The sequence below is a fragment of the Brucella sp. TWI432 genome (genome assembly GCF_039674445.1).
Classification (GTDB): domain Bacteria; phylum Pseudomonadota; class Alphaproteobacteria; order Rhizobiales; family Rhizobiaceae; genus Brucella; species Brucella chromiisoli.
On sequence record NZ_JBDJNL010000002.1, the window covers coordinates 57672 to 115342 of the forward strand.

Consider the following 57671-nt stretch of genomic DNA (forward strand, 5'->3'; position numbering starts at 1 on the left):
GACAACCACTGTTGCGTTGGCGCTTGCAGGGTTGGTGGCGAATTCTCTCGCGGCTTCGGCTAAAACAAGCCATATTGGCGAATTCAGGGACTGGGGCGTTTATCAAAACACGCAGTTGCCCGGAAATAAATGCTACGCTTTAACCGTGCCGTCGAGTTTCCTTCCCGCAGGTGTCCGGCATGGCGATAATTTCATCATCATTTCCAAGACTGGCGCGAGTTATAGCCCGCAACTTGTGATGGGATATGACCTGAAGCCTAATAGCAAAGTGAAAGTGATGATCGATGGTGCACAGTTTCCATTCTTTAGCGAAGGAAACCGCGCCTGGGCACAGAATGAGGGCGATGAGGCACGTATTGTCAGCGCCATGCGGTCAGGGCGCACGGTAAATGTGCAAGCCACATCCGCGCGCGGCACTCAGACCCGCTATAGTTTTTCGTTGATGGGGCTGTCTGCATCCCTTCAACGCGTTGATCGCTGCTAGAGTGTTTCCTGTTTGGATTGAATTATTGGAAATGCTCTAATTAACAAGAGTTTTAAAGAATAAAGCCCCGCCAAAGGGCAGGGCTTTATTCTATGTTCAATACGCTGTTATCACGAGAGCCAGCTCTGGTGTTTATACCAGTCATCAATATCCGATTTTACCCGGTCCTTCTCGATGCCATAGCGCTCCTGAATTTTGCCTTCCAACTGTTCGCGGCGACCGTTGATCTGGTCGAGATCATCATCAGTGAGCTTGCCCCACTGCTCCTTGATCTTACCTTTTGCTTGCTTCCAATTGCCTTCTACGCGGTTCCAGTCCATTGGATTTCCTCCGTTCTGGTTGTTGTGATGAGTTAACGCGTGAAAAGGCAATTGGTTCAGATTTTTTGGATGGGCTTTAGAATGCGTTTCGATTTGATTGAATCATAGCGCGCTTTAAATTCCCAGGAACTTGAAAGGTTCTGCGTCCTTGAATTCCTTGTTTGCAACACCTGAAAAAATGTTGCGCTGATCAGGACCAAGATCAAGTTTCTGCACTTTTCCCTTGTCGGCAGAAAAATCAATTGTGTTCAGATCAACCCAGAAAATATTCGGCGTGAGGGCTGATTCAAAGAAATACAGTTTGCGTTTCTGGTCAGACACCGTGCGCCAGCGCGTCGAAGAGATATTGGGCTGGTCCGGTGTCGTTAAGCCGTAAGGGACGGAAGCGTTGCGGATGACGCTGAACACACTTGCGATGGATTCAACCGCATCGTTGGTTTTTGGAACGGCATTGATATAAAATGACGCGCGCGTGAAGCGGTCCGAAGCCCGGTTTGTGCCCGGCAGCATCACGGTGCCGCCAATCTGCGTCCAGTAAGAATGAAGGGCGAGTTGCTCGTCAAAGGTCGGCGAATTGGTCAGAACCTGATATTTTGGGCTGTGGTGAATGACCTGCTTGCCGTCGATATATTCTACAATTGCACTGTCGCCGGATGCATCCGATATTGCAAGATGCAGTGTTGCAAGCCTGTTTTCGCCTGGAACATAATCGGTGACGATTGTGAAGGGATTGGCGCTCAGCGCTGTGACAGCTTCATCGACAGTGGCGAAATTATCGAGAACATATTGCGCCCAGGCTGCGATTGAAAGTCCTGGACCTGTGCCGTCATATTTAGGATATTGGGATTCAACCAGCCATAGCACGTTGGCGACGAGACCGGCCTCGTTCATTCCGTCGGTGGTGGAAATATCGTAGCCTGATGAGATGACGCTGCCATATTTTGAGGTCCACTGGATGGAGTTTGGACCAGCTTCGCCGCTGCGTTTCATGCCGCGCGGGAAAATCCAGAGGTTGGTGCCAACATCGACACTCCAGTCCATCGAGCGTGCTGTGATGATTTGATCATCGGCGCCAAGATAGACCACGCGTGTGCACGCTTCCACGACCGGTGCCGCCAGCATGCTGGCAGCGACGAGCACGCTGGTGCATGCGGCTGTAAATGATTTTTTCAGAATAGACATTGATAACCCCCTGCTTTTCAAATGGTACTTCGTTCACATGTTCATGAGTTTTCATCGTTCGCCGCCATAGCCACGGCGTTTCCATTCGCTCAAAGGCATGATGTCTGGCAGGCCGCCGCCTGCTTCAAACCAAGAGTCTACCACCCACTTCACACCGCTGTTGTCCTCAATGACGGCTGTCCAATGTGGATAGCGGCCATCAAAGAAACTGCCACGCGTCGTTTTGCGTGCGGGCTGATGATATTTCAGCCAACCGCGAGAATGAAGATAGCGGATAAAGTTGTCTGTATTCGTTGATTCGTCAACACAATCCATTTGCCCCTTGATGCGTGCCCGACCAAACTGCATGCGTGGCTTGTCGCGCACTCCGATTGTGAGTGTGCTGCGCTCCTCAAAAAGTGCCACGGCTTGCCGCAGCGCCTTGCGCTCGTCGGCAGGGGATTGAGCGCCTTGCCGCAACAGGCGCTCAATGCGGCTCAAGTCCTTCGCAGTGAGGATGACTTTGGTTTTATAGGAGCAGTCATAGCCGTGGCAAACCCGAAAGGTTGCAGCATTGGCCTGCGGAATGGCTGCGAACAAAACTGTTGCGCCGATCGCTAGCATCAATGGCCTTAAATGGCGGCTATTTGGGAAGCATGTAATGATGGCGGATTATCCCAGCTTATGGTTTGTGAACAAAAGTGAGGGTTGTATGCGTTCAATTCCCTGATAGGGGTTGGCATGGATTGCCAAGATCCACAGACAAAATGCAGCGGTGGTTGAATAGATAATCAAGGATTTGATGCCAGCTACCACTCTATCTGCATGGGTGGCTGCGATGGTGATGGCCGTGAGGATCGTCAGAAACAGCAGCATATACCATTTATACATATCGACAGAGGTCGACCCTACGGACAAGCGCGTATTGCGCGCGTCCTGCAATTCATCGAAATCATGGACGAGCTGCGAAATGATGGGTGTCGGAATATCCGTTCGTGCGAGGTCGACAATCTCGCGGCGGATGTTCTGCAATGCGATTTCGACCGCTACTGCCGGCTCGATATTGCTGTGTTTCAGCCATTCGTCTTTCACGACTGCATCGCGATAATCGACAAGCGCGCTGCGCAAGGCAGGTACATTGAGAATATCGGGGCTTGCGGCGCCAACAAGTCGTGAAATCGATGATCTTTCTTCACTGGTGGCTTGGTCCGCTTTGGAGTTTGCGGTCCAGATATCGGCGGCAACAAACCCCAGCGATAATGCCCATGCCGTTGCGATTGTGCTTATGAATGCACCGATTGGTACGGACAACACATCATGGTTTGCATGCTGGGAAAGCAGGTGGAGCGCAATATGGCCCATAGCGTAGAAACACACCCCCAGCAGTAAAAAGATGATGAAAGAAGCATAGACTGAAAGTTCAAAAATCAGAGACATCCGTTTCTCATTGCTTGAGATATGTCAGGACGGGCAGCCTTTGTGAACAATCAGAAAGCCAAGTCCCAGCCCTATAAGGTCTTAGTTGAAGCCAGAAAGGAATATGTTGCAAGGACGAAATAGGGATGTGCTTATTTCTTTCTAAACAAAAAGCCGCCCGTTATTACAGGCGGCTTCCTATTGGTCCGGTTTTTTTCAGCTCAGAACACAACTGAAAAACCAACCACTGGTCCATGCTGCGTCACATCATATTTGAACTTTTCACGCGTATCGTTGTCGCGGTAATTTTGATGAAGCGCACGATAGCCGACGCGCCATATTGTAGGTAAGTCAAACAGCTTGGTGCGGTAGCCAAGGTAAATCTGACCATTGGCGCTCAGTTTCGTTCCTGCACCAAAGCCGCCGATATCTGCTTCTGCGGCGATATTCCAGCGATCATTAATGTCGTAAAGTACGCGTGTTCCGATAAATGGATCGGTCCAGTCTTTCTTGCGGGACTCGGTGTAAGGCCCCACGCTCAATGTTGCTTTCAGCTGCGTCCAGCGAACGCCAGCCGTTGGCTCAATCGCAAAAACGCGCTGTTTGCCAAAATAGGTCAGACCATCCAGATCATGCTGATAAATACGATAAAAAACACCGCCGGTCAGCGTTGTAGAGACAATGTCCAGTCCAAGCTGTCTGCCGAGAACATCTTCGTCCTGGCTGGTCTTGGTGTATTGCCCATCAAAATAAGCGCCAAACGTGCCGTTGCTAATCTCGACATTGCCCATGAAACTCATATCGAGATTGTTGAAAATATCCTTAAAAGGAACGTCCACAGTGGTAGAACGACCGAGCAAGCCAGCATTACCATTCAGTGATGCACCCCATACATAAGGGCTGAAGATCACGCGCCAGCGCTGTTGATCCTGTATTTCTGTTTGAACAGGTGCCGGCGCTATAATGTCGGCCGCCAATGCAGACGCCGTTGGCATTACGGCAAATGTGCTTGCTAAAAGGATGTTACGCATAGTCATGCCCGCAAAACTCTTGCCACCATTGCCTGAATTCAGCTTCATTTTGGTCTAATCCCCCGGGAGCGTAATTTAGAATAAATTAAAGTATTTCCAGAAAAGGCTCATTAACATCAATATGTTAATCGTGCCGGTAAATAAACTGAAAAGTTCGATTGTTACACAGTTTTACTCAATTGACGATCAGCGGCAGGGGTTATTTTGCTTGTTTTTACGTGGGCGTTGCCAGCATTATTCAATCAACCGAGGCGGCACGGAAAATGAAAGTAGAAACTCTGCTTGAGAAAAGTGATTAATTTTCAGGGGGGGGGAGGGCGACAAGACGGTCGCCCCTTTCATGATCAGGGAACATCGTCATAACCAGAGACGCCGCCTTCGTTTTCAAGGCTTGCGATGCGTTTTGATTCTGAGCGGTTGAATTTCAGTCTCACGCCAAGTCCGCCGCCATTCTCCCAGATGAACTGTGCTCCGACCTTTTCGAGCGTATCTTGAAGGGCCTTGTTCTGTTCGTCAGTGGGCGCACTGATTTTTCTTTCGAAATATTCGATGACCTGCGCGTCGATACCGGATAGCTGGGCAAGACGATCCCGCGAAAATTCCACCAGCGCCCGTGCTGCGCGACATTGTGGTCCTGTGATCATGGCAGTATTCCTTGTCATCTCAGATATACGCGATTTATTTAAGTCTATGACAAAACCCGGAAATTGCTATGTGACTTTTTGATGGATTCGTGGTGGATGATCAATCGATCACGTAATTTTGAATATTGCGTTTTTTCGTGAACAAAATTTGACCACAGTCTTGCTTGTTCGCGGAGCGCACGTTTCTTACATAAGCGTTGCGCCGCAGGAGGGGCACCGTTGGCTTGGCTTCTTTTCAGGTTGATATGTCGACCTGTCTTATCAACACATAATCAAATGGTTTGCGATGACCACTTATAAATATTTTATCTGGCCTGCCGTTTTTACGGTCATAGGCTTTCTCGGCGCGCTCTGGCTCGGATATTCGATGACGGGCACGGTCGGTGGCATGATTTCCGTTTTTATCATCTGCGCGGTGCTCAGTGTTCTGGAAATCTCGCTATCCTTTGACAATGCTATTGTAAACGCGCGTATCCTGCGCGACATGACGCCGAAGTGGCAGCATCGATTTCTGACATGGGGCATTGTGATTGCTGTCTTTGGCATGCGTATCATCTTCCCGCTTGCCATTGTCGCAGTTGCTATGTGGACAGACCCTCTTTCCGCACTCAAACTTGCTATCTGGCAACCGGATGAATATGCGCGGGTGATTGCCGAATCTCACACGGGCATTGCCGCCTTTGGTGGCACATTCCTCATGATGGTTGGCATGAAATACTTTTTCGATGTCGAGAAGGACGTGCATTGGGTCAAGGCCATTGAGAGCCGTATGTCGAAGTTTGCTTCGGTTCAGGGGATCGAGATTGGTGTTGCCGTCGCACTTATCCTGTTTTTCTCCTACCAGCTTGATGCCGAACACTCGCACACTTTCCTTGTGGCTGCGCTGTTTGGTTTGCTGACCTTCCTTGCGGTTGAGGGGCTGGGTGCTGTTCTTGATGCCTCACAGGAGCAGGTGGACATGGTTCACCGGGGTGGGCTTGGCGCATTCATCTATCTGGAAGTGCTTGATGCCAGCTTCTCGTTCGACGGTGTCATCGGTGCCTTTGCGCTGACGACGAACCTGTTTGTGATTGCCATTGGTCTTGGTATTGGTGCGTTTTATGTGCGCTCGCTCACCATTATGTTGGTGGAGCGTAAGACGCTCGGCCAGTATCGCTATCTGGAGCACGGCGCATTTTACGCCATTCTGGTGCTGGCAGTGATCATGTATGTACAGACACTCTACCATATTCCGGAAGTTATTACTGGTCTTATCGGTGCAGTTTTGATTGGTCTCTCCTTCATATCCTCAATCCGTTATAACAAGAAAAACCCTGAATGGCAGAAAGAGGCTGACGAGACAGCCCTTCAATGAGTTGCGAATGATAAATAGCGATAAAAGGCGGCAATTGCCGCCTTTTTTGTTGACCGAATCAAAAGAGTTGGCAAGCGTTGCTCCACTCACGGTATGGCCCGTCTGAGCGTATCTTCATAAGCTGTCAGCTTCAAAAAGGCTGTGGCTACGACTTTTTTGGAGAGGGGTTTTCCATGGTCGTCACCCGTTTAAGCAAAACCGTCTTTGTCGCGGCGATTGCTTTTTTTGCAACACTCGTTTCTTTCGGCAATATCACTGATTACGGCAGCAATTTTGCCTTCGTTCAGCACGTGCTTCTGATGGATACGATCTTCCCGGATGCAACAATCAAGTATCGGGCGATTGAAAGCAATTTCCTGCACAATGCCGCCTATATCATGATTATTGCAGCAGAAACGTTGACTGCAATTCTCTGCTGGATCGGTGCTTTTGCCATGTGTGGCCGTTTGAGCGGTGATGCAAAAAGCTTCAACCGTTCCAAGAAGTGGGCCATTGGTGGGCTCTCGCTTGGTTTCCTCGTCTGGCAGGTTGGCTTTATGTCGATTGGGGGCGAATGGTTCGGCATGTGGATGTCGTCAACCTGGAACGGCATCGAATCTGCATTCCGCTTCTTTATCACCATTATTGCCGTGCTGATTTATGTCGTTTTGCCGGATGGCGAGATCGAAAAATAATCAGATGAAATGCGATGAAAGGGTGGGTTCGTTGATGAGTTCAACACCTGCCTTTTGCATTTTTTCAAGCATCGCATTCATTGAGCCGCCAATATCAATGCCGCGACAGGCATCAAGCCGGACACGCACCTGAAATCCATGTGATACGGCATCCAGGGCCGAAAAGGCGACGCAGAAGTCGGTTGCAAGTCCCGTAAGTGTCAATGATGCGATATTGCGGTCACGCAGATATCCCGCAAGTCCGGTTGGTGTTTGACGGTCGTTTTCATAAAAAGCTGAATAGCTGTCCACTCCCACACGAAAGCCCTTGCGGACGACAAGCTGCGCGCGGTCCCGTTGCAGATCGGGATGAAAATCAGCGCCATGGGTGCCTTGAATGCAGTGGTCAGGCCATAATGTTTGTGGCCCATAAGCCATCTCAACATTATCATAAGCCTTTTTTCCGGGGTGGCTGGAGGCGAAGCTGGAATGGCCGGCCGGATGCCAGTCCTGTGTCAGAATGACATGTTCGCTCTCATCAATCAGCCGGTTGATTGCAGGTAGAATTTCATCACCTTTATCAACAGCCAGCGCACCACCGGGACAGAAATCGTTCTGAACATCGATAACCAGAAGGGCATGACCAATCATAAGGCACTCCATTGAATTTAACGGCATAGTGGTGCGCTATGTGGTTTGGTCCGTCAAGTCGTTCAGGCATCAATCTCGACACGACCACGCGGACGGCTGCAACAGGCGAGGATGTAGCCTTCCGCCACTTCGTCATCACGAATGCCGCCATTGTGGTTCATTTCGGTTTCGCCAGCGATGCATTTGACTTTGCAGGTGCCGCAGATGCCGAACTCGCAGGCACTCGGAATTTTAAGCCCGCCATTGCGCGCTGCGAGCAGGATCGTGTCGTTTTCGGTGCATTCGACTTCAACGCCCGACAGGCTGAAGACAATGCTTGCCGGGGCAACAGCGGGCGCGGTAGGGGCGGTTGGGGTATCAACAGCAAGAGCGGATGGTACTGGCACCGACGAGATTTCGGTCGCAGGCTGAAAGCTCTCCTGATGATAATTGGCCATATTGAAGCCTGATTGCTCCAAAAGGCCCCGCACACCATTCATAAATGGCTCAGGCCCGCAGCAAAATACTTCGCGCTGCATGAAATCAGGTGCCAGCAGTTCCAGTCGGGCGCGGTCAATGCGCCCGTGTAGGCCGGGCCAGACATGGCGGGCTGAGGATTGTTCAACGATAAAGGCAAGGCGCATGGCCTCCATGCGCCCTGAAAGCAGTTCGAGCTCCTTGCGGAAAATAATGTCGTCGGGCGTGCGTGCGCAATTGATGAAAGCAACATCGCTTGTCGGTGCACAATCAAACAGCCAGCGCGTCATGGACACCATTGGTGTGATGCCGGAGCCAGCCGAGATGAAAAGATATTTGTCGCTCGGATGATTGGCGAGCGAGAAGTCACCATTTGGGCCATAGGCTTTGATGGTCATTGGCGGGCGAAGATGATCAAGCATCCAGCGGGTGCCGATACTGTCCTTCTGGGCCTTGACCGTGACCGAGATATGGTAGGGCCGCGAAGGGGTCGATGACAGCGTATAGGTCCGCAGCACCGGCCCCAATCCATCAGCGCGTTCAATCGGCAGTTCGAGGGTGACAAACTGGCCCGGTGTATAGCGGAACCAGTTGTCCTCCAGCGTTTTGAAGGAGAAGGTCATGACGTCTGGCGCTTCTTCGATGGCCGAGATGCATTGCAGCATTTGCAGCCTGTCGTTCCACGGCAGCATCTCGTCCAGATATTTCAGAGGCTGCATGGCCTTCTCACTTCTCAATGGCTTTATTTTACGCAACGCGGCTGAGTTTCGCAGTTTCACCCTTCAGGCGAGGTGTGACTGTGTTGGTGTACCATTCGAGGAACTGCATCACGCCCCCTTCATGCTCGACCGAATAAGGACCGGGCTGATAAGCGGGTGAGCGGATGCCGACCGCATTTTCTTCCACAATCTGACGATCCTGATCATTGGTCTGAAGCCAGACATGGGTCAGTTCATTGAGATCATAATCAACGCCTTCAACCGCATCCTTGTGAACGAGCCATTTGGTTGTCACCATGGTCTCTTCGGCGCTGATCGGCAGCACGCGGAAAGAGATAGCGTGGTCGGCCATCAGATGGTTCCACGTGGATGGATAATTGAAGAGCAGCATTGCGCCGATATTGGTGTTACCAGCAACCTTATCGCTCAGTGGCTTTTTGACTGCCGGCTTGCCCGACATGGTGTAGCTTACAGCATCGCGCAAGAGTGGAATGCGGGTGATGCGATAGCGGCCATCGTCCGACATGGTGAATTGGGCTGGCAAACCGATCGTTGCGCAGTTCTTCCAGAGCTGGTTGATTTCCGGGTCTTCCATAACGCCCTGCACGCCGGTAGCACTCGGTGCTTCTGGATAGGTGCGGCAAAGCTCCGGGTGGTTGGCCGCACAGTGATAGCACTCACGGTTGTTTTCCCACACGAGCTTCCAGTTGCCCTTCTCGATAATTGAGCTTTCAAAGGCGACCTTGGCTTCCTTGATGTTATGCGGGGCGAGATAAGGCTCAACGAGACTGCGGAAGCTGTTGAAATCCGGTGCTTCATCAGCAACGCAGATATAGATATAACCAGCGACGCTCTCGCAATGAACCTGTTTCAAACCATAGTCGGCGGGCTTGAAATCCGGACCGACCTGACGCGCAAAGAGAAGGCGACCATCAAGTTCATAGGTCCACTGATGATAAGGGCAGACGAGTTTTGCTGCAGTGCCTTTTTCGGCAGAACAGATGCGTGAACCGCGATGACGGCAGGAATTGTGAAACGCGCGGATGCCACCCTGTGCATCGCGCACGATCACGACCGGATAGGCACCCACCTGAACGGTCATATAAGAACCGGTTTTGGGTAGCTCGCAATCGTGGCCGACAAACAGCCAGTCGCGATAGAAGACGTTTTCCAAGTCCAGCTTGTAAAAATCGGGATCCGTGTAAAACTTCTGCTCAAGGCTGAAATTTGGGTCGCGCCCGGTCAAAAGCCCCAGCATTTCGTTGCGAACGTCCATAGTATTGAACCCTCTGTGTCCATCATCATGAGCCTGCAGGCGCTGTTCTCTCAGCGACGCATGCCCGGCGGAATGTTCCCGTTGTCTTCTGGAAGCACAGCTTTTCCCATTATCTCAATGGCTTGCCTGCTCATGCGATCATGTTCAAACTGACTTCCGTTGTCATGATTCAATCATTGAAATGTTCTAAACGCGCATTGGGATGCGACATGATTTTCGCGTAAAGACGACACGTCAAAATGACGCGCAGCAGTTTGCAAATGTGTGGGGTGTGTGCGTGTGGGATTGCCAAGAGCACTCAAAGGCAGTTACCAAACTGCGAAATATATCCGGTTTCATTCTATGGGAGGCTTAGAGGCCATGAAACGTTCTGAAGTTAACGAGATTATCCGCGAAAGCGACGCTTTCATTCGTTCTTTTGGTTACGTCATGCCTCCCTTCGCTTACTGGTCGCCCGAAGAGTTGAAAACGCGCACTTCAAGCGACGCAAAGGCCATTCGCGATGGGCGTCTTGGCTGGGACATTACGGATTACGGTCAGGGCAAATTTGCTGATCTTGGATTGTTTTTGTTCACGACGCGCAATGGCAATGCTGAAGACCTCAAGCGCGGCGGTGGAATGCTCTATGCTGAAAAGATCATGATCTCGCGCAAGAATCAGATTTCGCCGATGCATCGCCATGTGGTCAAAGCAGAAGACATCATCAATCGCGGTGGTGGTACGCTGGTTCTCGAACTCTTCAATTCGCGCGCGGATGGCAGCGTTGATGAAGAAACGGATGTAACGGTTGCCACCGATGGCCGCCTTGTGACGCAAAAGGCTGGTGCGCATCTCAAGCTCAGCCCTGGCGAAAGTGTCACGCTTTTGCCGGGTAACTGGCACGCGTTCTGGGGTGAGGGGGGCGACGTGCTGATCGGAGAAGTTTCGACCGTCAACGACGACCTGACGGATAATATTTTCCGCGAGCCGATCGGACGTTTTTCCAATATTGAGGAAAATGAACAGCCACGGCACCTTTTGGTGTCAGACTATGATAAATGGCTCTGAGCTCAACTAAAGGACTGAACATATGAAGCTGGCGATGATCGGAACGGGCTATGTGGGTCTGGTGTCGGGTGTGTGTTTTGCCGAATTCGGCTTTCACGTCACCTGTGTCGACAAGAATCCGTCTATCATCGAGCGGCTCACTGCGGGCAAGGTTACGATTTTCGAACCGGGGCTTGATGAGCTTATGGGTCGTAATATTCGTGACGGTCGGCTTGAATTCAGTACCGATTTGGCGACAAGCGTCGCCGATGCCGATGTGATCCTGATCGCCGTTGGCACTCCGTCACGGCGCGGCGATGGCGAGGCTGATTTGCAATATATTGAAGCTGCTGCCGATGAAATTGCCGCCGCTATGAAGCCGGGAGCGGTGGTTGTCATTAAGTCGACAGTCGTTGTCGGCACCAATGCGCGCATTCGTGATCGCATTGCGGCTGCGCGTCCGGGTGTTGAATTCTCTATGGTTTCAAATCCGGAATTCCTGCGCGAAGGCTCGGCAATTGAAGATTTTATGCGGCCTGATCGCGTCGTCGTCGGCGTTGATGATGAGCGTGGCAAGGCGGCCATGCAGCGGCTTTACCGGCCGCTTTATATACGTGAAACGCCAATGGTGATCACGTCGCTGGAAAATGCTGAAATCATCAAATATGCCGCCAATGCCTTTCTTGCGATGAAGGTCACGTTCATCAATCAGGTGGCCGACCTTTGCGAAAAGACGGGTGGTAACGTGCAGGAAGTTGCGCGTGCCATCGGCATGGATAATCGCATTGGCTCAAAATTTCTGCATGCGGGGCCGGGCTTTGGCGGCTCGTGTTTTCCAAAAGATACACGTGCCTTTGCCGCGACCGGCAAGAAATATGGCGCACCGCAGTCGCTGATCGAAGAAGTGATTGCAGTCAATGAGGCGCGCAAGCAATCAATGGCAGAGCGTATCGTTGCCGCGGCCCATGAGAGCGGAACGAAGACTGTTGCGGTGTTGGGGGTCGCTTTCAAGCCGAATACAGATGATATTCGTGAATCGCCATCGCTGGATATTATTGCAGCGATTCAGAAGGCGGGTATTACCGTGCGCGCGCACGATCCTGAGGCAATGGATGCTGCAAGATCCGTATTGCCCGATGTGGTCTGGTGCGGCTCTGCCTATGAGGCCGCAGAAGGTGCAGGCGTTGTAGCGCTGCTGACCGAATGGAATGCCTACCGCGCCCTCGATCTGAAGCGATTGCGCGGTGTGATGGATGGTAATGTTTTGATTGATCTGCGTAATGTCTATAAAGCCGAAGACATTGCTGAGACGGGGCTTGATTATCGCTCAGTGGGACGGACGTCGAAAATCCAGTCGCTATCTGCAAAAGCCCATTAATTTGCTGCCCTAAGCCTCTTTTTCTCATTCGCAATCAGCCAAAGGTTGCGAATGTAGACAATCAGGCCGAAGCCTTGGCCTGCGATAAAGACTGGATCCTTGCGCTGAATTGCGTAAATGAGCAGCAAAACGCCGCCGACCAGCGAAAAGAACCAGAAAGCCACAGGCATTACGCTTTTTTTGGCCTTTTCAGATGCCAGCCACTGCACGACAAAGCGCATTGTGAAGCAGGCCTGCGCAACGAAGCCCAGAATGATCCAGCCGTCCCACTGCGCCACGAATACATCATGAAGCCATTGGACCACGCTGCTAAAAATATCAGTCATGGGTGATCTCCGTCACGCGTGGCACAACCTTGCGACGCTTGCGCAACCACCATACGCCATAAAGGTCGAGAATACCGCGCAGACCTCTGTCGAGAATACCGTAATTGGATTTGCCGTGACGCCGTTCGCGGTCGGTGACGTCGATATGCACGACATCAAAGCCCTCACGCAGCGCAAGCGCTGGCAGATAACGGTGCCAGCCGTCAAAAAATGGCAGTTGGCGGAATAGATCGGTGTGCAAGGCTTTCAGTCCACAACCGGAATCGCGCGTCTTGTCTTTCAGGATCGCGCCGCGCAGATTGTTGGCAAAGCGCGAAGAAAGCTGCTTGAGCTTGGTATCCGTGCGCTTGAGGCGCTGACCGGCGGCGATACCAAAAGCGGGGCCAGCATTGATCAAAGCATCTGCGAGCGCTGGCAGATAGGCCGGGTTGTTCTGCCCATCGCCATCCATTGTCACAACAATCTGGCCGCGGGCCGCGAAAACGCCGGATCGCAAAGCAGCGCTTTGCCCGGAGGAGCGATCATGACGGATATGGCGCAGCGGCTTGCCTGCATGGATGCGGCCTGCCAGTACATCGCTGGTGGAATCTGTCGAGCCATCGTCAACGACAATCACTTCATACGCGCGGCCCAGCATGGCGCTGTCAACCTCATCAAGCAGGAAAGCAAGGTTGTCAGCTTCATTGCGACAGGGGATGACCACTGAAATCGTTGGTGTTGCCAAGCGGAGTTTCCTTCATTCCTTGCGCATTTTCCGTCAAATCGTTGCTAATATCTCAGTCTAGGGGCCCTGTGGCGCGCAAGGCGGGCTCCATAACATTGATTGCCGGGTAAACCAAGCGTTTCAAAAAATTGTGAGCTAGACTGGATATTTGTGTGCGCCGCTTTTACTCTGAGATGGGGGAAGACGGAAGTACCTCTGCGAGCCAATCCAGAAAATTTTGCGTCACGTCATCCCGGTTGATGTCGTTCAGACCTTCATGACGGGTTTCAGGATAGAGAGTGCAGGTAATATTCTTAAAGCCCATGGCTTTCATCCTGTCAGCCAGTTTGCGCGTGGCTTTGGCTTTGTCGGTTGCAGGGTCCTGCATGCCGCCAACGAGGTTGAATGGCAGCTCTTTGCGCATATTTGCAAAATGACTGTTTGTCGCTCCCGTTTTCATCATGCGGAATATGTCGATCCACAATGCAATGGTTGGATCAAAGCCACAGAGCGGATCACGGATATAGGCTTCGACCTCAGCCGGATCGCGAGACAGCCAGTCGAAAGCGGTCCGATGGTCGGGAACGGCGTTTCCCCACGCCCGGAACGTCAGTTTCGGCAAGATCGTGCTTGGAACGTCGGAGCCTTTCAACATGCGCTCTGCATAAAGGATTGCTTTTGCGACACTATTCTCAATGCCGCCATTGAAATTAGAGTTCCAGACGGCAACTGCATCAATCGTATCCGAATGCGCAAGCGCGTAATTCAGCGCGATCAAGCCCCCCATGGAGTGCCCAAATAATACCACCGGCACGCCGGGATGCGCTGCATGAATATGATAGTTGAGTGCCAGAACATCCCCGATAGCCACTCTGTCGCCGTCTTTGGGCGCAAACATTCCTCGTGGCGCATGGAAGCCAATATTGGCGCCGTGCCCACGATGATCATGGGCGTAAACATGATAGCCCGCCTGATTGAGCGCTTCGGTGAAGCGCGCATAACGAGCGGAATGTTCGGCCAATCCATGGCAGATTTGTATGGCGGCTTTTGGCCGGGCAGCCAGCGCCTCCCGATATGGGAGTTCGGTTCCGTCTGAGAGCTGCAAGCGTTTGATGGTTTGAAATGTCATCAGGTCATCAGAATTTATGCCGCGCAAATAGTCAAATTCTCTTTTGGTGGTGTCGTTTAAAAAGGCATCCAGAGGTTGAATGAACTAATTTTAGGCATTTACAATTTTCGAGTAAATTTCGCTTGAAAACCGCAAAATCCTAGGCAAATCTGTCCTAATCAGGGGATGTGGGCTGGGTTTTGAAGAGAATTCAGAGGCGTCGAATTTCAGTCTTTAAGGCATAACTAGCAGGCCGTTCGGTGAAAGGGAGGATACTTTCCCGAGTGGTGGCCAGAGGGGAAACCGGGTGACGGAAATATCCGCGCCCGGTTTCATTTTATTCAAGCACATTTCCATGTCGACTTTGCGCGATGATATTTGCTTCCGCGCGCTATTTCGCCTACATACCCAGCAGAATTTTTCCTTGCGGTTCGGCAAATGGCCGTTCACGCTCTCTAACTCGTGGAGACGACGCGCTTTATGGCACGCCAATTCATTTATCATATGTCCGGGCTGAACAAGGCCTACGGTGCAAAGAAGGTTATCGAAAACCTTCATCTGTCATTCTATCCAGATGCGAAGATCGGTATCCTTGGTCCAAATGGTGCCGGTAAATCGACGATCCTCAAGATCATGGCTGGTCTCGACAAGGATTATACGGGTGAGGCCTGGCTCGCTGAGGGTGCAACGTGCGGCTATCTCGCGCAGGAACCGCATCTTGATCCGGAAAAAAACGTTCTTGGCAATGTGATGGAAGGTGTGGCCGCGAAGACGGCTATTCTCGACCGTTACAACGAGCTGATGATGAATTATTCCGACGAAACCGCCGACGAAGGCGCAGCACTTCAGGATGTCATCGACAGCCAGAATCTGTGGGATCTGGATAGTCAGGTTGAAATGGCGATGGAAGCATTGCGCTGCCCGCCAGCGGATGCCGATGTTACAACTCTCTCTGGTGGTGAGCGTCGCCGTGTTGCGCTTTGCAAGCTGCTTCTGTCAAAGCCTGATCTGCTGCTGCTTGACGAACCGACCAACCACCTTGACGCTGAAACCACTGCTTGGCTGGAAAAGCACTTACGTGAATATGAAGGCGCAGTTCTTCTCATCACGCACGATCGCTACTTCCTTGACAATGTGACAGGCTGGATTCTCGAACTCGATCGCGGTCGCGGCATTCCTTACGAAGGCAACTACTCTGCCTATCTGGAAGCGAAGTCCAAGCGCATGATTCAGGAAGGTCGTGAAGAAGATTCACGTCAGAAGGCCCTTGAGCGTGAGCGTCAGTGGATTGCTGCGAGCCCGAAGGCGCGTCAGTCGAAGTCCAAGGCTCGTATCAAGGCCTATGACCAGCTCGTTGAAGCTGCCAACAATCAGCGTCCGGGCGATGCCCAGATTCTGATCCCGGCAGGCGAGCGTCTTGGTCAGGTGGTTATTGAAGCTGAAGGTCTGACCAAATCGTTTGGCGACCGTATGCTGATTGAAAACCTCACTTTCAAGCTGCCTCCAGGTGGTATCGTTGGTGTTATCGGTCCAAACGGTGCTGGTAAGTCGACGCTGTTCAAGATGATCACTGGTCAGGAAAAGCCGGATTCCGGTTCAATCCGCATCGGTGACACAGTTCATCTTGGTTATGTCGATCAGAGCCGCGATCATCTCGACCCGAACAAGAATGTCTGGGAAGAAATTTCCGGCGGCAACGATATTATCAAGCTTGGCAAGTTTGAAATGAATTCCCGCGCTTATTGCGGCGCGTTCAATTTCAAGGGCGGCGATCAGCAGGCCAAGGTTGGTAATCTGTCCGGCGGTCAGCGCAACCGTGTGCATCTTGCCAAGATGTTGCAGGCTGGCGGGAACGTTCTGCTGCTCGACGAACCGACCAACGATCTCGATACGGAAACGCTGGCAGCGCTCGAAGATGCGCTCGAAAAATACGCTGGCTGCGCTGTTATCATCTCCCACGATCGTATGTTCCTTGATCGTCTGGCAACGCATATTCTGGCATTCGAAGGCGACAGCCATGTCGAATGGTTCGAAGGTAACTTCGAAGATTATGAAGCGGATAAGGTTCGTCGTCTCGGACCCGAAAGCGTCAATCCAAAGCGGGTGACTTACAAGCCGCTGACACGCTAAAAACTCAAAGGCCGGTGCATCGCACCGGCCTTTTTGCTGTATGGAGTTTGCAAATGAAAGACTGGTCCGCAAAGCAATATTTGAAGTTTGAAGATGAACGGAGCCGTCCTGCGGCTGATCTTCTTGCGCAGATTAAAATCGATAACCCGCGCAAGGTGGTCGATATTGGTTGCGGTCCGGGAAATTCTACCGGGCTTCTGGTTAATCGCTGGCCCAGCGCGCATGTTTCCGGCTTTGATACCTCGCCGGATATGATCGAAAAGGCGAGAGCGCGTCTCCCAGAGGTCGAGTTTTCGGTCGCTGATGCAACGCGTTACGCGCCGGATGCGCAGACGGATGTGCTGTTTTCCAATGCGGTCTTTCAGTGGTTTGCTGATCCCGTTGCTGAAATGAGACGGCTTGTATCGCTTTTGCAGCCTGGTGCCTTTCTGGCAGTTCAGATGCCCGACAATATGATGGAGCCAGTGCATGTGGCCATGCGGGAGGTTGCGCAATCGAAAGCCTTCAATGATAAAATTGGCAGGACAGGAAGAGCGCCTCTGCCGCCTGTGTCAGAATTTTACAATGCCTTTGCAGGGCAGGTGTCGCGCATCGATATCTGGCACACGATTTATAATCACCCGCTGGAAAGCGTTGATACGATTGTTGAATGGGTGAAGGCAGCTGGTCTGCGCCCGTTTCTCGATCCACTGGATGCTGCGGAGCAAAGCCAGTATCTGAGTGCGTATAAATCAGCGATCAACAAGCACTACCCGGAAATCAAGGATGGCCGGGTTCTGCTGCGTTTTCCGCGTCTGTTCGTTGTTGTGCAGAAATAGGCACGCGGATTTTACAGATCGACCTTTTCGTCTTCATCTGCGGTAACGAGCCGTGTGGCGCGCCATTCGGTCAGCTTTTTATTGATCTCATCAAGCACAAAGAAACGTGCTGAATCTTTGTCGTAACCGTCATCACGCAGCGCGTCATAGTCGGTATGGGCATGGCGGACATGCGCCACTGTTGCCAGCCATACTGCAATTGAAGGCGGGAGCGATTTCATATGCGGCGCAAGGGCTGCCGCACGAATTGGTTCTGAATCCGAATAAGGAACCGCAGGAAGCAAAAGCGTAAGCGATTTTGCAACAGCCTTCTGGCGTTCTGTGCTTGCACCCATGGCGGTCATCCTTTCCTGCTTGCAGCAAGATTCGATGTAATCATAACCCACCTGTCATTCTGCTCAAACGGCTACGCGAACACTATGACAGTTTTGCTGTGTATGGGATCGTGAAAACTGCTTGCACCGCAAATGAATTTCACATAAACATATCTTTATATGTTTAGCGATGTGGAGATTGCGAATTGCGCTTGCAGCTCGATCAGATGGTGGATGTTTTAAAAGCAGTGGCTGAACCGAGCCGTCTGCGCATCCTTGCGCTTCTTTCGAGGGGCGATTTGACTGTTTCGGACCTGACTGCAATCCTTGGCCAGTCGCAGCCGCGCGTGTCGCGCCATCTTAAGCTGCTTGGCGAAGCTGATCTGATCGATCGCTATCAGGAAGGTGCCTGGGCCTATTTCCGACTTTCGGATAATGCAGTTTGCGGCGAGGTTGCGCGCAATCTTTTGTTGAAACTTGATGCTGCGGATACGCTTATTGAACGCGATCTGGAGCGCCTCTCACAGGTCAAATCCAATCGTCAGGAAAAGGCTGCGGCCTATTTCAGTGCCAATGCTGGCAGTTGGGATGAAATCCGTAAGCTGCATGTTCCTGAAAATGCGGTTGAAGCAGCACTCAAAACCATTGTGGGCGACAAACCGTTTCAGTCTATGCTTGATGTCGGCACGGGTACTGGCCGTCTGCTGGAGCTGTTCTCACCGCTTTATGCGCGTGGTCTTGGCATCGATATCAATCGTGACATGCTTGCCGTGGCGCGAGCCAATCTTGATCTCGGATCGGTGAACAATGCGCAGGTAAGGCAGGGCGATGTTTATGCATTGCCTGTCGAGCGCGAGAATTTCGACTTGGTGACAATCCATCAGGTGCTGCATTTTCTTGATGATCCTTTGGCTGCAATCCGCGAGGCGGCGCGTGCGCTGCGTCCGGGTGGAAGGCTGCTGATTGTCGATTTTGCTCCGCATAAACTTGAGTTTCTGCGCGAAGACCATGCGCATTTGCGGCTTGGGTTTAGCGATGAGCAGATGCTGGGCTGGATGAAAGAAGCCGGGCTTGAGCCTGCAGAAACGCGCACCCTGGGGCCGAAGGTTGCCAATGGTGACGATGGATTGACAGTCAAGCTGTGGCTTGGCCGCGACCCACGCCTGCTGATCGCCGATCCGGCACCACAGAATATAAGCATGACGGAGACAGTTTAATGGGCTTTTACGGTCTTTCACGCCGATCTGACATCGGCCAGACCACACGGGTATCGTTTGAATTCTTTCCGCCCAAGTCGGAAGACATGGAACAGCGCCTGTGGGAAACGGTAACGCGGCTTGCGCCGCTCAAGCCGGAATTTGTCTCCGTGACTTACGGTGCGGGCGGGTCGACGCGGGAGCGCACGATCCGCACGGTTGCGCGCATTCTGAAAGAGACGGATATCAAGCCTGCGGCCCATCTCACCTGTGTGGATGCGACCCGCGAGGAGGTTGATCGTGTTGCGCAGGAATTCGCAGAACTTGGTGTTAATCGCTTTGTAGCGTTGCGTGGCGATCCGGCCGCCGGTATTGGTGAGAAATATGTTCCCACACCGGGCGGCTATCAGAATGGCGCCGAGCTGGTTGGCGGTTTACGCAAGCTTGCCGATTTCGATATTTCGGTTTCGGCCTATCCGGAAAAGCATCCCGAAAGCCCGGATTTCGCCACAGATATCGATATGCTCAAGCGTAAGGTCGACAATGGCGCAACGCGCGCCATCACGCAGTTCTTCTTCGATAATGATCTTTATGAGCGTTATGTCGAACGCGTGCGCCGTGCGGGCATCTATATTCCGATTGTTCCGGGTGTTCTGCCCGTGCATAATTTCAAGCAGGTTCGCAATTTTTGTGCACGTTCTGCAACGCATATTCCGACATGGCTGGCGGAGCGCTTCGATGGTCTGGAAAACGATGCGCAGACACACCAGCTTGTTGCAGCCGCCATTGCTGCCGAACAGGTGATGGATCTGATCGAGCGTGGCGTGCAGGATTTCCATTTCTACACGATGAACAGGGCTGATCTTCCTTATGCCATCTGCCACATGATTGGCATTCGGCCTAAAACAGAAACTTCATTGCAAGTGGCCTGAAACGTGAAAAGCCCGGTTTAAAACCGGGCTTTTCTTTCAGATGAGAAGAATTGATTTATCCTCAAAACCAAGGTCTTCTAATGGCTTAGGCTATTCCTAATCAGGGAATGACGCCTGCTATCAACGCTGCAACAAATGCAAATGCTGCACAGATCATGAGGACATTCAAAGATCGCGTGAGTCCCATTGGTCTGTCTCCTTTTATGCATCCGACGAGGTCGAATGCGCGCTGGTAGAGATCCTGAATCTAAGCGCAAAAGGCCTTAAACAAAAGAACATTTCTCGCTGCAATATGTGGTGATCGTGGAAAAAACCTTCTGTTTACCACCTAAGTCATTGAAATTTTTAACTGTAAAAGTTTGTTCACATTTCATGAAAATGCCACGAAACCGCCAATTTTGGAGGTGGCTTTGACCCAGTGTCGGGTATGTTTTAGCTGATAAAGGCAAGGAAAACGGACAGAGTCACGACCGAAATCGTTGTCGAATAGAGAATGACATTCGACGTAATTGCGGCCTCACGACGATAATGTTCGGCCAGCATGAAGGGACCGGTGCCAGCGGGCAGGGCTGCCAGCAAGGTCACACTCTGTGCCAGATGTGATGGCAGTTGAAACACATAAACAGCAAGCAGCCATGTGGCGAGCGGCATGACCACCAGCTTGACCGAAACAAGAAAAGCGATGGCATTGATGCTTTCGCGCTCAATCTTTCGCGGCTGGGCAAGGAAAAGCCCGAGTGCAACAAGTGCGCATGGAGAGGCAGCACCGCCTAACATCTTCAGAAATGTTTCAGCAGGTGCGGGAATGGCAAAGCCGGTTACAGGCACCAGCATTCCGAGGAACGGTGCGACGAGTAACGGATTGCGGATCAGCGAGTGCGTAACCTTCCGGGCAAGATGAAGCGGCTTCTTCTCGGTTTGCAGGCCTATTTCGATCAGAACAATGGCAAAAGCGAAGGTCACGCAAACGGTGATGATGATGGTGATCGTGGTCGCAGCGAGAACGCCTGAACCAAATGCAATCATCGAAAGCGGAATGCCCATATAGCCTGTATTGGGATAGGCGGCGTTAAGGCCATCGATGGCGCTGTCTGCAAGCGGCTGTTTACCGCGCAGGCGGATGATGAAGGGCAGGGCAAAGGCCACGGCGCTGCCAAGCAGAAAAGCGCCGATGAAGCCCGGTTGCCACAAATCGCCGCCATGCGTATTGGCCATGATGTCGAAAAGCAGGGCGGGCAGTGCGAGATAGACGACGAAGCGGTTGAGTTCTGCAATTGCATGTGGGCCTAATATTTTTAGCCTGAACGCCAGCCAACCTGAGAAAATCAGGGCAAACACGGGCAGGACGACGATCAGGGTTGAGAGCATGGCGACCAGCGTGATTGCAAAAGTTGAAAGGCGCGGAGATTGTCCGCGCCTTTGATTTATTCTGAAATTATAGCTTTTCGAGCAGTTCAGGTGTTGGCCAGGAATCGGCAGGCATTCCAAGACGCAATTGCTCGGTACGGACCGCATCGCGGGTTAACACACCGAAGACGCCATCAATCTTGCCCATATCATAGCCACGCGCCTGAAGCTTGGTCTGGAGTTCCTTCATCTGGTCCTGTGTCAGGCCCTGATCGGGGTTGCCGGGATTGAAGGCTGGCGCACCTGCAAGGCGGGTGGCGAAATAAGCAGCGGTCGTCGCATAAACGATCGACTTGTTCCATTCCACGAAAACATCGAAGTTTGCATAAGACAGGAAGGCAGGTCCCTTGCGGCCCAGTGGCAGCAACAGCGATGCATCGCCATCATCAGGGCCAAGCGGTCCATTAAGCCCGACTACACCTTGTTCTGCCCACCATGAATGCGGCTTGCGATTGGTGCGGATGGATTCTTCCCATGGCAGATCTTTGGTGATGCGTACTTCTTCGAGCCAAGGCTCGCCACGCTTCCAGCCGAGTTCGGAAATCATCCGGCCAGCGGTCATCATCGCGTCAGGAACGCTGTTCTTGAGATCGACCTTGCCATCGCCGTCACCGTCGACGCCGCGTTCAAGATAATCCTTCGGCAGAAGCTGCATCATGCCGATTTCACCGGCCCATGCGCCTGTTGTCGCCGCATCGACAACGCCGGTGTCGAAAAGCTTGAGAAGGGCGATCAGCTGCGGACGAAAGAGTTCCGGGCGGCGGCAATCGTAAGAAAGTGTCACAAGCGCGTTCAGCGTATCGAAATCGCCCTGAATGGCACCATAATCGGTTTCGAGCCCCCAAAAGGCTGCAAGCACCGGACCCGGCACGCCATACGTGTCTTCGACCTTCTTGAAAACATCGGCATATTTGACGAGGTTATTCTGGCCGTTCTTCAGGCGCGCTTCAGAAATCAGGCGCTTCGAGAATTCGGTGAATGTCAGGTTGAAGACCGTCTGTTTGCGGTCACGGTCGAGAACTTTCTGTTCAAGCGAGGCCTTGTGCAGTTCGGCAATGCCCTTTTCACCCACGCCTGCTGCGCGCGCTTCCTTGGTCAGATTATCCATCCACTGACCATAATCGATCTCGCATTCCGGCTTAGGCAGATTGGCCGCATTGGTTGCAGCATCTGGACCCGGAGAGGCGAGCGCAGGCGAAATTGCAGTTGATGCCAGTAAAGCGGCAGCCATCACTGAAGCGATAAGTTTCATCGAGAGAACTCACAATTAAAAGAGAAAGAACTTCCCCATTTATTTCCAAAATCTAAAGCATCGGCCCAAAAATCGAAATCGTTTTTGGAAAGCTCTATGCTTAAATTCAATAATGTAGAGCGTCCTTTGTGCGTCCAACCGGACGCACGCCGCTCTAGTGCCTCATCACGTCATGGAAATGAAGCGAAACTTAGTATGCGCTCTCATTTGATGCCGAGTTAACGGACCTTGTTGCTTTCCAGCCACTTTTTCCAGGCGCTGGCGCTGCCCGCAAACACGTTGATATCTGCATCACCCTTGATACCCGGAATGGTGCCGGTGCCGGTATATTGCCAGAAGGTCCACGGATGCGGCCCATATTTTTCCGTTGGATGGCCCGCAGTTGAGCGCAGCCAGAATGGATAACCGTGCAGCTGATTGAGATTATTCTCATCAAAGAAATCGACGGTCGTGTAGATGATGGGACGCTTACCGTAATGTTTTTCAACGGCATTGAGGAAAATCTTCATTTCCTTGCGCACGATGGCTTCGTTCGGCCTCAGCTTACAGGTGGGGGAATGCGCATTCCATTCCATGTCGAGGACAGGGGGTAAGGCATTGGGATCGCGCGGAACATTCTGAATGTACCAACGGGCCTGTTCGATGGCTGGACGGCAGAAATAATAGAAGTGATAGGCACTGCGTGGAATGCCAGCCTGTTTTGCGCCGTTCCAGTGTTCGGCAAAACGATCATCGAGGCGATCACCACCTTCTGTTGCCTTGATAAAGGCAAAGGAAATGCCGCTGCGCCGCACCGCATTCCAGTCGACATCGACCTGATATTTGGAAACATCCGTACCGTGGATCGGATAATGCCATGGAGTGCGCCCAGTCCATTCAAATGGCTTGCGATCATCAAAACGTGGCGCGTTTATGGAACCTGTGGGGCGCGCCATTTGCTGCATCGAACTGCCGGATTTTTTAACATCGGCAAAATCGTAGTCGACTGTGGTGCAGCCGGCCAGAAGTAACATGCCAAGGGCTAGAATGCTGCGGTTGGCCATACGGTTCATACAGGGATCCCGTTGTCGCGAATCAATTTTAACAACGGTTACGCGATCCGTGTATCAACGTCATCAGTTATGCTCGCAAAAACTTGCGGGAAATAGATTGTGTTGCGGCGATTGAGAGGGGGAAATTCCCGTTCCCTTATTTTAAAAGCGCGCCCCGAGAGGCCGCTGCGGTGTTTCTGCTCAAGTTGAACCCTTTCGGGTTATCGGCACGCGACGGAAAAATATGGTTACCACTTTGTTATTATGGCGGTTTGTTACCAGTCGTAAGACTAATTGAGAGAACCTTTCCGCATACTCGCCGTTTTGTCCTGTGATGTTGAGAGCGTCGCCAAGCATCACCGGGGACGAAAAAGTGATGTGACGATGTCTTAATAGGGTGATTGGCCGTTAACCGGTCAGGCACGAGAAACAATGCGCGTTGGATCAGTCCCCACAACGCTGTTTTTTTAGGGAAGGATAGCCATCATGAAGAAGTTTTTAATTGCTTCGGTTGCTGCCGTATCGTTTTTGGGGCTTGCAGCATGCAGCGACAATTCCAACGATGCCAGCAAGGCACCGGCATCGCCTTCGCCTGAAGCGCCGGCTGCGCCTGCTAACAATGACACAATGACTCCACCTGCGACCCCACCTGCGACCCCACCTTCGACACCTGCTCCTGCGCCGGCAACGCCAGGTACGACCGGCACGCCGCCTGCAAATTAAGGGGCAGTTCAGTTGATTTTGCGTCAGCTTTGTTTGCTGATAAGTGAATGGCGGTCCGGTTGGCGGACCGCCATTCGCCCCGTAAGGAGCGAAGATGATGGATAATTCCGCAGCGGTTGATAATAAAGACAGTATAACTGCGTTTTCCATGTTCAAACGCCGGCTTTCTTCGGTTATGTCTTTTGTTATGAGCCGCCATTTTTTGTTTTTGATTTCCGCTATTGTTCTGGTTGCCCTTGCCGCTTGCGGCAAAGGAGAGGATGAGCAGGCTGCCGTTCCTTCTCAGGAAGAGCAAACAACGTCTGCACCTGCGCCAGAGCAGGATGGCCCGAACTTGATTAAGGCTTTGCAGGATAATTCCGGCGTTATGACGCCGGAAGAGCAGAAGGCCGCTATTGACCGGGCGCGCGCGAATGCGGAAGCGGCAGCCAAGGCTGTTGGCCAGAGCGAACAACAGGCGCAGGCCGCAGGTGAAGCGGCAGCGAGCGCAGCTCAGCGGTCGTTTGAGTCTCGTCAGGCAGCGCAATAATCGGCGCTGCCAAGCCTATATTCTTCCAGTTCATTGTTTTTTCTGTTTTGCAACGGGTTGTTGTTTCCAGTCATTACGGAATTCTATAGAAACGATTCATGTCGATCTGGGGCCGCATCGGTGAGTTTGTCACTTCCTTAACGCTGAACGCTATTTCAAGCGTGATTGAGGCTGTGCGAACGGTTTTTGAAGGGGATGCAGATACGCGCAGGCGTGTTGCTTTTTCCATCGCGATGATCGCTCTTGCAGCCAAAATGGCGAAAGCTGATGGCGTTGTTACCCAGGACGAGTTTCGGGCATTCCAGAATATTTTTTCTGTTCCACCCGAAGAGCATGCTCATGTGGTCCGGCTCTATAATCTCGCACAGCAGGACGTTGCAGGCTATGAGAGCTACGCGCGTCAGCTTGCTGGCCTTTGCCGTGAAGGCGATGATAATTGTCATTTGCTGGAAGACATTCTCGACGGTCTGTTCCATATCGCAACGGCCGACGGTTATGTGCATGAGAAAGAAATGGCGTTCCTCTCAAGTGTTGCCGAGATATTCGGCTTTGATGAGGAAGGTTTCGAGCGTATTGCTCTGCGCCATGTCAACCAAGGCGAGGGCGACCCCTACGCCATACTGGGTCTGGTGCGGGGTGTTTCGTTTGAGGATGCGCGCAAGCGGTATCGTTCATTGGTCAAAGAGCATCATCCTGACCGGCTTGTTGCGGAAGGTCTTCCGCTTGAATTCATCAAGATTGCAAATACACGCCTTGCTGCCATCAATGCAGCCTGGGCAAGCGTAGAAAAACAGTTGGAAGCCGCATGAGCAGCCCAGATACATCAGAAGAAGAACTCCTGGCGGCACTCGCTTTGGAAAAGCCCGATTATCCAGCCGCGACTGTCGATGCATCGCCGAATTTTGGTATCCGCAAGGATGGCAAGACGCCGACCTATCTTATCCTGCATTATACCGGCCTCGCGACCGCTCAGGAGGCGCTTGATATTCTCAAGTCGCCCGAGAGGGAAGTCTCGGCCCATTACCTTGTTCACGAAGATGGCCGCGTAGTGCAGATGGTTTCTGAAAAGGCGCGCGCATGGCACGCAGGGAAAAGTTTCTGGAAAGGCGAAACCGACATTAATTCGGCTTCGATCGGCATTGAGATCGTCAATCCGGGTGAGTTAGAAAACTACCCGCCCTTCGCCGATCGCCAGATTGAAGCCGTCATTGAGCTTTGCCGAAGCATCTGCGAGCGTTATGGCATTCGCCCCGAGCATGTTCTCGCGCACTCAGATATAGCGCCAGAACGCAAGACAGATCCTGGCCACAATTTTCCATGGAAGCGCCTGCATGAAGCAGGGCTAGCCCATCACATTGAACCGACAGCCATTCGTGGCGGACGTTTTCTCGCGCGTGGCGAGCAGGGGCAACCCGTCGAGGCTTTGCAATCCATGCTAGCGCTTTATGGCTACAAAATTGAGATCAATGGTGTGTTTGATGAGGCTACCGAGACCGTGATTAAGGCGTTTCAACGACGTTTTCGAACACAGAATGTGGACGGCGTGGCCGATGTATCCACGATCGATACCCTCTATAGGCTGATTTTTTCATTGCAAAACGTTACCGCTTAAGAGCTTTGATCTGTTCTCTTATGGCACAGGTATAAGTTTCATATTTCTGTAACAATTTCATTAAACTAGAGCGGATGCATCTTTGGGTAGTGGTGGTTTTCTACTGCTGCGCGCATCACGGATTGTGACAGGGTTTATTACAACCTGTAAGACTATTTTACTTCCCGAACCAATCTTCGGCTGCATTTGCCCGTCAAATGAGCTGCCATTCCCGGCTGTGACGAGCGGGCCCAGCTTTGATAAGCGGGCAAGAGTTTGTGAGCGGGATCATAAATAAACGGCACTGCTGCCCCCAAGACCAGCAATGCCCATAAGCAATCCAAGACGGTAGGTCATGAAAGTAAAATTTGTTGTTGTATGCGCCCTTATTGGCGCCGTGAGTTCTTTTGGTCTTAATTCTGCGATGAGTGCTCCGCTTAATGAGCCAACCAATCTGACGGACCTGCTGAAGGCTCGGGCACAGAACAAGATGGCTGAAGCCAATAAGGCAGAAAATAAATCGCGCTCCGCGAATGCAGAGCCAAGACAGACAGCCAAAAAGGCTTCCGTGGTTACCAGGCGTTCTGCGCCGAATGCTAAAGGCGCGAAGCGCTCCAAGGCAGACGGTACGGCTTCACAGTCTTTAGAGAAGTCCGGCAAGCCTTATTCCCAGATTATCAATCGTTATGCTGCGACCTATGGTGTGCCGTCCTCGCTTGCGCATGCCGTTGTGCGTCATGAAAGCAATTTTCAGCCAAATGTTCGTGGCAAGGCTGGCGAGATCGGCCTCATGCAGATTAAACTCTCCACGGCGCGCAGCTTGGGTTATTCCGGCTCTGCCAAGGGGCTTTATGAGCCATCGACCAATATCCAGTATGGTATGAAATATCTCGCTCAGGCACAGAAGCTTGGCGGCGGCACGACGTGCGGTACGATCCTCAAGTATAATGCCGGTCATGGCGCCAAACGCATGAACCCGACCTCTGCAAAATATTGCAGCTCGGTTAAGTCTTATATGGCTGGCCTTTAATAATTAAATTTACTTTGTCGGCCGCGTTGAGTTTCAGGTCGATGATGTGAACGAAAAGCCGGTAGCGGTTTCGCTACTGGCTTTTCTGTTGTGTGCAGATTTTTTCGAAACACGGTTCCCAGCTAGTCCGAACGTGTTATATACGCGGCCGTCAGTCGGTCGGGCAGCCGCGCTTGTCATATGCCGAAAGGCGGCAGGTGAGGAAAGTCCGGGCTCCATGGAAACACGATGCCGGGTAACGCCCGGCGGGGGCGACCCCAGGGACAGTGCCACAGAAAGCAGACCGCCCCGTCTTCCGTACCGCTTGTCAAAGCGGCAGGGATGACGGGGTAAGGGTGAAAGGGTGGGGTAAGAGCCCACCGCGCCGGTGGCAACACAGGCGGCACGGTAAACCCCATTGGGAGCAAAACCGAATAGGGACGGCGCGCCGGTCCGCAAGGATCGGCAATCAGTTTCCGGATCAGCCGTCCGGGTGGGTTGCAAGAGGCGGGTGGCGACATCCGTCCCAGATGAATGGCTGCCACGTTGGACGCAAGTCCGGCCATACAAAACCCGGCTTATAGACCGACTGACACTTTTTCTTCCCCGTATCCGCTAATCGACATTTTTATTTGATCGCAGGAAACGGATAGTTGTGTGCGTGTTGCATATCTATTGCGGGGCCTCCCAATCAAGGAGGTTTCTATGTCGAGTTTAAAAGATAAGGTCGCAATCATTATTGGCGCATCATCAGGAATAGGGCGTGCTGCGGCAATGTTGTTCGCGTCTGAGGGGGCATCTGTTGTTTTGAATGCGCGTAACAAGTTAGGGCTTGAAGCGGTAGCGTATACTATCAAAGAGCTTGGTGGTGAAGCGTATTATGTGGCGGGTGACGCTTCTCATTCTGAAACACATGAAAAACTCATAGCCGTAGCGCAGAACGTGTTCGGCCGTCTTGATATTGCCTTTAATAATGCAGGCACTGTCGGTCCCGTCGTACCGATGGCAGAGGTAAGCCTTGATGATTGGAACAATGTGATCGCCGGTAATCTGACATCGGCATTTCTCGGTGCAAAATCGCAGATACCGTCAATGCTCAGGTCTGGCGGCGGTTCAATCATTTTCACATCAACCTTTGTCGGCAGTAGTGTCGGCATTCCAGGAATGGCACTTTATGGTGCTGCAAAGGCTGGCTTGATGGGATTGGTGAAAGGCATCACCGCAGACTATGGGTCCCAAGGCATCAGAGCTAACGCGCTTTTGCCGGGCGGAGTTGATACGCCGATGGCAGGCAACGATGCGCAGAAAGAATGGGCGGCAGGCCTGCATGCAATGAAGCGGATTGCGCAGCCCGAAGAAATTGCTCAGGCGGCGTTATTTCTCGCGGGGCCGATGTCAAGTTTCGTTACTGGTTCAGCACTCTATGCTGATGGCGGCAATTCAGCCGTCAAATAAAAAGTCAGCGGCTTTCCGGGCTGGAAAGCCGCTTCCCATTTCAGATCGGTGCTCCGGTGAAGAAATCGTAGATCAGTTTCATGTTCAGCACGACGATGATGGCTGCTGTGATTGCGGCAAGCAAGGTCACCCAGCGTGGCGCTGTGAGCGCCCCCATTTTTTTCTTTTCTGCCGTGAACATAACCAGCGGGATGACCGCAAAAGGCAATTGCAAGCTGAGCACGACCTGCGACAGGATCAGAAGTTCGCTCGTTCCTTCGGAGCCATACATAATGGTGACGATGGCTGCTGGTACGATGGCGACAAAGCGGGTGATGGCGCGGCGCAGCCATGGTTTGAGTTTGATGTCGATAAAGCCTTCCATCACGATCTGGCCAGCCATTGTCGCGGTGATGGTCGAGTTTAACCCGCAACAAAGCAATGCGATTGCGAAAAGCGTCGGGGCAAGCGCTGAACCGAGCAGCGGATTGAGCAACGCGTGTGCCTTATCGAGATCCTCGACGCCTGTATTGCCGGTCGCATTGAAGCTGGCCGCTGCAAGAATGAGGATCGATGCGTTGACCAGCAAAGCGAAGGTCAGTGCAATTGTCGAATCGAGTGTCGCATAGCGAATGGCTTCCCGCTTTTCCGGTAAGGTGTGACCGTAATCACGGGTTTGGATAATGCCTGAATGCAGATACAGGTTATGTGGCATGACCGTCGCACCGATAATGCCCAATGCTATATAAAGCATATCCGGGTTGCGTATGATTTCCGTGGTTGGTGCAAACCCGCGGATCACCTCACCCCAATGGGGCTGTGCCATCAGTATTTGGATCAGAAAGCAGACAGCGATCACACCGAGTAAGGTGATGATCAGTGCTTCGACACGGCGGAAGCCCTTGTTCTGCAAATAGAGTACAAGAAGCACGTCGGCGGCAGTTAGGATGACACCGATTTCCAGCGGAATACCGAAAAGCAGATTAAGACCGATTGCCGTTCCGATCACTTCGGCGAGGTCTGTGGCACAGATGGCAAGTTCTGCCAGAAACCACAAAGGCCAGGCGAGAAAACGCGGATAGGCATCGCGGCAGGCCTGCGCAAGATCACGACCCGTAGCAACCGCAAGCCGGGTACACAGCGCTTGCAACAGAACGGCCATGAGATTTGAAAGCAGCACGACTGACAAAAGCGTGTAGCCGAAGCGTGATCCGCCCGCGAGCGAAGTGGCCCAGTTGCCGGGGTCCATATAGCCGACAGCAACCAGGTAGCCAGGCCCGAAAAAGGCCATGGCACGGCGAAATTTCGAGCCGGAGCGGTTGACACGGACTGACCGGTGGACATCCGACATTGAGGCTTCGCCCCGTTCCCGACGCCAGCCTTCAAATGTAACGTCTTGCGGAGCGGGAGGCGTACTTCCCCGAAGGGGCATCTTAAATGCCATGCGTCATGTTTCCAAAATGCAATTGCGAATTATTTGCAATAAATAACGTTTGTATGGTTTGCCGTCAACTGCTGTTCATTGAGCGGTTTTCATATCAGTGTGATTGTTCGATCTAGGTATTGGACGAATTGACCGCAGGCCGGAAGCGCGGTTTTGGATGCCTGAATCACGTGAAATCGGGGCAACAAAACTTTTCTATAAGTTCCGGTTTTTTGATTGGGCAGAGCAAAGCATAACGGTTCATTAAGCTTAATATCCGATAACTGTTTGAACGAATCCGTCAAATCGGCAGCCGTCTGAAATTGGCCGGAATTCGAAAGAAAACACAGGATAGCGGGACGTGATCCCGGGAAAGGACCGTGATGATGGCTAGCCTCGGCGGAGACCAATCTCAAGCCGAAGGGGCTCAGGTCCGTCACGTTCCGGTGCTTATCTCCGAAGTGATTGATGCCCTGAAGCCCGAAACCGGCAAAATAATCGTCGATGGCACATTCGGTGCAGGGGGGTACACGCGGTGCGTTCTGGAGCAGGGGGCGAATGTCATTGCAATCGACCGTGATCCCACCGCGATTGACGCCGGACAGGCCATGGTCAGGCAGTTTGATGATCGGCTTACGCTGGTTGAAAGCCAGTTTTCCAGGCTGGATCAGGCTGTTGAGCAGGTTCTGGGCGACGGCGCGAAAGTTGATGGTGTTGTGCTTGATATTGGTGTCTCATCGATGCAAATCGATGAAGCTGAGCGTGGGTTTTCATTTCAGAAAGATGGTCCGCTCGACATGCGCATGTCACGCAAGGGGCCAAGTGCTGCCGATGTGGTGAACCGTCTGAAGATGGGTGATCTGGCGCGCATCTTTAATTTTCTTGGCGAGGAACGCCATGCGGGGCGTATCGCGCGCATGGTTGAAAAGCGGCGCGAAGCGCAGCCTTTCACACGCACGCTTGATCTCGCCAATGCCATTGAAGCGCTGGTCGGGCGCAATCCGAAAGTGCCTATTCATCCGGCAACGCGTGTGTTTCAGGCGCTGCGCATTTATGTGAATGACGAGCTTGGTGAATTGGCGCGTGCACTGCTTGCGGCAGAACGCGTTCTTAAACCGGGTGGCCGTTTGGTTGTCGTAACCTTCCACTCGCTCGAAGACCGGATGGTCAAGCGTTACTTTGCAGATCGCGCCGGTGGCAGTGCCGGATCGCGGCATCTGCCGGAAACCCACGTGCGTCTTCCCAGCTTTACGGCTGCGGTGAAGGGGGCTGTTGGGCCGAGTGTTGAAGAAGAAGAGCGCAATCCTCGTGCCCGTTCCGCAAAATTGCGCGCGGGTGTGAGAACTGAAAATCCGCCTCTTGAAGATGATCTTTCGCTGTTCGGGCTGCCAAAGCTGCCTGAAACGCATGAACTGACCCGGAGTTGAACGAGTGCTGCGTACTTTTGAACTCATCATGATAGCGGCGATGCTGGTGGCAGCAACGATCACCTATACCATCAAATATGATGCGGAACGGCAGATCGCTGTCATTGCAAAATTGAAGCGCCAGATCGATTCCGAAAAGGACACGATTACGCTGTTGCGCGCGGATTGGGCATTGATGAGACAGCCGGGCCGTTTGCAGAGCCTTGTTGGTGTTTATGCGGACGAGTTGAAACTTGCACCCATTGAAGCTGAACAGTTTGCTATGGGCGTTGAAGATATTCCTGAGCGGCAGCTGGACGACATTCAGAAGCTGATTTCCGGCAGTGACGAACTGGTCGCAAGCGGTGTTCTGAAGCCAGACGCAACGACCACAGGAAGCATCAAGAAAAATGGAGCGAGGCACTGATCATGCGGCTGAAGCTCGGGTTTTCCAAAAAGAACAAACAGAACATTCATGACGGCATGGAGCCGACTGGCAATGAAAAGCTGGCTGGCAATATGGCGTTTGTCGGCTCGCGTAAAAAGAACGGCAATCGTGCCCGCAATCGTCTTTGGATGGCGATTGTCTGCTTCGTTGGCATTTATGGTGTGATCGGTGGGAAGCTGGTCTATTTTGGTGTGATCGGCGGCGAAGATGAGGAGTCAAACGGTCCAGCAGTGCATCAGCTTGCATCGCGACCCGATATTCTGGATCGCAATGGCGAAATTCTTGCCACTGACATTAAAACATCATCGCTTTTCGCCGAACCGCGCAAGATTGTCGATCCCGATGAAACCATTGAGCTGCTTTCAACGGTCATTCCTGATCTTGATTGGGAAACGACCTATCGTCGTCTGAAGAGCGGTGCGGGTTTTGTCTGGATCAAGCGTGGCCTGACACCGCGTCAGCAGAGCCAGATCATGGCGCTCGGTGTTCCGGGCATTGGTTTTCGCACCGAAAAGCGTCGTTTTTATCCCGGTGGTCCGACCGCTTCGCATATTCTTGGCCTCGTCAATGTCGATAACCAGGGCATTGCCGGCATGGAGAAATATATCGACAGTCAGGGCCTGAGCGATCTGCGCGCTGCGGGTATGGCGACGGCACAATCGCTGGAACCGGTCAAGCTTTCCATTGATATTCGCGTGCAGCACATCATGCGTGACGTGCTGGTGAAGGCTGTTGAACGGTATCGTGCAATTGCAGCGGGTGCGGTCGTTCTCAATGTGAAGACCGGCGAAGTGATCGCCATGGCTTCGGTACCGGATTTTGATCCGAACAATCCCGTGCATGCGCTTGATAAGGATCGCCTCAACCGTATGTCGGCAGGCACCTATGAAATGGGCTCGACGATCAAGAGCTTCACCACGGCAATGGCGCTCGACTCGGGTAAATTTACGCTTAATTCGCGCATCGATGCATCGCGTCCGCTGGTGATTGGTCGCCAGACGATCCGCGACTTCCACGGTAAGGGCCGTGTGTTGACGCTGCCAGAGGTTTTCATCTTCTCTTCCAATATTGGTTCTGGTCATGAGGCCAATGTTGTGGGCATTGAAGGCCATCGCGCATTTTTGAAGAAAATGGGTTTGCTGGACCGCATGGAGACGGAGTTGCCAGAAGTTGCCCGTCCTGTCGAACCACGCGTCTGGAAGAAAGTTAACTCCATGACCATTGCGTTTGGTCACGGCATGATGACGACACCGCTTCAGACAGCAGTGGGTGCGGCAGCATTGATGAATGGTGGCAAGCTGATTGAACCAACCTTCCTGACCCGAACCCAGGCTGAAGCCAATAAGGTTGCAAAGCAGGTCATCCATCCGCAGGTTTCCGCCGATATGCGCTATCTCTATCGTTTGAACGCGACAGCGCCCGGCGGTTCTGGCAAGCGCGCCACCGTTCAGGGCTATCGCGTTGGCGGCAAAACCGGCACGGCTGAAAAGGTTGTGCATGGCCGTTATTCGAAAGATGTGCGCTTCAACGCCTTCCTTGCATCCTTCCCGATGGACGATCCAACCTATGTCGTTCTGACGATTATCGACGAACCGAAACCGGAAGAAGGCAAGTATAGCGCAACCGCCGGTCTCAATGCTGCGCCAATGGTGGCTGACATTATTCGCCGTTCAGCCACTTTTTTGGGAGTAAAGCCCGATTTTCGACTCGAATTTGCGCCAGCAGAGTCTGAATTGGCCTTTGCTGATTCTGCAAATGACTGATTTGTGCAATTGCATGTAAAACCTGACCGTCTGCACACTGTAACTGGAATTGGTATGACCATGAAGTTGAAAGACATCGCACTTTTTAAGGAACTTACCTCCGGTTCGGCGGGTGATCTGGAAATCACGGGTGTTACGTCGGACTCCCGGAAAGTGCAGCGCGGTTTTCTTTTTGCCGCGCTCAAAGGTGTGAAGGCCGATGGTGCTGTTTTTGCTGCGGATGCTATCAGCCGTGGCGCTGCTGCGATCATTGCCGGTAAAGATACGATTATTAGCAATGCAGCCGTACCCGTTGTGCATGTGGAAGATCCACGCCATGCGCTGGCGGTTGCCAGCGCACAGTTTTACGGCAAGCAACCTGAGGTCATGGTTGCAGTGACAGGCACCAGCGGCAAGACGTCTGTCGCTTCGTTTACGCGCCAGATTTGGGCTTATGCGGGTTTTCCGGCTGCCAATATCGGGACCACAGGCGTATTTTCGCCAACGCGCAGCGATTACAACTCGCTGACAACACCGGATCCGGTTGAGTTGCAGCGTGTGCTCGCAGAACTGGCCGATGAAGGTGTGACCCATGCCGCGATGGAAGCGTCATCGCATGGTCTTGATCAGCGTCGTCTTGATGGTGTGAAGTTGGCCGCAGGTGCTTTCACCAATCTTGGTCGCGATCACATGGATTATCATGCGACGATCGAAGAATATCTGCATGCCAAGATGCGCCTGTTCGACACTTTGCTGCCAAAGGGATCGCCTGCAATCATTTTTGCAGATGACCAGTTCTCGCCCCAGGCAATAGAAGCGGCAAAAGCTGCTGGTTGCGATGTGAAGACAGTCGGCCGCAAGGGTGATTTCATCACCATCAAACGTGTTGAGCATGAGCGCTTCCGCCAGCACGTTGAAGTGCGTATTGGCGATGAAATATTTGAGATTGAATTGCCGCTGGCCGGTGATTTTCAGGTTGCCAATGCGCTTGTTTCAGCTGGCCTTGCCATGGTCACAGGTGTTCCGGTTGCAGCCGCCATGCGTGCGCTTGAACGCCTTAAAGGGGCGCCGGGTCGTCTTGATCTGGTTGGTGCCACGGAAGAGGGCGCTCCTGCCTATGTGGACTATGCGCATAAGCCGGAAGCACTTGAAAATGTTCTCACATCGGTGCGCCCATTCACGACTGGCCGCGTCATCGTGGTGTTTGGCTGTGGCGGCGATCGCGACAAGGGCAAGCGCCCGATCATGGGAGAAATCGCTGCGCGTCTGGCGGATGTTGCGATCGTGACTGACGACAATCCACGCTCGGAAGTGCCTGCACAGATCCGTTCGGAAATTATGGCTGCGGCGCCCGGTGCGACCGAAATTGGTGATCGGCGTGAAGCGATCTTTACCGCTGTGTCGATGATGATGCCCGGCGATACGCTGGTTGTTGCGGGCAAAGGCCACGAGGAAGGCCAGATTGTCGGTGACCTTACGCTTCCTTTCTCCGATCATGCGGAAGTGGCGGCAGCGCTTGCTGCACGTCTTGAGGAGAATAAGAAATGAGTGACTGGCTTTGGGCATCTGCCGATATGGTCGAGGCCATGGAAGGTCGTCCTGTTGGCACCATGCCTGCCGGAATTACCGGCATTTCTATTGATAGCCGCACGTTGAAAGAGGGCGAAGCGTTTTTCGCAATCAAGGGTGAATTGTTTGACGGTCATGACTTTGCAACAGCGGCCATGGCTGCTGGTGCTGGTCTTCTGGTGGTCAACGAATCCCGTCTGCCTGCTCTTGGCAATCTCAAAGTGCCGATGATCGTGGTTGATGATGTCCTTGAAGCGTTGATCAAGCTTGGTATTGCCTCGCGTGCGCGCTCCAAAGCGCAGATCATTGCTGTGACCGGGTCTGTGGGAAAAACAACGACGAAGGAAGCATTGCGTCATGTGCTGGCTGATTGCGGCAAAGTTCACGCATCGGTCGCGTCATTTAACAATCACTGGGGTGTGCCGCTGACGCTCGCCCGTATGCCTGCCGATACAGATTATGGTGTGTTCGAAATCGGCATGAACCATCATGACGAAATTCGCCCGCTGGTGAAAATGGTTCGTCCGCATGTAGCACTGATTACTTTGATTGCTCCGGCCCACCTTGGCCATTTCGCCAATCTTGAAGAAATTGCAACAGCCAAAGCCGAGATTTTTGAAGGTGTTGTGCCGGGCGGTTATGCGTTGCTCAACCGCGACGACAAGCGTTTCAAGCAGCTTGAAGACCTTGCTGCGCAGGCAGGCGTTGAGCATGTGGTGACTTTCGGTGAAAATGCCCGTTCTGACTACCGCCTACGTGAAGTGAAGATGCATCCGACCTGCTCCTGTATGACGGTGAAGATCGGTGATGAAGAAGCCGTCGTCAAAGTCGGTATGCCGGGACGGCATATTGTGCAGAATATGCTTGCGGTTCTTGGCGCGGCCCATCTCGTTGGTGCAGATATGGCCAAGGTTGCCATCGCCATGGCAACGCTGACCGCTGAAGGCGGACGCGGTGCACGCCATGTGCTGGAACATCCAGACGGTGGTTCCTTCACGCTGATCGATGAAAGTTACAATGCCAATCCGACCTCGATGCGCGCTTCTCTTTCGCTTTTGCAGGCCACCCCGCCGCAAGGACCGCGTGGACGCCGCATCGCTGTTCTTGGTGATATGCTGGAGCTTGGTCGTCAGTCCGGGAAGCTTCATGCTGATCTTGCGCGTCCCATTGTCGATGCAGAAGTGAACGCGGTTTATATCGGCGGACGCGAAATGTCGGTGCTCAAAAATGCTTTGCCGGTTGAAATTCACGTCGAATACAGGCAGAGCACCGATGAATTGTTGCCGCTGGTGACGAAGGCTGTGCGTCCCGGCGATGTTGTCATGGTGAAATCATCCAAGGGGATTGGCTTCTCCAAAATCGTCAAGGCGCTGACCAGCCAGTTTCCGCCAGTGGTGCCTGCCGAGTAGCAGTTTTTGAGGGATTTTTCTCCGCATGTTGATGCTTCTTTCAATCTTCGCCGAGCATGTGACACCGTTTAACGTGTTCCGCTACATCACGTTCCGCACTGGCGGCGCGATGATCACCTCGGCGTTGATCGTGTTCCTTTTTGGCCCCACGATCATCAATGCGCTGCGCGTGCGACAGGGAAAAGGTCAGCCGATCCGCGCTGACGGTCCTCAGACACATTTCAAAAAAGCCGGTACGCCTACCATGGGCGGCCTGATGATCATGACCGGTATTTTGGTCTCCTGCTTTTTGTGGGCCAACCTTTCCAGTATCTACGTCTGGGTTGTGTTGATGGTCACGGTGGGTTTTGGCGCCATCGGCTTTTATGACGATTATCTGAAAGTCACGAAGCAGTCGGACAAAGGTTTTTCCGGCAAATCACGTCTGGCTATCGAGTTCCTGATTGCAGCCGTTGCAGCCTTCATCATCATGCGGGCAGGGCAGGAGCCATTCTCCTCGTCGCTGACATTTCCGTTTGTGAAGCAGTTTGTGCTTAATCTTGGCTGGTTCTTCATTCCATTGGCAGCCTTTGTCATGGTTGGCGCTGGCAATGCGGTGAACCTGACTGACGGTCTTGATGGTCTTGCTATCGTGCCTGTGATGGTCGCGGCTGCATCTTTTGGCTTCATTGCCTATCTTTCGGGTAATGCGATCTTTGCCGATTATCTTCAGATCCATTTTGTTCCGGGTACGGGCGAGCTGGCCGTAGTGCTGGGTGCTGTTATCGGCGCAGGTCTTGGCTTTCTCTGGTTCAATGCGCCTCCGGCTGCAATCTTCATGGGTGATACCGGCTCGCTGGCATTGGGCGGTATGCTTGGTACGGTTGCTGTTGCGACCAAGCACGAAATCGTTCTTGCCATCATTGGCGGCCTCTTTGTCATGGAGGCACTTTCGGTCATTATTCAGGTTGGTTCGTTCAAGCTCACTGGCAAGCGCGTGTTCCTGATGGCCCCGATTCATCATCATTTTGAAAAGAAGGGCTGGACAGAAAGTCAGGTCGTGATTCGTTTCTGGATCGTGGCAATTATCCTTGCCATGATCGGCCTTTCCACATTGAAGCTGAGATAAGGCAAACAGAATGATCCCGATCACCGCCCTTAAAGACAAGACTATCGCCCTCTTCGGACTGGGCGGGTCGGGCATCGCCACCGCCAAGGCAATCGTTGCCGGTGGTGCGAAGATCATTGCCTGGGACGATAATCCCGACAGTGTGGCACGTGCGCAGAGCGCAGGCATTGCGACGGGGGATTTGAGGCAGGCGGACTGGTCACAGTTCGCTGCCTTTGTGCTTTCACCCGGCGTGCCGCTGACCCATCCGAAGCCACATTGGAGCGTTGATCTCGCTCGTGCAAATGGCGTTGAAATTATTGGTGATGTCGAACTCTTTGTTCGCGAGCGCAATCATATTGCACCCGATTGTCCGTTTATCGCCATCACCGGCACAAACGGCAAATCCACCACAACCGCACTGATTGCCCATATCATCAAGGCTTCAGGCCGCGACATGCAACTCGGCGGCAATATCGGTACAGCAATCCTCACATTGGAAGCGCCTGCACCAGGCCGTTTCTATGTGGTTGAGTGCTCGTCTTATCAGATTGATCTCGCACCATCGCAGAACCCGACTGCCGGTATTCTGCTGAACCTGACGCCGGATCATCTTGATCGCCACGGCTCGATGGAAAACTATGCCGCTATCAAAGAACGGCTGGTTGCGAATAGCGGCGTGGCAATCATCGGCGTGGATGATGCATATTGTGCGGGTATCGCAGATCGTCTTGAAAGCAGCAGCGTAAACGTTGCAAGGATCTCCAAGGATAAGCGGCTTGAAAACGGAAGCTTCGCCGAAGGCGCAAAGCTTTATTGTGCCACAAATGGCAAAGCCGAAGAACTGGCTTCCCTTGAAGGCATTGGCTCTTTGCGCGGTGCGCATAATGCGCAGAACGCGTTGGCTGCAATTGCGGCCTGTTTGTCGGTGGGCCTATCGATTGAAGAAATTCGTGCGGGTTTGAAAACTTTTCCGGGTCTTGCGCATCGCATGGAACAGGTTGGCCATCGCGGCAAGGTTCTGTTCGTCAATGATTCAAAGGCGACCAATGCGGAGGCGACAGCTCCGGCGTTGTCGTCTTTTGCTGATCATATTTACTGGATCGCCGGCGGTGTACCCAAGGCTGGCGGCATCAGCGCTTTGTCGGAATTCTTTTCGCGTATAACAAAAGCCTATCTGATTGGTGAAGCGGCAGCACAGTTTGCTGCGACGCTGGGCGACGCCGTGCCATTTGAGATTTCCGACACGCTGGCTGTTGCGGTTGAGCACGCCGCGCGCGATGCAGGCAATGATGCGGCAAGCGAACCCGTGGTTCTGCTTTCACCGGCTTGTGCAAGCTTTGATCAGTTTCAGAATTTTGAAAAACGTGGTGATGCATTCCGCACCGCCGTTCTCACGCTCCCCGGTATTGAACCAATTGGAAGGGAAAGCTGATGGTAAGTCGCGTTGACCGTGGTCCTGTCGCCAACTGGTGGTGGACAATCGACCGTTACTTTCTGGCTGCATGTCTGGCTCTGATGGGGCTTGGTGTGCTGTTGTCCTTTGCGGCAAGTCCTGCCGTTGCACAGCGCATTGGCCTTAACAGCTTCCATTTTGTTGAGCGTCAGATCTTCTTCATGATCCCGGCTCTGATTGTGATGATTGGCGTGTCGTTTTTAACACCGCGCCAAATCCGGCGCTTTGCGCTGGTGCTGCTTTGTGTGTCGCTGTTTTTGATGGCGGCCGCACTTTTTGTGGGTATCGAGATCAAGGGTGCGCGTCGATGGGTGAGCCTTGCAGGCTTGTCTATTCAGCCGTCTGAATTCATGAAGCCAGCCTTTGTGGTCATCTGCGCCTGGCTTTTCTCCGAGCGTGAACGCGGTGGTGAGATGCCGGGCTATTTTCTGGCGATGATGCTGTTTTGTGTGACGGCCGGATTGTTGATGTTGCAGCCCGACTTTGGTCAGACCATGCTTACCACCGGCACATGGGGCGCAATGTTCTTCCTCGCCGGTCTGCCGATGCTGTGGATTCTGGTCCTTGGCGGTATTGCAGCGGTCGGTGCTTTCGGTGCCTATATGACACTGGATCACGTTGCGGGCCGTGTTAATCGCTTTATGACGGGTGAAGGTGATACGTTTCAGGTGGATATGGGGCGTGAGGCTCTTTTGCGCGGTGGCTGGTTCGGCCAGGGGCCGGGTGAAGGCATCGTCAAGCGCAGTATTCCAGACAGTCACACCGACTTTATCTTTTCAGTTGCCGCAGAAGAATATGGCATCATTCTCTGCATGATCATCATGGCGCTTTTCGCTTTTATCGTGATCCGCGGGCTTTCGATTGCGCTTCGCGAGCGTGACGCATTCACACGTCTGGCTGTGTCGGGCATCGTGATTCTGTTCGGCTTCCAGTCGATTATTAACATGGCCGTTAATCTGCATCTGATGCCTGCCAAGGGCATGACGCTTCCATTCATTTCTTATGGTGGTTCCTCGCTGGTCGCGATTGCAATCACGATGGGCATTTTGCTGGCGCTGACCCGTCGTCGCCCGGAAGCGCGCATGACGCATACGGTTGGTATGGGTGAGCGCATTCCGGCTTTGTGAGGGGATTATGGGAAAAGGCGTAATCGTATTGGCCGCCGGGGGAACGGGCGGTCATCTGTTTCCAGCTGAAGCGCTGGCGCACGAATTGAAGTCTCGCGGATGGGACGTGCATCTGGCGACCGATGCACGGGCGCGGCGTTTTGCCGGTGCCTTTTCAGAGGACCATGTGCACGTGATCCGCTCTGCCACCATCGCCGGACGCAATCCAATTGCGCTGGCACGCACATTGTGGTCGTTGTGGCAGGGTAATCTCGACAGCCGCAAATTGTTTCGTCGCCTCAAGCCGAAGCTTGTCGCAGGCTTTGGTGGCTATCCGACATTGCCGCCGCTTTATGCAGCAGGCAATATGGGCATTCCGACGCTTGTCCATGAGCAGAACGCTGTCATGGGCCGAGCCAATAAGGGACTGGCTTCGCGCGTGAAAGCGATTGCTGGTGGGTTCCTGCCAGAAACAAGCGGTGCTTTTTCTGACAAGATCGTTGCGACCGGCAATCCGGTTCGCCCGCCTGTGCTTGCGGCTGCCAACACGTCTTATAAGCCAGCCAAAGAGGGGCAGCGTTTTCGCCTTCTGGTATTCGGTGGTAGTCAGGGTGCGCAGTTTTTCTCAAATGCTATTCCCGAAGCAATTGCGCTTATGCCGGAGAGCGAACGCGCACGGCTGCTGATTACACAACAGGCGCGTAAAGAGGACGAGGCATCCGTCCGTGCTGCCTATCAGAGGCTGAAAATTCCAGCCGATGTGGCACCCTTTTTCAACGACATGCCCGCGCGCATTGCAGATGCGCATTTTGTGATTTCGCGCTCAGGCGCATCCACCGTTTCAGAAATTGCGGCGATTGGCCGTCCGGCCATGCTGGTGCCGTTTCCGCATGCGCTTGATCATGATCAGGCTGCGAATGCGGCGGCCCTTGCTGCGGCAGGAGGTTGCGAGGTCATGCGTCAGGCAGAGCTTACACCGCAGCGGCTCGCCGAAATCATCTGTTCGGCCATGAATGCGCCTGAAAGGCTCGAACAGCAGGCAAAAGCGGCAAAAAGCGTTGGTAAGCCGGATGCCACGCAGTTGCTTGCCGATCTTGCAGAGGCTATTGCAGCAGGTAAATCTGTTCAGGAATTCAAAGAAGGAACTCGGCCATGAAAATGCCGCTGAATATCGGGCTTGTCCATTTTATCGGGATCGGCGGCATTGGCATGAGCGGCATTGCGGAAGTGCTGCACAATCTCGGCTATAAGGTTCAGGGTTCGGATCAGTCGGACAGCGCCAATGTGCAGCGTCTGCGCGAGAAGGGCATTGAAGTCTTTGTCGGTCACAAGGCCGAAAATATTGGCGATGCCGAAGTCATCGTTGTCTCGACGGCGATCCGCAAAAACAATCCTGAACTTGTGAGTGCGCGCGAAAAGCTTTTGCCGATTGTTCGCCGTGCGGAAATGCTGGCCGAGCTGATGCGCTTTCGTCGTGCGGTTGCTATTGGCGGCACGCACGGCAAGACCACGACCACGTCGATGGTGGCAGCGCTGCTTGATGCTGGTCATCTTGATCCGACGGTTATCAATGGCGGCATCATCAATGCTTACGGCACCAATGCACGCATGGGGGACGGCGACTGGATGGTTGTTGAAGCCGATGAAAGCGATGGCACCTTCCTTAAGCTTCCCGCCGATATTGCGGTTGTGACCAATATCGATCCGGAACATCTGGATCACTATGGCAATTTCGACAATGTGCGCGCGGCTTTTGCGCAGTTCGTTGAGAATGTGCCGTTTTATGGGTTTGGCGTGATGTGCCTTGATCATCCTGAAGTGCAGGCTCTGGTCAGCCGCATCGAAGATCGTCGCATTGTGACTTATGGGCAGAACCCGCAGGCTGATGTGCGTTTTGTCAATCATCGCATGGACGGCGCTGTCAGCCTGTTTGACGTCCTGATCCGTTCGCGCAAGGGCGAAACAACCGAGATCAAGGATCTGCGCTTGCCAATGCCGGGTCTGCACAATGTTTCCAATGCGACGGCTGCGATTGCTGTCGCACATGAGTTGGGTATTTCGGCAGACGATATTCGTCGTGGACTTGGTGCATTTGGTGGCGTCAAGCGTCGCTTCACCCATACGGGATCGTGGAATGGCGTTGAGATTTTCGACGACTATGGCCATCATCCGGTTGAAATCCGCGCGGTGCTGAAGGCTGCGCGTGAAGCAACCAAGGGTCGAGTGATCGGCATTGTTCAGCCGCATCGCTACACGCGCCTGCATAGCCTGTTTGATGAGTTTGCAGCGTGCTTTAATGATGCTGACACTGTTATCGTAATGCCGGTTTATACAGCAGGTGAGGACCCGATTGAGGGTGTGAATTCGGAAATGCTGGTTTCTCGTATCAAAACGGCAGGGCATCGCGATGCGCGTTTTGCAAGCGGGCCGGAAACCTTGGCGCCACTGGTCGCATCGATTGCTGAACCTGGTGATTTCGTGGTCTGTCTGGGTGCAGGCAGTATCACGCAATGGGCTTATGCATTGCCGAAAGAGCTGGCTGAACAGGGTAAAAAGTAATGGAAAGCGGCGAGGCGCTTCTCAAGAAGCTTGATGGAAGGCTGTCGGGGCTGCGTGGCAAGCTGACGCCGGATGCTGGTATGGATAAGATTACATGGTTCCGTGCCGGCGGTCCTGCACAGGTTCTGTTTCAGCCTGCTGATGAAGAAGATTTGTCTGAATTTCTGAAGGCTGTGCCGGAAGAGATTCCCCTTCTGGTTGTGGGTATCGGTTCCAATCTCTTGGTGCGTGACGGTGGAATCCCGGGCTTTGTGGTGCGTCTGTCTGCCAAGGGGTTTGGTCATGTCGAGCAGGTTTCGCAAACACAGTTAAGAGCAGGGACCGCGACGCCGGATAAACGTGTGGCAGCGGCAGCACTTGAAGCGGGGCTCAGCGGCTTTCACTTCTACCATGGCATTCCCGGTGGCATTGGTGGTGCTCTGCGCATGAATGCCGGTGCCAATGGGGTTGAAACGCGCGAGCGTGTGGTTGAAGTGCGTGCGCTGGATCGCAAGGGTGAACTGCATATCCTGTCCAGCGCCGATATGGGCTACGCCTATCGCCATTCCTCGGCATCGCCTGAGCTGATTTTCACCTCGGCTCTGTTTGAAGGTATTCCGGGCGACTGCGACGAAATTCAGAAGGCTATGGATGCGGTGCAGAATCACCGCGAAACGGTGCAGCCTGTGCGCGAAAAAACGGGCGGTTCAACTTTCAAGAATCCTGAAGGCACGTCTGCGTGGAAGGAAATTGATAAAGCTGGTTGCCGTGGCTTGCGCGTGGGTGGCGCGCAGATGTCAGAGATGCATTGCAACTTCATGATCAATACCGGCGACGCCACCGGATATGACCTTGAAACGCTTGGCGAGACAGTTCGCGCTAAAGTTTATGAGAATTCAGGCATTCGCCTTCATTGGGAGATTAAGCGGCTCGGCTTGTTCCGCGAAGGGCGGGAAGTGAAAGAATTCTTATAAAAAGTCCATTCTTAAGAAGCCCGGATTTCCCACTGAAATTCCGGGCTTTTTTGTGCTTATTGAGTGATTCGAAACGTGCTCCCCTTTTGATAGGGGCTTGCCACGGAATCAACTCTCTGATTCTTTATGGTTAACCGTACAGTGATTTGATTCGTCAGGGTTTTTCCTGACTTGGGTGTCTGCTGCGTAATGTGGGTGGGCTATCCTGATTCTATTTTTGATTCGAGCGCAGGGAATGCGCAGAGGGGATGACTGACATGGCTGGACAGAAGGCTGTAAAGCATGTTGCCGTTTTGATGGGCGGTTTCTCATCAGAGCGTCCGGTCAGTCTTTCGTCGGGTACTGCCTGTGCTGCGACCCTCGAAGAATGCGGTTATCGCGTCACGCGCATTGATGTTGATCGTAATGTTGCAAGCGTTCTTGCTGAATTGAAGCCTGATGTGGTGTTTAATGCGCTGCATGGTCCGTTTGGTGAAGACGGTACTATTCAGGGGATTCTTGAATATCTTCAAATTCCTTACACGCATTCTGGCGTGTTGGCTTCAGCGCTTGCCATGGACAAGGATCGCGCCAAAAAGGTTGCTGCTGCGGCCGGCGTCACGGTTGCGCCTTCGCGTCTCATGAACCGTTTTGATATTGGTTCCGAGCACCCTATGCAGCCTCCTTACGTCGTCAAACCTGTGCGTGAAGGCTCCAGCTTCGGTGTTGTTATCGTCAAGGAAGACCAGACGCATGCGCCGCAGATCATCGGCTCTGCCGAATGGAATTATGGTGCCGAAGTTCTGGTTGAAAAATACATCCCCGGCCGTGAGTTGACCTGCGCGGTGATGGGTGATCGCGTGATGGATGTCTGCGAGATCATTCCGGTGGGGCATCAGTTCTACGATTTTGATTCAAAATACGTGCCTGGCGCATCAACTCACGTATGTCCGGCAAAAATTTTACCAAATATTTACCAAAAAATACAAACAATGGCCCTTACGGCGCATCGGGCAATCGGGTGTCGGGGCGTAAGCAGATCAGACTTCCGTTTCGATGATCGTTTTTCTGAAGAAGGCGAAGTTATCTGGCTGGAAGTGAATACTCAGCCGGGCATGACTCCTACCTCGCTCGTACCTGACATCGCGAAGACGGCAGGTATCTCTTTTGGTGAATTGTTGAGTTGGATGGTGGAGGACGCGTCTTGTTTGCGTTAAACGGCAGATCACATGAATACGGGCGTTCGGGCGCGATGCGGGATGCATCGGGTGCGGCCTTTGTTCTGCCGCGCTTTCTGCGCAAGCCGTTCCGCTTTGCTGTCCGTATGTTTCAGGGCAATATCAATGTTCCGCGTTATGCCGGTACGATTGGTATGCTCAGCTTTCTTGGTGCAACCGGCATCTATGGCATGGTGCTTGGTGGACATTCCGAGAATATGATCAAGGCGACGGCTTCGACTTTCGGTTTTGCTATTGAAAACGTGAAGGTCGTTGGTAACAGCGAAACGTCTGATATTGATATTCTGGGTCAGCTTGAACTGGACGGCGAGACCTCTTTGATCGGCCTGAGTGCGGAAAGTGCGCGTCAGGCGATTGCCAAGCTGCCTTGGGTTGAGAGCGCTGAAGTGCGCAAGGTTTATCCGGGCACGCTGCTGGTTTCGTTGGAAGAGCGCAAGGCCTTCGCCGTCTGGCAGAATGGTCAGGAGCTTTCGCTGATTGATTCGGCGGGCGACACAATCGTTCCATTCCGTCCGGGTCGTTACAATGCTCTCCCGCTTGTGGTGGGTGAAGGCGCTGAAAAGCGCGTTAAGGGTTTTGTGGATGAGGTTGCGGCTTATCCTGCTTTGGCTTCCAAGGTTCGGGCTTATATCCGGGTTGCGGATCGTCGGTGGGATTTGCTGCTGGAAAACGGCGTTCGCATCATGCTGCCGGAAGATGAGCCGATGAAGGCTCTTGCGGAAATTGAACGCCTTGATGGGGAAAAACATCTTCTGTCCCGCGATATCGCATCGGTCGATATGCGTCTTGATGATCGTGTTACGGTTCAGTTGACGGCAAGCGGTATGGAGCAGCGCCAGAAGTTCTTGGCTGATCGTAAGAAAGAATTAGCCCGCACGGGGAAGCGCGTATGAGTATTCTTGGCGGAAAAAGTTCAACACAGGCTGGAGGGGCAGGGCGCAAGGTGCGCCTACTGACCGTTCTGGATGTTGGTTCAAGCAAGGTTTCTTGCGTGATTGCACGCTTGCGTCCGCATGAAAGCGGTGTGCTTCTTCCGGGGCGCACGCATCGCATGGAAGTTCTTGGCATTGGTCATCAGCGTTCGCGCGGTGTGAAGTCCGGTGTCATTATCGATCTTGATGCCGCAGAACAGTCGATCCGCCTTGCGGTTGATGCTGCTGAACGTATGGCCGGTTTGACCGTCGACAGTCTGATCGTCAATATTTCCGCAGGACGTCTCAAGAGCGAAACCTTTACCGCAAGCGTTAATCTTGGCGGTCATGAAGTTGAGCAGACTGACATTCGCCGCGTGCTGGCCGCTGGCGCCAAGCAGGCGCTTGCTGCCGAACGCCACCTCGTGCATTCGCTGCCCGTCGGTTACACGCTTGACGGAGAACGCGGCATTCGCGATCCGCTTGGCATGCTGGGTGACAGCCTTGGCGTTGATATGCATGTGTTGACGGCTGATGCAGCACCCTTGCGTAATCTTGAGCTTTGCGTCAATCGTTGCCATTTGTCGGTCGAAGCAATTGTTGCCACGCCTTATGCGAGCGGTCTTGCAGCGCTGGTTGGCGATGAAGCGGAAATGGGTGCGGCCTGCATCGATATGGGCGGCGGCACAACAACGATCTCGGTGTTCTCCGAAGGCAAGTTCATTCACGCTGATGCTGTCGCTATCGGTGGATCGCATGTCACGATGGACGTGGCGCGCGGCTTCTCTACGCGTATGGAAGATGCTGAACGTCTCAAGGTTATGTATGGTTCGGCGCTGCCAAGTGCAGCTGACGACCGTGACCTCATCTCGGTGCCGCCCATTGGCGATGACGAGCGTGATGTACCCAATCAATATCCGCGTTCGGTTTTGACGCGGATCATCCGTGCACGTGTGGAAGAAACGCTGGAACTGGTTCGCGACAGGCTGAACCAGTCGGGCCTCGGCCATATTGTTGGTAAGCGTGTGGTGTTGACCGGTGGCGCAAGCCAGTTGCCGGGAATGCCGGAAGCTGCCAGGCGGATTCTTGCAAGGAATGTACGCATCGGGCGTCCGCTAGGCATAGCAGGATTGCCAGAGGCGGCTAAGGGTGCGGCTTTCTCCGCGACCGTTGGGCTTCTGATTTACCCCCAGGTGGCAGGTATTGAAGAGCGGTCGGTGAAAGCAGCTTCCTCCGGTCTTATGACCGGTACGGGGGGGCGAATTCAACGTGTCAGCCAATGGCTGAAAGAGAGTTTTTGAGTACACATTGAGTGATTTGATTGCGTGATGTGGGCGTAACCATCAGCGTAATAACCAATTAGCACCGCGGCGGCGAAGCGGTGAGAGGCTTAAGAGGAACGAGAACCATGACCATTAATTTGCAAAAGCCGGACATCACCGAGCTCAAGCCTCGCATCACCGTATTTGGTGTTGGCGGCGGCGGCGGCAATGCGGTCAACAACATGATCAATGCCGGTCTGCGCGGTGTGGATTTTGTTGTGGCCAACACTGACGCGCAGGCTTTGACGATGTCGAAGTCCGAACGCATGATCCAGCTTGGTGCAGCTGTCACCGAAGGTCTGGGCGCTGGCTCGCAGCCGGAAGTTGGTCGTGCGGCTGCTGAAGAGTGCATTGACGAAATCGTCGATCACCTCAATGGCACACATATGTGCTTTGTTACTGCTGGTATGGGCGGCGGCACCGGCACGGGTGCTGCTCCTGTTGTGGCACGCGCTGCACGCGAACGCGGTATCCTCACCGTTGGCGTTGTTACCAAGCCTTTCCATTTCGAAGGTGCTCGCCGCATGAAGACGGCTGAGCTGGGTATCGAAGAACTGCAGAAGAATGTTGATACACTGATCGTCATTCCAAACCAGAACCTCTTCCGCATTGCCAATGACAAGACCACTTTCGCCGATGCGTTCGCAATGGCTGACCAGGTGCTTTATTCGGGTGTTGCCTGCATCACCGATCTGATGGTCAAGGAAGGTCTTATCAACCTCGACTTTGCTGACGTTCGCTCGGTCATGCGCGAAATGGGCAAGGCGATGATGGGTACAGGCGAAGCGTCAGGCGAAGGCCGTGCGATGGCTGCTGCTGAAGCTGCAATTGCCAATCCGCTGCTTGATGAAACCTCGATGCGCGGTGCGAAGGGTCTTCTGATCTCGATCACCGGTGGCCGCGACATGACGCTGTTTGAAGTCGATGAAGCTGCAACCCGTATCCGCGAAGAAGTTGATCCAGAAGCCAACATCATTCTCGGCGCCACCTTTGATGAAGGCCTCGAAGGCGTCATCCGTGTATCCGTTGTTGCGACTGGCATCGACAAGCAGATTGGAGATGCGGCGCCTGCGCCGCTGGAATTTCGCCAACCGGTAAAGCCTGCTGCCCAGACCAAGCCGATGGCTCCGCACGGCGCTCTGCGTCCTCCGGTTGTTGAACAGCCACGCCAGGCCGAGCCTGCGGCTCAGTCGATTGAAAACGAAATTCCGGCAACGCCTGCTGCTCCAGCAGCTTCGGCAGTTCCTGAATTCCGTCCGCAGAGCCGCATTTTCCAGGCGCCAGCCGCTGACAGCTTCGAGCGCGCACCTGTTGCACGTCCAGCCGCTCCACAGCCGCAGATGATGAACAATCAGGCAACGGCTCAGGCTATGCAGCCACAGGCTTATCAGCAGCCACAGCAAATGCATTCAGAGCCTGTTCGCGAGCCACGTCCTGCTCCACGTATGCCAGCTGTTTCGGATTTCCCGCCTGTAGCACAGGCTGAAATCAATGCACGCCGTGCAGCGCCGCAGCAGCCTGTTCATGAAGAACGCGGCCCAATGGGTCTGCTTTCCCGCCTGACCCGTGGTCTGACGCGCCGTGAAGAAGAGCAGCCAGCTGCACGTTTGGAACCAGCGCATCGTGAACCTGCAATGCGCCAGCCAGAACAGCGCCGCCCAATGCAGCAGGATGCGTCGATCTATGCGCCACGTCGTGGCCAGCTTGACGATCAGGGCCGTCCGCAGCCACGTGCTGCTTCGGAAGAAGACCAGCTCGAAATTCCGGCATTCCTGCGCCGTCAGTCGAACTGATCATCTGACCCCGTGTTAAAAATCAAAGCCGCAGGATATATCCTGCGGCTTTTTTGTTGGGGGTATACGTTAAATTTTGTAAGAAAGCGTGATTTTGAATGCCAGGAGGCACTCATTATTTATAGACAATAAATTCGTATAAAGATGCGGGTTGCTTATGTGTATCTGCCACTAATTTTGCCATATCTCTTTATATTAAAGAGAGCATGACGGAAGCCAGCGGCGTCAAGATGCGAGGCTGGTGGTCTGCTGGATTGTGGTTAAGCAGACTGCACTTATGAAGAATAGATTGGACCTGTTTTGAGCGTTTATCAAAAGACAATCGGTCGTGTGCTGACTTTGTCCGGTGTGGGTGTCCATGGTGGCGCACATGCATCGGTGACATTCGTTCCAGCCGACGCCAACACAGGAATTATATTTCGGCGCTCCGACATCGAGGAAGCGCCCGCAATACGTGCGCATGCATCCGAAATCGGCGCGACGGATCTCTGTACGGCTCTTGGACCGAAAGAGGCGAGAATCAATACCGTCGAGCATTTGATGGCAGCGATAGCAGCCCTTGGCATCGACAACATGATTGTTGAAGTTGAAGGCCCGGAAGTGCCTATTCTTGATGGCACGTCGGCGCGTTTTATCGATGCATTCGATGAGGCGGGTATTGTCACGCAGGAAGCCAAGCGCCGGTTTATCCGCATTCTGAAAACCGTGCGCGTCGAAGCTGGCGGTTCGTGGGGTGAATTTCAGCCCTATTCGGGTACGCGCTACGAAGTCGAGATCGATTTTGAATGTCCGCTGATCGGGCGTCAGAAATATGCCAACGATATCAATGAAGTGATATTTAGAAAAGACATATCCACCGCACGTACATTTGGCTTTATGAAAGATGTCGAGCGGTTGTGGGCGGCTGGTCTTGCACTTGGATCGTCGCTCGACAATTCACTTGTCATTGGCGACGACAATTCGGTTATCAATCCGGGTGGTTTGCGTTTTACGGATGAGTTCGTGCGCCATAAGACGCTGGACGCGGTGGGTGATCTGGCGCTGGCCGGTCTGCCTTTTATTGGTTGCTTCCGCTCGTATCGTGGCGGGCACCGATTGAATGCGGAGACGGTGAAGGCCCTTCTGGCCGATAAGTCAAATTACGATATTGTTGAGGCCAGTGGCGTGCGTCGCAATGCTGACAGCTCGGATATGGTTGCACTTCAGCCTAATATTGCCGCACCCTGGGCGCTTTGAAACTCATGTGGAGCAGGTCGGCGTTCATGGCCATAATTGGGCCGTGATCGACGGGTTCTCTTCTGTTGAGTCGTTAGACTCATGATGAACTGACAGCCAAGCCTCCGTATTTGGTGAGGATAAAGCCATTGGTTTGCATAGATACAGTTTCAGACCGTAGTTTAAGGCCAATTTCTGACGATTGATCAGCTAGACGATTGCCGATTTCGCCAGCATGTGGTTTATGAACTGCCAAAACAGCCTCGGCTATGTTTACCTATGTGCTGATGCTGATGTATTGGGAAGAATGGAGAAAATCGTGAACGCACATGTTTACGTTGCTCCAGACAGAAAAGACGTTGCCAGATGGCCGGAGACCGCATGACGAGTTCGAATTTCCCGGTGAAGACGAAAACCGCGCTGATTGCCAGCGCTCTTGCCGTTTTTGTTCCGCTTGCGGGATGTGCCAGCAAAAACGACGATATTGATCTGACCAAATATGTGGAAACGATCGATCCGGCGGATAAGCTTTATAATGAAGGCCTCGCAAACCTTGATGCAGGACGACTTGGCGAAGCTGCAAAGAAGTTTGCGGCGGTTGATCGTCAGCACCCTTATACTGAATGGGCGCGTAAATCGCTCGTTATGGCTGCCTTCACCAATTACCGTCAGGGTAATTATGAAGAAGCGATCAGCATGGCCAAGCGTTACAACACGCTTTACCCGACATCGCCTGAATCGGCTTATGCCTATTACATTATTGGTTTGAGCTATTTCCGTCAGATCCCTGACGTGACACGCGATCAGGCTGCAAGCCGCCGTGCCATTGCTGCGATGCAGGAAGTGGTCGATCGTTTTCCGAATTCCGAATATGTTGATGATGCGAAGACCAAGATCCGCGTTGCCCGCGATCAGCTTGCTGGCAAGGAAATGCAGGTCGGTCGTTATTATCTTGAGCGCAAGGAATATCTTGCTGCAATCAAGCGCTTCCGTCTGGTGGTTGAGGAATATTCCAACACTCGTCAGGTCGAAGAAGCACTGGCTCGTCTGGTCGAAGCCTATTATGCGCTTGGTCTGACGTCGGAAGCGCAGATGGCAGCGTCGGTGCTTGGCAAGAACTTCCCGGACAGCCGTTGGTATAAGGATAGCTACAAGCTTCTGCAGAGCGGCGGTCTTGAGCCGCGCGAAAACGGTGGTTCGTGGCTGGCCAAGGCTTCGTCGCTGATCACAGGCGGCAATTAAGCCGATACCTGCATGCTGTCGCACCTGTCGATCCGCGATATTGTTCTGATTGAAAGGCTCGACATCGAGTTCAAGACCGGCTTGTCCGTGCTTACGGGCGAAACCGGCGCTGGTAAATCGATTCTGCTTGATTCGTTGTCGCTTGCCCTTGGTGCACGCGGCGACGCCTCTCTGGTGCGTCAGGGCGCTGATCAGGGGCAGGTAACTGCCGTATTCGATGTGCCGGTTGGGCACCCCGCCCGCAAGTTCCTTAGCGAAAATGGTTTTGATGATGACGGTGACGTCATCCTGCGCCGTCTTCAGATGGGGGACGGGCGCACACGCGTTTTCATCAATGATCAGGCGGCAAGCGTTGCACTGTTGCGCGAGCTTGGCAAACGGCTGGTGGAAATCCATGGTCAGCATGACGACCGTGCGCTGATCGATACCGATCTTCATCGTACATTGCTGGATGCTTTTGGTGGTCTTGATGCTGAGGCTGCTGCTGTTCGCGAGCGCTACAAAGCGTGGCGCGATGCCGAAAATGCTTTGTCGAAGCATCGCGCGCGTGTTGAGCAGGCCGAGCGCGAAGGCGATTATCTGCGTTCATCGGTTGAAGAACTGACCAAGCTCGATCCGCAGCCGGGCGAGGAAGATGACCTTGCCGAGCGCCGCGCGATCATGATGAAGTCGGAAAAGATTGCAGGCGACGTGAACGAAGCAGGCGAGCTTCTGTCGGGTAACGGTTCGCCAGTCCCGACACTGGCAAGTCTTGTGCGCCGTCTGGAGCGTAAAATTCCGGAAGCGCCGCATCTGCTTGAGCCAGTCTGCAAGGCGATAGACGAAGCACTCAACAGCCTGGCGCTTGCGCAGGACGGCATCGATCACGCTATGCGCGAAATTGATTTTGATCCGCGCGTGCTGGAACAAGTTGAAGAACGGCTATTTGCGCTCAGAGCTGCCGCCCGCAAATATTCGGTGTCTGTTGAGGGTTTACCCGCACTGCGCGATAAGATGGATGCTGATCTTGCTGATCTTGATGCCGGTGCAGAAAAGCTGACCCAGCTGGAAGCACAGGCCACAGAAACACGTGCAGCCTATGATGCTGCTGCGAAGGTCTTGTCAGAGCGTCGCAAGGACACTGCTGAACATCTGAAGGCTGCCGTTATGGCTGAGCTTCCGGCATTGAAGCTGGAACGTGCCGAGTTTATCGTTGAAATGACAACCGACACCAATGCACGGGCGGCGGAAGGTATTGATACGGTCGAATACTGGGTTCGCACCAATCCGGGCACACGTGCAGGCCCGATGATGAAGGTTGCATCGGGTGGTGAGCTTTCGCGCTTCCTGCTGGCACTCAAAGTGGCATTGGCTGATCGCGGTTCGGCTCCGACGCTTGTGTTTGACGAAATTGATACGGGTGTGGGCGGTGCGGTTGCCGATGCAATTGGGCAGCGTCTGGCGCGGTTATCATCGCGCGTGCAGGTGCTTTCCGTGACCCATGCACCACAGGTGGCCGCGCGTGCATCGACCCATTTCCTCATTGCGAAATCGGCGACCAATGAAGATCGCATGTCCACATCAATCCGTTCAATTGGTGTTGATGAACGGCAGGAAGAAATCGCGCGTATGCTGGCCGGTGCCAGCATTACCGATGAAGCGCGTGCCGCAGCCGAGCGTTTGCTGGCTGAAAACAATGCGCTTGTCTCCTGACAGAACGCTGTCAGGGGGAGCACATGTTCGTAACCACGCGTGGCTGTAGGCGCGGCGCAATTTCTTGGTTATGTTGGGCAAAATTGATTCAGCAGGTTTTGCCACGCATATGTCCGATATCTCCGTCGAAAAACTGACCGACCTTGAAGCAGCAGCAGAGCTGGAGCGGCTGGCGCGTGAAATTGCTCATCATGATGAGCTTTATCATGCCAATGACCGACCGGAGATTTCGGACGCGGATTATGATGCACTGAAGCGTCTTAACGATGCTATTGAAGCGCGCTTTCCACATCTGGTACGCCCTGATAGCCCTTCTTTGCGCGTTGGGTCAGCACCTGTTTCCAAATTCGCACAAATCGTTCATGCACGTCCGATGCTGTCACTTGGCAATGCGTTTTCGGATGAAGACGTGCGCGATTTTGTCGGCAGCGTTTATCGTTTTCTCGGCCAATTGCCGGATAATTCCATTGCCTTCACCGCAGAGCCGAAGATTGACGGGCTTTCCATGTCGATCCGCTATGAAAATGGCGTTCTTGTCAGTGCCGCGACCCGTGGCGATGGCACGACTGGCGAAAATGTAACCGCCAATATCCGCACCATCAGCGAGATTCCCAATAAGCTTCCGGCAGGTGTGCCGGCGGTCGTTGAAGTGCGCGGCGAGGTTTATATGGCCAAGAGCGACTTCCTTGCACTCAATGAGCAGATGGTTGCCGAGGGCAAGCAAACATACGTCAATCCGCGCAACACAGCCGCTGGGTCGTTGAGACAGTTGGATGCGAAAGTGACGGCCAGCCGCAAGCTCAGGTTCTTTGCCTATGCCTGGGGCGAAATGTCGGAGATGCCGGCGGATACGCAACACGGCATGGTCGAGGTTTTTCGTGAGTGGGGTTTTCCGGTCAATCCGTTAACGAAACGAATGCACAGTGCCGATGAGCTGATCGCGCATTATCGGGCGATTGGCCTTGAACGCGCCAAGCTTGATTACGACATCGACGGTGTTGTCTACAAGGTGGATCGGCTGGATCTGCAAACGCGGCTTGGCTTTCGCTCGCGCAGCCCGCGCTGGGCGATAGCGCACAAATTCCCGGCAGAACAGGCAACCACCATTCTGCGCGACATTGATGTTCAGGTCGGGCGGACGGGTGCAATGACACCCGTTGCACGCCTTGAGCCGATTACTGTTGGTGGCGTGGTTGTGACCAACGCCACGCTGCATAATGAAGATTATATCAAGGGCATTGGTCTCAAGGGTGAACGTATTCGCGAGGATGGTCACGACATTCGCATCGGCGATACGGTGATCGTACAGCGTGCTGGCGATGTTATTCCGCAGATTGTCGATGTGGTGCTGGAAAAGCGTCCCGCCGATGCTGAGGAGTTCCATTTCCCGCATGTGTGTCCTGTCTGTGGCAGTCATGCCGTGCGCGAGGAGGGTGAGGCGGTTTATCGTTGCACAGGCGGTTTGACCTGTGCTGCGCAAGTGGTGGAGCGCATTCGCCATTTCGTATCGCGCAATGCGTTCGATATTGAGGGCCTTGGCGAGAAGCAGGTCGAGTTCTTCTTCCATGCGGACGATGACAGTCTGAAAATCAAATCCCCTGTTGATATTTTCACGCTACAGGCTCGTCAGTCTAAGGCGCTCAAGAAACTCGAAAATATTGAGGGCTTTGGTGCGGTTTCCGTGAAGAAGCTATATGACGCAATCAATGGCCGACGTGAGATTGCCTTGCATCGCTTCCTGTTTGGTCTTGGTATCCGGCATGTCGGCGAAGTGAACGCCAAGCGCTTTGCCAAGGCTTATCTCAGCTATGACAAGTTTGCTGAGGCAGCCAAAACCGCAGTCCCGCCAAAAGAGGGGGACCGAACCGATAAAGGCAATGAAGCCTGGCAGGATCTCATTTCAGTTGAAGGTATTGGTTCGATTGTAGCGGAAGCGGTGGTCGATTTTTATGCCGAGCCGCATAACGTGCAGGTCTTGAAAGCGTTGCTTGATGAAGTCACGCCTCTTGATGAAGTTGCCCGCGTGGCAACCGGATCGCCGGTTGAGGGCAAGACAGTGGTGTTTACGGGTAGCCTTGAACGCATGTCACGTGATGAAGCAAAAGCCATGGCCGAGCGTCACGGTGCCAAGACGGCAGGGTCTGTTTCCAAGAAGACGGATATTGTTGTGGCAGGGCCGGGGGCTGGCTCAAAGCTTGCAAAAGCATCGGAACTTGGCATCGAAGTCATTGATGAAGATGCGTGGCTTCAACTGGTTGGAGAAGGCTGATGGCTCCGTTCAAGGGCTTTGGCGACAAGGCTATTCCGTTCTTGAAGGCGCTCGATTTTCATCAAAACCGCGAATGGTTTGTTGAAAACAAGGACCTGTTTGAAGAGCATCTGAAAGGGCCGCTTGGTGATCTGGTTGAAGAACTGACGGCGCGTTTTGAAAAGGCCGGATTGCCGTTCAAGGGTGATCGGGTGAAGTCGCAGTTTCGCATCAAGCGGGACACGCGCTTCTCTCATGATAAGGCTCCGTATAACCGGCATCTGTCGGCCCTTCTGTCCAATTCCGGTACCAAGTGGGATGAAAGCGGCTGCTTTTATGTCTGTATCGGTTTGCCGGGTGTGCGCGATTGCTATGCAGGTGTTGCATGGTGGGGGCCGAAGAAAGAGCTTTTGCAAGCCATCCGCAAAGCGATTGTCGAAAAGCCGGATGCGTATCGTGCGGTCGTGGCAAAGCTTAAGAAGCATGGCCTGCAAATCAGCGATCATGATCGGTTGAAGCGCACGCCGCGTGGTTTTGAAACTGTAGCGGATGCCGATCTTCTTGAAGCCATTCGCAACCGGCATTTTGCTGTTCGCCTCGAAATCGATCCCGATAGCATTACCCGCGCCGACCTTGCCGATCGGTTGGTCAAATTTGCCGAGCAGGCACGCCCACTGATCGACTGGATCAAGAAGATCGAAGGCACTGTTCCGCAAGCATCCGAATAATGCATCGATTCATCACGCATTCTGATAGGTGATGCTGAAATGTTGCTGCTTTCGCTGCGCGTCAGTATGATGACGCTGTTTTTTTGTGGGCGCAGCGCTGTTGATCACGCTGCGCCATTTCTTTCCGGCTTAAAGCGGCGCAGTCGCTTTTTCCAGCCATTCGACCTGAGCGCCTTCGAGATGGCCGATCAGCTTCTCACGCACGCTTACATGGTAGGCGTTGAGCCAATCAAGCTCTTCCGGCGTGAGCAGTGATTTGTCGATCAGGCGACGGTCGATGGGGCAGAAGGTGAGCGTCTCAAAGCTCATCATTGGCAGTTCGCCGCCTGCGGGCACTTCCGCTTCCTTTACAATGATCAAGTTTTCAATGCGGATGCCATAAGCACCCGGCTTGTAATAGCCCGGTTCATTGGAAAGGATCATACCGGGCAGAAGCTCGTGTGCGCCTTTTTTTGAAATGCTCTGCGGGCCTTCATGGACGGAGAGATAACTGCCGACGCCATGACCGGTGCCGTGTGCGTAGTCGAAGCCCTGCTTCCAGAGTGCGATACGCGCCAGCACATCAATGTCCTGTCCGCGCGTCCCTTTTGGAAAACGGGCGGTGGTGATCGCAATCATGCCTTTGAGAACGAGTGTGAAAGAGCGGATCGTTTCTGGCGTCACTGTCCCGATTGCAACTGTGCGCGTGATGTCTGTCGTGCCATCGCGATATTGTGCGCCGGAATCGATCAGATACAACTCGCCATCGTTGAGCTTGCGATTGGTGTTCGTGTTAACGCGGTAATGGATGATCGCGCCGTCGGGACCTGCGCCGGAAATCGAATCAAATGAAATATCTTCGAGCGGCATCTGGAAATCGCGACCAGCCTTGTCGCGGCTTTGCTCCAGCTTTTGCGCCGCCGAGATTTCATCAACCGTGCCGGGGTTTTGTTCGTCGAGCCAGGACAGAAAGTTGACCATAGCCACGCCGTCACGTTCATGCGCTGCGCGAGAACCGTCAAGCTCGGCCTTGTTCTTGATTGCGCGGGGCAGGCGGGCCGGGTCTTTACCATGAATGACATGACCGCCAGCAG

General features: G+C 53.3%; 53 protein-coding genes and 1 other RNA gene (2 of these 54 cut by a window edge). 36 read left to right on the forward strand and 18 right to left on the reverse strand.

Going from position 1 to position 57671, the window contains the following annotated elements:
• Positions 1-484 carry the 3' portion of an invasion associated locus B family protein gene (locus ABE527_RS05360; RefSeq protein ID WP_499695645.1) on the forward strand. The gene continues 11 nt to the left of window position 1, outside the view, so only the last 484 of its 495 coding nucleotides appear in the window; its start codon lies beyond the left edge, outside the window; its stop codon occupies positions 482-484.
• Between the two features lie 110 nt (positions 485-594).
• Here ABE527_RS05360 and ABE527_RS05365 read toward each other — a convergent pair whose 3' ends face one another.
• From ABE527_RS05365 to ABE527_RS05390, 6 genes are all read right to left on the reverse strand, one after another.
• Positions 595-804, reverse strand: a complete 210-nt coding sequence (locus ABE527_RS05365; RefSeq protein ID WP_265985458.1) for a CsbD family protein — start codon at positions 802-804, stop codon at positions 595-597.
• Between the two features lie 114 nt (positions 805-918).
• A complete protein-coding gene (locus ABE527_RS05370) occupies positions 919-1986 on the reverse strand; it encodes a linear amide C-N hydrolase (protein WP_265985457.1) in 1068 nt (355 codons plus the stop codon).
• A gap of 51 nt (positions 1987-2037) precedes the next feature.
• A complete protein-coding gene (locus tag ABE527_RS05375; protein WP_265985456.1) occupies positions 2038-2589 on the reverse strand; it encodes a hypothetical protein in 552 nt (183 codons plus the stop codon).
• 48 nt (positions 2590-2637) lie between these two features.
• Positions 2638-3402: a bestrophin-like domain gene (locus ABE527_RS05380; protein WP_396997609.1), complete on the reverse strand. Its 765-nt coding sequence runs from the start codon at positions 3400-3402 to the stop codon at positions 2638-2640.
• Positions 3403-3602: 200 nt separating this feature from the next.
• Positions 3603-4412, reverse strand: coding sequence for a hypothetical protein (locus ABE527_RS05385; protein ID WP_265985489.1), 810 nt, complete (start codon positions 4410-4412; stop codon positions 3603-3605).
• Between the two features lie 344 nt (positions 4413-4756).
• Positions 4757-5056, reverse strand: coding sequence for an XRE family transcriptional regulator (locus tag ABE527_RS05390; RefSeq protein WP_265985454.1), 300 nt, complete (start codon positions 5054-5056; stop codon positions 4757-4759).
• Between the two features lie 286 nt (positions 5057-5342).
• On the opposite strand from ABE527_RS05390, the gene ABE527_RS05395 reads away from it, so the two are divergent.
• Both ABE527_RS05395 and ABE527_RS05400 read left to right on the forward strand, forming a co-directional pair.
• The gene (locus ABE527_RS05395; RefSeq protein ID WP_265985453.1) at positions 5343-6410 is read left to right on the forward strand and encodes a DUF475 domain-containing protein; all 1068 of its coding nucleotides are present in this window, start codon (positions 5343-5345) and stop codon (positions 6408-6410) included.
• A gap of 173 nt (positions 6411-6583) precedes the next feature.
• Positions 6584-7084 carry a DUF2165 family protein gene (locus ABE527_RS05400; RefSeq protein ID WP_499696358.1) on the forward strand — a complete coding sequence of 167 codons (501 nt, stop codon included), beginning with the start codon at positions 6584-6586 and terminating at the stop codon, positions 7082-7084.
• Here ABE527_RS05400 and pncA read toward each other — a convergent pair whose 3' ends face one another.
• From pncA to ABE527_RS05415, 3 genes are all read right to left on the reverse strand, one after another.
• Entirely contained in the window at positions 7085-7714 is a 630-nt protein-coding gene (gene pncA / locus ABE527_RS05405; RefSeq protein ID WP_499696359.1) for a bifunctional nicotinamidase/pyrazinamidase, read from the reverse strand. It abuts the gene before it with no gap.
• Positions 7715-7776: 62 nt separating this feature from the next.
• Positions 7777-8889, reverse strand: a complete 1113-nt coding sequence (locus tag ABE527_RS05410) for an FAD-binding oxidoreductase (protein WP_265985450.1) — start codon at positions 8887-8889, stop codon at positions 7777-7779.
• A gap of 28 nt (positions 8890-8917) precedes the next feature.
• Positions 8918-10165, reverse strand: coding sequence for an aromatic ring-hydroxylating oxygenase subunit alpha (locus tag ABE527_RS05415; protein WP_265985449.1), 1248 nt, complete (start codon positions 10163-10165; stop codon positions 8918-8920).
• Positions 10166-10525: 360 nt separating this feature from the next.
• On the opposite strand from ABE527_RS05415, the gene ABE527_RS05420 reads away from it, so the two are divergent.
• Positions 10526-11212, forward strand: a complete 687-nt coding sequence (locus ABE527_RS05420; protein ID WP_499696360.1) for a D-lyxose/D-mannose family sugar isomerase — start codon at positions 10526-10528, stop codon at positions 11210-11212.
• Positions 11213-11234: 22 nt separating this feature from the next.
• Positions 11235-12569 (forward strand): UDP-glucose dehydrogenase family protein, encoded by a 1335-nt coding sequence (locus ABE527_RS05425; protein WP_396997597.1) that lies wholly within the window; start codon positions 11235-11237, stop codon positions 12567-12569.
• Here ABE527_RS05425 and ABE527_RS05430 read toward each other — a convergent pair.
• The 3 genes from ABE527_RS05430 to ABE527_RS05440 all read right to left on the reverse strand — a co-directional run bounded on the left by ABE527_RS05430 (position 12566) and on the right by ABE527_RS05440 (position 14727).
• Positions 12566-12895: a lipid-A-disaccharide synthase N-terminal domain-containing protein gene (locus ABE527_RS05430; RefSeq protein ID WP_265985446.1), complete on the reverse strand. Its 330-nt coding sequence runs from the start codon at positions 12893-12895 to the stop codon at positions 12566-12568. The genes ABE527_RS05425 and ABE527_RS05430 overlap by 4 nt on opposite strands.
• The gene (locus tag ABE527_RS05435) at positions 12888-13619 is read right to left on the reverse strand and encodes a glycosyltransferase family 2 protein (protein ID WP_265985445.1); all 732 of its coding nucleotides are present in this window, start codon (positions 13617-13619) and stop codon (positions 12888-12890) included. The genes ABE527_RS05430 and ABE527_RS05435 overlap by 8 nt, the downstream gene beginning before the upstream one ends.
• Positions 13620-13782: 163 nt before the next feature.
• The gene (locus tag ABE527_RS05440) at positions 13783-14727 is read right to left on the reverse strand and encodes an alpha/beta fold hydrolase (protein ID WP_499696361.1); all 945 of its coding nucleotides are present in this window, start codon (positions 14725-14727) and stop codon (positions 13783-13785) included.
• A gap of 459 nt (positions 14728-15186) precedes the next feature.
• On the opposite strand from ABE527_RS05440, the gene ettA reads away from it, so the two are divergent.
• The gene (gene ettA, locus ABE527_RS05445) at positions 15187-16836 is read left to right on the forward strand and encodes an energy-dependent translational throttle protein EttA (protein ID WP_396997593.1); all 1650 of its coding nucleotides are present in this window, start codon (positions 15187-15189) and stop codon (positions 16834-16836) included.
• A gap of 53 nt (positions 16837-16889) precedes the next feature.
• Positions 16890-17654 (forward strand): trans-aconitate 2-methyltransferase, encoded by a 765-nt coding sequence (gene tam / locus ABE527_RS05450; RefSeq protein ID WP_499696362.1) that lies wholly within the window; start codon positions 16890-16892, stop codon positions 17652-17654.
• 11 nt (positions 17655-17665) lie between these two features.
• Here tam and ABE527_RS05455 read toward each other — a convergent pair whose 3' ends face one another.
• Entirely contained in the window at positions 17666-17989 is a 324-nt protein-coding gene (locus ABE527_RS05455; RefSeq protein ID WP_265985441.1) for a DUF2293 domain-containing protein, read from the reverse strand.
• A 206-nt stretch (positions 17990-18195) separates the two neighbouring features.
• Between ABE527_RS05455 and ABE527_RS05460 the strand changes: the two genes are divergently transcribed.
• Positions 18196-19185, forward strand: a complete 990-nt coding sequence (locus tag ABE527_RS05460) for an ArsR/SmtB family transcription factor (protein ID WP_396997628.1) — start codon at positions 18196-18198, stop codon at positions 19183-19185.
• Positions 19185-20096 carry a methylenetetrahydrofolate reductase [NAD(P)H] gene (gene metF, locus ABE527_RS05465; RefSeq protein WP_499696363.1) on the forward strand — a complete coding sequence of 304 codons (912 nt, stop codon included), beginning with the start codon at positions 19185-19187 and terminating at the stop codon, positions 20094-20096. Before ABE527_RS05460 ends, metF begins: the two co-directional genes overlap by 1 nt.
• A gap of 432 nt (positions 20097-20528) precedes the next feature.
• Here the strand turns inward: metF and ABE527_RS05470 are convergent, their stop codons facing one another.
• The 3 genes from ABE527_RS05470 to ABE527_RS05480 form a co-directional block, all read right to left on the reverse strand.
• On the reverse strand, positions 20529-21464 hold the full coding sequence (locus ABE527_RS05470) for an AEC family transporter (RefSeq protein ID WP_499696364.1): 936 nt from the start codon (positions 21462-21464) through the stop codon (positions 20529-20531).
• A 67-nt stretch (positions 21465-21531) separates the two neighbouring features.
• On the reverse strand, positions 21532-22755 hold the full coding sequence (locus ABE527_RS05475) for a lytic murein transglycosylase (RefSeq protein ID WP_396997585.1): 1224 nt from the start codon (positions 22753-22755) through the stop codon (positions 21532-21534).
• Positions 22756-22973: 218 nt separating this feature from the next.
• Complete coding sequence (locus ABE527_RS05480) at positions 22974-23807, reverse strand: glycoside hydrolase family 25 protein (protein WP_265985437.1); 834 nt, start codon at positions 23805-23807, stop codon at positions 22974-22976.
• A gap of 465 nt (positions 23808-24272) precedes the next feature.
• Between ABE527_RS05480 and ABE527_RS05485 the strand changes: the two genes are divergently transcribed.
• From ABE527_RS05485 to ABE527_RS05515, 7 genes are all read left to right on the forward strand, one after another.
• Positions 24273-24509, forward strand: a complete 237-nt coding sequence (locus tag ABE527_RS05485) for a hypothetical protein (RefSeq protein WP_499696365.1) — start codon at positions 24273-24275, stop codon at positions 24507-24509.
• Between the two features lie 97 nt (positions 24510-24606).
• Entirely contained in the window at positions 24607-25038 is a 432-nt protein-coding gene (locus ABE527_RS05490) for a hypothetical protein (RefSeq protein WP_396997626.1), read from the forward strand.
• A 98-nt stretch (positions 25039-25136) separates the two neighbouring features.
• Entirely contained in the window at positions 25137-25847 is a 711-nt protein-coding gene (locus ABE527_RS05495; protein ID WP_396997582.1) for a TerB family tellurite resistance protein, read from the forward strand.
• A complete protein-coding gene (locus ABE527_RS05500; RefSeq protein ID WP_396997580.1) occupies positions 25844-26650 on the forward strand; it encodes an N-acetylmuramoyl-L-alanine amidase in 807 nt (268 codons plus the stop codon). The genes ABE527_RS05495 and ABE527_RS05500 overlap by 4 nt, the downstream gene beginning before the upstream one ends.
• Before the next feature lie 334 nt (positions 26651-26984).
• A complete protein-coding gene (locus ABE527_RS05505; RefSeq protein ID WP_265985432.1) occupies positions 26985-27659 on the forward strand; it encodes a lytic transglycosylase domain-containing protein in 675 nt (224 codons plus the stop codon).
• A 151-nt stretch (positions 27660-27810) separates the two neighbouring features.
• Positions 27811-28235: RNase P RNA component class A (rnpB, locus tag ABE527_RS05510), an RNA gene on the forward strand.
• A 108-nt stretch (positions 28236-28343) separates the two neighbouring features.
• Positions 28344-29093, forward strand: a complete 750-nt coding sequence (locus ABE527_RS05515; RefSeq protein ID WP_499696366.1) for an SDR family oxidoreductase — start codon at positions 28344-28346, stop codon at positions 29091-29093.
• Positions 29094-29133: 40 nt separating this feature from the next.
• Here ABE527_RS05515 and ABE527_RS05520 read toward each other — a convergent pair whose 3' ends face one another.
• Entirely contained in the window at positions 29134-30504 is a 1371-nt protein-coding gene (locus tag ABE527_RS05520; RefSeq protein WP_265985487.1) for an Nramp family divalent metal transporter, read from the reverse strand.
• 374 nt (positions 30505-30878) lie between these two features.
• Between ABE527_RS05520 and rsmH the strand changes: the two genes are divergently transcribed.
• The 20 genes from rsmH to ABE527_RS05620 all read left to right on the forward strand — a co-directional run bounded on the left by rsmH (position 30879) and on the right by ABE527_RS05620 (position 56598).
• A complete protein-coding gene (rsmH, locus tag ABE527_RS05525; protein WP_499696509.1) occupies positions 30879-31922 on the forward strand; it encodes a 16S rRNA (cytosine(1402)-N(4))-methyltransferase RsmH in 1044 nt (347 codons plus the stop codon).
• A gap of 4 nt (positions 31923-31926) precedes the next feature.
• Complete coding sequence (ftsL, locus tag ABE527_RS05530) at positions 31927-32328, forward strand: cell division protein FtsL (protein ID WP_265985430.1); 402 nt, start codon at positions 31927-31929, stop codon at positions 32326-32328.
• 2 nt (positions 32329-32330) lie between these two features.
• Positions 32331-34112 (forward strand): peptidoglycan D,D-transpeptidase FtsI family protein, encoded by a 1782-nt coding sequence (locus ABE527_RS05535; protein WP_499696367.1) that lies wholly within the window; start codon positions 32331-32333, stop codon positions 34110-34112.
• Between the two features lie 54 nt (positions 34113-34166).
• Complete coding sequence (locus ABE527_RS05540; protein ID WP_396997572.1) at positions 34167-35639, forward strand: UDP-N-acetylmuramoyl-L-alanyl-D-glutamate--2,6-diaminopimelate ligase; 1473 nt, start codon at positions 34167-34169, stop codon at positions 35637-35639.
• Complete coding sequence (locus tag ABE527_RS05545) at positions 35636-37069, forward strand: UDP-N-acetylmuramoylalanyl-D-glutamyl-2,6-diaminopimelate--D-alanyl-D-alanine ligase (RefSeq protein WP_265985427.1); 1434 nt, start codon at positions 35636-35638, stop codon at positions 37067-37069. The genes ABE527_RS05540 and ABE527_RS05545 overlap by 4 nt, the downstream gene beginning before the upstream one ends.
• 25 nt (positions 37070-37094) lie before the next feature.
• Positions 37095-38177, forward strand: coding sequence for a phospho-N-acetylmuramoyl-pentapeptide-transferase (gene mraY / locus ABE527_RS05550; RefSeq protein ID WP_265985426.1), 1083 nt, complete (start codon positions 37095-37097; stop codon positions 38175-38177).
• A 10-nt stretch (positions 38178-38187) separates the two neighbouring features.
• Positions 38188-39591, forward strand: coding sequence for a UDP-N-acetylmuramoyl-L-alanine--D-glutamate ligase (murD, locus tag ABE527_RS05555; protein ID WP_499696368.1), 1404 nt, complete (start codon positions 38188-38190; stop codon positions 39589-39591).
• The gene (gene ftsW, locus ABE527_RS05560) at positions 39591-40739 is read left to right on the forward strand and encodes a putative lipid II flippase FtsW (RefSeq protein WP_265985424.1); all 1149 of its coding nucleotides are present in this window, start codon (positions 39591-39593) and stop codon (positions 40737-40739) included. The genes murD and ftsW overlap by 1 nt, the downstream gene beginning before the upstream one ends.
• Positions 40740-40746: 7 nt before the next feature.
• Positions 40747-41874: an undecaprenyldiphospho-muramoylpentapeptide beta-N-acetylglucosaminyltransferase gene (gene murG / locus ABE527_RS05565; protein WP_499696369.1), complete on the forward strand. Its 1128-nt coding sequence runs from the start codon at positions 40747-40749 to the stop codon at positions 41872-41874.
• Positions 41871-43277, forward strand: coding sequence for a UDP-N-acetylmuramate--L-alanine ligase (murC, locus tag ABE527_RS05570; protein WP_396997563.1), 1407 nt, complete (start codon positions 41871-41873; stop codon positions 43275-43277). The genes murG and murC overlap by 4 nt, the downstream gene beginning before the upstream one ends.
• Positions 43277-44230 carry a UDP-N-acetylmuramate dehydrogenase gene (murB, locus tag ABE527_RS05575; RefSeq protein ID WP_499696370.1) on the forward strand — a complete coding sequence of 318 codons (954 nt, stop codon included), beginning with the start codon at positions 43277-43279 and terminating at the stop codon, positions 44228-44230. The genes murC and murB overlap by 1 nt, the downstream gene beginning before the upstream one ends.
• 257 nt (positions 44231-44487) lie before the next feature.
• Positions 44488-45426 (forward strand): D-alanine--D-alanine ligase, encoded by a 939-nt coding sequence (locus ABE527_RS05580; RefSeq protein WP_396997559.1) that lies wholly within the window; start codon positions 44488-44490, stop codon positions 45424-45426.
• Complete coding sequence (locus tag ABE527_RS05585; RefSeq protein WP_499696371.1) at positions 45414-46340, forward strand: cell division protein FtsQ/DivIB; 927 nt, start codon at positions 45414-45416, stop codon at positions 46338-46340. Before ABE527_RS05580 ends, ABE527_RS05585 begins: the two co-directional genes overlap by 13 nt.
• Positions 46337-47659, forward strand: coding sequence for a cell division protein FtsA (gene ftsA, locus ABE527_RS05590; protein WP_265985417.1), 1323 nt, complete (start codon positions 46337-46339; stop codon positions 47657-47659). The genes ABE527_RS05585 and ftsA overlap by 4 nt, the downstream gene beginning before the upstream one ends.
• Positions 47660-47766: 107 nt before the next feature.
• Positions 47767-49473 carry a cell division protein FtsZ gene (gene ftsZ / locus ABE527_RS05595; protein ID WP_499696372.1) on the forward strand — a complete coding sequence of 569 codons (1707 nt, stop codon included), beginning with the start codon at positions 47767-47769 and terminating at the stop codon, positions 49471-49473.
• A 300-nt stretch (positions 49474-49773) separates the two neighbouring features.
• Positions 49774-50709, forward strand: coding sequence for a UDP-3-O-acyl-N-acetylglucosamine deacetylase (gene lpxC / locus ABE527_RS05600; protein WP_499696373.1), 936 nt, complete (start codon positions 49774-49776; stop codon positions 50707-50709).
• Between the two features lie 360 nt (positions 50710-51069).
• A complete protein-coding gene (locus ABE527_RS05605) occupies positions 51070-51930 on the forward strand; it encodes an outer membrane protein assembly factor BamD (protein WP_265985413.1) in 861 nt (286 codons plus the stop codon).
• A 12-nt stretch (positions 51931-51942) separates the two neighbouring features.
• Complete coding sequence (recN, locus tag ABE527_RS05610; protein WP_499696374.1) at positions 51943-53622, forward strand: DNA repair protein RecN; 1680 nt, start codon at positions 51943-51945, stop codon at positions 53620-53622.
• A gap of 109 nt (positions 53623-53731) precedes the next feature.
• On the forward strand, positions 53732-55891 hold the full coding sequence (ligA, locus tag ABE527_RS05615; RefSeq protein ID WP_499696375.1) for an NAD-dependent DNA ligase LigA: 2160 nt from the start codon (positions 53732-53734) through the stop codon (positions 55889-55891).
• Complete coding sequence (locus ABE527_RS05620) at positions 55891-56598, forward strand: DUF2461 domain-containing protein (RefSeq protein WP_265985410.1); 708 nt, start codon at positions 55891-55893, stop codon at positions 56596-56598. Before ligA ends, ABE527_RS05620 begins: the two co-directional genes overlap by 1 nt.
• Positions 56599-56727: 129 nt before the next feature.
• On the opposite strand, the gene ABE527_RS05625 is transcribed toward ABE527_RS05620, so the two are convergent.
• A protein-coding gene (locus ABE527_RS05625) for an aminopeptidase P family protein (RefSeq protein WP_499696376.1) crosses the window boundary here: on the reverse strand, positions 56728-57671 show its 3' portion. It continues 883 nt past the right edge of the window; the window shows 944 of its 1827 coding nt (coding positions 884-1827); its start codon lies beyond the right edge, outside the window; its stop codon occupies positions 56728-56730.

Bases quoted from the DNA above. Each gene is read 5' to 3' on its own strand.
- murB (WP_499696370.1), top strand. From the start codon at position 43,277: ATGGAAAGCGGCGAGGCGCTTCTCAAGAAGCTTGATGGAAGGCTGTCG.
- ABE527_RS05390 (WP_265985454.1), bottom strand. From the start codon at position 5,056: ATGATCACAGGACCACAATGTCGCGCAGCACGGGCGCTGGTGGAATTT.
- ettA (WP_396997593.1), top strand. From the start codon at position 15,187: ATGGCACGCCAATTCATTTATCATATGTCCGGGCTGAACAAGGCCTAC.
- ABE527_RS05400 (WP_499696358.1), top strand. From the start codon at position 6,584: ATGGTCGTCACCCGTTTAAGCAAAACCGTCTTTGTCGCGGCGATTGCT.
- ABE527_RS05370 (WP_265985457.1), bottom strand. From the start codon at position 1,986: ATGTCTATTCTGAAAAAATCATTTACAGCCGCATGCACCAGCGTGCTC.
- ABE527_RS05540 (WP_396997572.1), top strand. From the start codon at position 34,167: ATGACCATGAAGTTGAAAGACATCGCACTTTTTAAGGAACTTACCTCC.
- ABE527_RS05485 (WP_499696365.1), top strand. From the start codon at position 24,273: ATGAAGAAGTTTTTAATTGCTTCGGTTGCTGCCGTATCGTTTTTGGGG.
- ABE527_RS05460 (WP_396997628.1), top strand. From the start codon at position 18,196: ATGGTGGATGTTTTAAAAGCAGTGGCTGAACCGAGCCGTCTGCGCATC.
- ABE527_RS05505 (WP_265985432.1), top strand. From the start codon at position 26,985: ATGAAAGTAAAATTTGTTGTTGTATGCGCCCTTATTGGCGCCGTGAGT.
- murG (WP_499696369.1), top strand. From the start codon at position 40,747: ATGGGAAAAGGCGTAATCGTATTGGCCGCCGGGGGAACGGGCGGTCAT.
- ABE527_RS05490 (WP_396997626.1), top strand. From the start codon at position 24,607: ATGGATAATTCCGCAGCGGTTGATAATAAAGACAGTATAACTGCGTTT.
- ABE527_RS05620 (WP_265985410.1), top strand. From the start codon at position 55,891: ATGGCTCCGTTCAAGGGCTTTGGCGACAAGGCTATTCCGTTCTTGAAG.
- ftsA (WP_265985417.1), top strand. From the start codon at position 46,337: ATGAGTATTCTTGGCGGAAAAAGTTCAACACAGGCTGGAGGGGCAGGG.
- ABE527_RS05385 (WP_265985489.1), bottom strand. From the start codon at position 4,412: ATGCGTAACATCCTTTTAGCAAGCACATTTGCCGTAATGCCAACGGCG.
- rsmH (WP_499696509.1), top strand. From the start codon at position 30,879: ATGATGGCTAGCCTCGGCGGAGACCAATCTCAAGCCGAAGGGGCTCAG.
- ftsW (WP_265985424.1), top strand. From the start codon at position 39,591: ATGGTAAGTCGCGTTGACCGTGGTCCTGTCGCCAACTGGTGGTGGACA.
- mraY (WP_265985426.1), top strand. From the start codon at position 37,095: ATGTTGATGCTTCTTTCAATCTTCGCCGAGCATGTGACACCGTTTAAC.
- ABE527_RS05415 (WP_265985449.1), bottom strand. From the start codon at position 10,165: ATGGACGTTCGCAACGAAATGCTGGGGCTTTTGACCGGGCGCGACCCA.
- ABE527_RS05495 (WP_396997582.1), top strand. From the start codon at position 25,137: ATGTCGATCTGGGGCCGCATCGGTGAGTTTGTCACTTCCTTAACGCTG.
- ABE527_RS05535 (WP_499696367.1), top strand. From the start codon at position 32,331: ATGCGGCTGAAGCTCGGGTTTTCCAAAAAGAACAAACAGAACATTCAT.
- ABE527_RS05470 (WP_499696364.1), bottom strand. From the start codon at position 21,464: ATGCTCTCAACCCTGATCGTCGTCCTGCCCGTGTTTGCCCTGATTTTC.
- ABE527_RS05420 (WP_499696360.1), top strand. From the start codon at position 10,526: ATGAAACGTTCTGAAGTTAACGAGATTATCCGCGAAAGCGACGCTTTC.
- ligA (WP_499696375.1), top strand. From the start codon at position 53,732: ATGTCCGATATCTCCGTCGAAAAACTGACCGACCTTGAAGCAGCAGCA.
- ABE527_RS05425 (WP_396997597.1), top strand. From the start codon at position 11,235: ATGAAGCTGGCGATGATCGGAACGGGCTATGTGGGTCTGGTGTCGGGT.
- ABE527_RS05365 (WP_265985458.1), bottom strand. From the start codon at position 804: ATGGACTGGAACCGCGTAGAAGGCAATTGGAAGCAAGCAAAAGGTAAG.
- ABE527_RS05395 (WP_265985453.1), top strand. From the start codon at position 5,343: ATGACCACTTATAAATATTTTATCTGGCCTGCCGTTTTTACGGTCATA.
- metF (WP_499696363.1), top strand. From the start codon at position 19,185: ATGGGCTTTTACGGTCTTTCACGCCGATCTGACATCGGCCAGACCACA.
- ABE527_RS05380 (WP_396997609.1), bottom strand. From the start codon at position 3,402: ATGTCTCTGATTTTTGAACTTTCAGTCTATGCTTCTTTCATCATCTTT.
- ABE527_RS05515 (WP_499696366.1), top strand. From the start codon at position 28,344: ATGTCGAGTTTAAAAGATAAGGTCGCAATCATTATTGGCGCATCATCA.
- ABE527_RS05545 (WP_265985427.1), top strand. From the start codon at position 35,636: ATGAGTGACTGGCTTTGGGCATCTGCCGATATGGTCGAGGCCATGGAA.
- ABE527_RS05440 (WP_499696361.1), bottom strand. From the start codon at position 14,727: ATGACATTTCAAACCATCAAACGCTTGCAGCTCTCAGACGGAACCGAA.
- ABE527_RS05605 (WP_265985413.1), top strand. From the start codon at position 51,070: ATGACGAGTTCGAATTTCCCGGTGAAGACGAAAACCGCGCTGATTGCC.
- ABE527_RS05475 (WP_396997585.1), bottom strand. From the start codon at position 22,755: ATGAAACTTATCGCTTCAGTGATGGCTGCCGCTTTACTGGCATCAACT.
- ABE527_RS05430 (WP_265985446.1), bottom strand. From the start codon at position 12,895: ATGACTGATATTTTTAGCAGCGTGGTCCAATGGCTTCATGATGTATTC.
- murD (WP_499696368.1), top strand. From the start codon at position 38,188: ATGATCCCGATCACCGCCCTTAAAGACAAGACTATCGCCCTCTTCGGA.
- ABE527_RS05455 (WP_265985441.1), bottom strand. From the start codon at position 17,989: ATGGGTGCAAGCACAGAACGCCAGAAGGCTGTTGCAAAATCGCTTACG.
- ABE527_RS05520 (WP_265985487.1), bottom strand. From the start codon at position 30,504: ATGCCCCTTCGGGGAAGTACGCCTCCCGCTCCGCAAGACGTTACATTT.
- ABE527_RS05580 (WP_396997559.1), top strand. From the start codon at position 44,488: ATGGCTGGACAGAAGGCTGTAAAGCATGTTGCCGTTTTGATGGGCGGT.
- pncA (WP_499696359.1), bottom strand. From the start codon at position 7,714: ATGATTGGTCATGCCCTTCTGGTTATCGATGTTCAGAACGATTTCTGT.
- recN (WP_499696374.1), top strand. From the start codon at position 51,943: ATGCTGTCGCACCTGTCGATCCGCGATATTGTTCTGATTGAAAGGCTC.
- murC (WP_396997563.1), top strand. From the start codon at position 41,871: ATGAAAATGCCGCTGAATATCGGGCTTGTCCATTTTATCGGGATCGGC.
- ABE527_RS05375 (WP_265985456.1), bottom strand. From the start codon at position 2,589: ATGCTAGCGATCGGCGCAACAGTTTTGTTCGCAGCCATTCCGCAGGCC.
- ABE527_RS05500 (WP_396997580.1), top strand. From the start codon at position 25,844: ATGAGCAGCCCAGATACATCAGAAGAAGAACTCCTGGCGGCACTCGCT.
- tam (WP_499696362.1), top strand. From the start codon at position 16,890: ATGAAAGACTGGTCCGCAAAGCAATATTTGAAGTTTGAAGATGAACGG.
- ABE527_RS05480 (WP_265985437.1), bottom strand. From the start codon at position 23,807: ATGAACCGTATGGCCAACCGCAGCATTCTAGCCCTTGGCATGTTACTT.
- ftsZ (WP_499696372.1), top strand. From the start codon at position 47,767: ATGACCATTAATTTGCAAAAGCCGGACATCACCGAGCTCAAGCCTCGC.
- ABE527_RS05410 (WP_265985450.1), bottom strand. From the start codon at position 8,889: ATGCAGCCTCTGAAATATCTGGACGAGATGCTGCCGTGGAACGACAGG.